At 72.0% G+C, this 42,019-nt stretch carries 20 protein-coding genes; 13 read left to right on the top strand and 7 right to left on the bottom strand.

Features of this window, described 5'->3' with window-relative positions:
* On the top strand, positions 1 to 399 hold a 399-nt coding region (locus tag ABZU75_RS25580), incomplete at its 5' end, for a DUF6545 domain-containing protein (protein WP_355558991.1).
* Here ABZU75_RS25580 and ABZU75_RS25575 read toward each other — a convergent pair.
* Positions 323 to 931, bottom strand: coding sequence for a flavin reductase family protein (locus ABZU75_RS25575; RefSeq protein WP_350916826.1), 609 nt, complete (start codon positions 929 to 931; stop codon positions 323 to 325). The two genes, ABZU75_RS25580 and ABZU75_RS25575, sit on opposite strands and share 77 nt — an antisense overlap.
* Positions 928 to 2,517, bottom strand: coding sequence for a tryptophan halogenase family protein (locus ABZU75_RS25570; protein WP_355558989.1), 1,590 nt, complete (start codon positions 2,515 to 2,517; stop codon positions 928 to 930). Before ABZU75_RS25570 ends, ABZU75_RS25575 begins: the two co-directional genes overlap by 4 nt.
* A 628-nt stretch (positions 2,518 to 3,145) precedes the next feature.
* On the opposite strand from ABZU75_RS25570, the gene ABZU75_RS25565 reads away from it, so the two are divergent.
* Genes ABZU75_RS25565 through ABZU75_RS25555 form a run of 3 tightly spaced genes read left to right on the top strand, consistent with a single transcriptional unit; the run spans position 3,146 to position 5,254 of the window.
* Positions 3,146 to 4,057: a winged helix-turn-helix domain-containing protein gene (locus tag ABZU75_RS25565; RefSeq protein ID WP_355558986.1), complete on the top strand. Its 912-nt coding sequence runs from the start codon at positions 3,146 to 3,148 to the stop codon at positions 4,055 to 4,057.
* 52 nt (positions 4,058 to 4,109) lie between these two features.
* On the top strand, positions 4,110 to 4,328 hold the full coding sequence (locus tag ABZU75_RS25560) for an MbtH family protein (protein WP_355558983.1): 219 nt from the start codon (positions 4,110 to 4,112) through the stop codon (positions 4,326 to 4,328).
* The gene (locus tag ABZU75_RS25555; RefSeq protein WP_355558980.1) at positions 4,325 to 5,254 is read left to right on the top strand and encodes a TauD/TfdA family dioxygenase; all 930 of its coding nucleotides are present in this window, start codon (positions 4,325 to 4,327) and stop codon (positions 5,252 to 5,254) included. The genes ABZU75_RS25560 and ABZU75_RS25555 overlap by 4 nt, the downstream gene beginning before the upstream one ends.
* A gap of 57 nt (positions 5,255 to 5,311) precedes the next feature.
* Here ABZU75_RS25555 and ABZU75_RS25550 read toward each other — a convergent pair whose 3' ends face one another.
* A complete protein-coding gene (locus ABZU75_RS25550) occupies positions 5,312 to 6,304 on the bottom strand; it encodes a hypothetical protein (RefSeq protein WP_355558978.1) in 993 nt (330 codons plus the stop codon).
* Positions 6,305 to 6,629: 325 nt separating this feature from the next.
* On the opposite strand from ABZU75_RS25550, the gene gntD reads away from it, so the two are divergent.
* From gntD to ABZU75_RS25520, 6 genes are all read left to right on the top strand, one after another.
* The gene (gene gntD / locus ABZU75_RS25545) at positions 6,630 to 7,658 is read left to right on the top strand and encodes a guanitoxin biosynthesis L-enduracididine beta-hydroxylase GntD (RefSeq protein ID WP_355558975.1); all 1,029 of its coding nucleotides are present in this window, start codon (positions 6,630 to 6,632) and stop codon (positions 7,656 to 7,658) included.
* 41 nt (positions 7,659 to 7,699) lie between these two features.
* Positions 7,700 to 17,332: an amino acid adenylation domain-containing protein gene (locus tag ABZU75_RS25540; RefSeq protein WP_355558972.1), complete on the top strand. Its 9,633-nt coding sequence runs from the start codon at positions 7,700 to 7,702 to the stop codon at positions 17,330 to 17,332.
* Positions 17,333 to 17,364: 32 nt separating this feature from the next.
* Positions 17,365 to 29,826: an amino acid adenylation domain-containing protein gene (locus ABZU75_RS25535; RefSeq protein ID WP_355558969.1), complete on the top strand. Its 12,462-nt coding sequence runs from the start codon at positions 17,365 to 17,367 to the stop codon at positions 29,824 to 29,826.
* 2 nt (positions 29,827 to 29,828) lie between these two features.
* On the top strand, positions 29,829 to 31,199 hold the full coding sequence (locus ABZU75_RS25530) for a serine hydrolase domain-containing protein (protein ID WP_355558966.1): 1,371 nt from the start codon (positions 29,829 to 29,831) through the stop codon (positions 31,197 to 31,199).
* Positions 31,200 to 31,206: 7 nt separating this feature from the next.
* Positions 31,207 to 32,481, top strand: coding sequence for an MFS transporter (locus tag ABZU75_RS25525; RefSeq protein WP_355558963.1), 1,275 nt, complete (start codon positions 31,207 to 31,209; stop codon positions 32,479 to 32,481).
* A gap of 152 nt (positions 32,482 to 32,633) precedes the next feature.
* Complete coding sequence (locus ABZU75_RS25520; protein ID WP_355558960.1) at positions 32,634 to 33,980, top strand: glycoside hydrolase family 6 protein; 1,347 nt, start codon at positions 32,634 to 32,636, stop codon at positions 33,978 to 33,980.
* Positions 33,981 to 34,113: 133 nt separating this feature from the next.
* On the opposite strand, the gene ABZU75_RS25515 is transcribed toward ABZU75_RS25520, so the two are convergent.
* Positions 34,114 to 34,617, bottom strand: coding sequence for a MarR family transcriptional regulator (locus tag ABZU75_RS25515; protein ID WP_355558957.1), 504 nt, complete (start codon positions 34,615 to 34,617; stop codon positions 34,114 to 34,116).
* Between the two features lie 79 nt (positions 34,618 to 34,696).
* On the opposite strand from ABZU75_RS25515, the gene ABZU75_RS25510 reads away from it, so the two are divergent.
* Positions 34,697 to 35,119 (top strand): DoxX family protein, encoded by a 423-nt coding sequence (locus tag ABZU75_RS25510; protein WP_355558954.1) that lies wholly within the window; start codon positions 34,697 to 34,699, stop codon positions 35,117 to 35,119.
* 96 nt (positions 35,120 to 35,215) lie between these two features.
* Complete coding sequence (locus ABZU75_RS25505; protein WP_355558951.1) at positions 35,216 to 36,031, top strand: hypothetical protein; 816 nt, start codon at positions 35,216 to 35,218, stop codon at positions 36,029 to 36,031.
* Here the strand turns inward: ABZU75_RS25505 and ABZU75_RS25500 are convergent.
* From ABZU75_RS25500 to fxsA, 3 genes are all read right to left on the bottom strand, one after another.
* Positions 35,967 to 37,952 carry a tetratricopeptide repeat protein gene (locus ABZU75_RS25500; protein WP_355558949.1) on the bottom strand — a complete coding sequence of 662 codons (1,986 nt, stop codon included), beginning with the start codon at positions 37,950 to 37,952 and terminating at the stop codon, positions 35,967 to 35,969. The two genes, ABZU75_RS25505 and ABZU75_RS25500, sit on opposite strands and share 65 nt — an antisense overlap.
* A complete protein-coding gene (locus ABZU75_RS25495) occupies positions 37,949 to 38,827 on the bottom strand; it encodes an SIR2 family protein (protein ID WP_355558946.1) in 879 nt (292 codons plus the stop codon). Before ABZU75_RS25495 ends, ABZU75_RS25500 begins: the two co-directional genes overlap by 4 nt.
* 78 nt (positions 38,828 to 38,905) lie before the next feature.
* Positions 38,906 to 39,082: an FxSxx-COOH cyclophane-containing RiPP peptide gene (gene fxsA / locus ABZU75_RS25490; protein WP_350961881.1), complete on the bottom strand. Its 177-nt coding sequence runs from the start codon at positions 39,080 to 39,082 to the stop codon at positions 38,906 to 38,908.
* A 279-nt stretch (positions 39,083 to 39,361) separates the two neighbouring features.
* Here fxsA and fxsT point away from each other — a divergent pair, with 279 nt between their 5' ends.
* Complete coding sequence (gene fxsT / locus ABZU75_RS25485) at positions 39,362 to 41,899, top strand: FxSxx-COOH system tetratricopeptide repeat protein (RefSeq protein WP_355558941.1); 2,538 nt, start codon at positions 39,362 to 39,364, stop codon at positions 41,897 to 41,899.
* Positions 41,900 to 42,019 lie beyond the last annotated feature (120 nt).

Raw genomic sequence — 42,019 nt, 5'->3', positions numbered from 1 at the left:
TCATTTTTATTTTTGTTATGGTTGTACCGCGGTGCGATCTTCCTTTCGCCCGGCGCGGCCGCGGCGGGGGCCCCCGCCCCGGCCGCGGGGATCACCGGCCGGAAGCTGGACGCCGTCGTGGAGGCGGCGACGCTGTCGGCCGCGTTGCGCACCGCCTCCGGAGACGAGGCGCCCGCCGGGGAGCCGCCCCGGGACACCGTGCCGGGCGGGGACGACCTGGCGGGCGACGTCGCCTTCCTCTGCGACGTCGCCCGCGCCTACCGCCGTTCGCGGTGGGCGTGGCGGCTGTCCCGGCTACCCGGCGCGCGCCGTCTGCGGCGTCTCAGGCAGGCAGGCCGCCGGTCGGCCGCGGGCCCTCCGGACGACGGGGGGCGGGCGACCAGGAGGAGTACTCCCTGAGCCCGTAGAGCAGCGGTACCGCCCGAGCCCGCTGCTCCACCCGGAACACCTGGCCGAACACCACGGTGTGGTCGCCCACCTCGACGGTCCGGGTGACCCGGCAGTCCGCGAACGCGTGGGCCTCGTCCACGAGGTGCGGCCCGCCGAAGGAGGGTTCCGTGCGCCACCTGACCCGCTCGAAGCGGTCCGGGGTCCCCGAGGCGAAGAGTTCCGCCGCGTACCGCGCGCGGTCGTGCAGGAGGTTCACGGTGAAGGTCGACAGCTTCAGCATCGCCTTCAGCGTCGGGCTGAGCCTGCGGACGCACACGAGCAGGGTCGGCGGGTCCAGCGCGACGCTGCACACCGAGGAGCAGGTCATCCCCCACGGCCTGCCGCCGGGCTCGGCGGTCGTCACGATGGCGACCCCGCTGGGGAAGGCGGACATCAGCGACCGGAACCGCGTCGGGTCGACCGCCGGCGGCGCCGAGGGGGGCTCGAAGGAGGGCTCGAAGGGGATGTCGAAGGGAGAGAGGCCGACCAGCGGGTCCTTCATCGTGGTGCTCCGTGCGCGGCCCGCCGCTCGGGGGGCAGGTCGTGCAGGCGCGCGAAGTACTCGTACTGGCTGGGCAGCCTGTCGACCAGTTCACGGGACTGGTCGCGGACGATCCGCAGTTCCCTGGAGGCCGCGGCGCCGTCGAACAGCCTCAGCGCCGGCGGGGCCTGCACGGGGAGGCCGCCCAGCCCCAGGAGCATGGCGGTGTAGGAGTAGGGCTCGAACCCGTGGTAGTGAGGGAAGACCGTCTCGGGGTCGGGCAGCTTGACCTGCCACTGCTCCAGGCGTTCGGCCAGCCCGTCGGGTACCTGACGGGTCGTGGCGTCCTTCCAGTAGTCGTTGTCGGCTCGCGCCGCGGCGTGGTAGTGCAGCACCAGGAACTCGCGCACGCCGTCCATCACATTGGCGACCTGGCGGTTGTAGGACCGGCGCAGCCGGTCGTCCCAGCGCTCGCTGGGGAAGTGCTTGACGAGCTGTTCGACGGCGTTCTGGATGAAGAAGATGCCGGTGGACTCCAGCGGCTCGACGAACCCGCTCGACAGTCCGATGGCGACGCAGTTGTTCACCCAGGAGTTCTCGCTCCGGCCGATCCGCATGCGGATGTGGTTGGCCTCGAGGTCGTCCGCGGCCGGGCCGACGAACTCGCGGAGGGTCCGCTCCGCCTCGTCGGGCGTGCAGTAGTCACTGGCGTAGACGTAGCCGGTGCCGACGCGGCCGAAGAGCGGGATCGTCCAGATCCATCCCGCCTCCTGAGCCGTGGCCGTGGTGCAGGGGCGGATGCCCCGCTCGGCCATGTTCACCGGCACCCGCAGCGCCACAGCCCGGTCGTTGGGCAGGGTGTCCTGGTACGACATGAAGGGCACCGAGAGGGCCTTGTTCAGCAGCATCCCGCGAAAGCCGGTGCAGTCGATGAACAGGTCGCCTTCCAGCACGCCGTGCTCCCTGGTGACGACGTCGCTGATCCAGCCGCGCTCGTCGAGGTTCACGTTCACCACGTCGTCGAGCACGTGCCGGACGCCGCGGTCGGTGCCGTACTTCGTGAGATACCTCGCCAGCAGCGCGGCGTCGAAGTGGTAGGCGTAGGGGAACTGTGTGTTCTGTTCGGTCAGCGTGGTGCGGTAACCGCGCTCCGCGCCGCCCTCGGTGAAGTCCTGCTCGAACAGTGCTCCGGAGAGATAGCGGGGAGACCGGTTCGCGTCGCAGAGCGAGGCGATGACGAAGCAGTCCTTGTCGAACCGGCCGCCGGGGCGCTCGTTCAGCCACCAGTCGGTGAGCGGGAATCCGTTCACGGTGCGCAGGCGCTCGAACGGGTGGTAGAAGTGGTGGCCTTGGGAGCGCCAGTTCTCGAACCGGATCGCCAGCTTGTAGGTGGCCTGGCACTCCGGCATCCACTCGCGCTCGTCCAGGCCCAGATAGTTGAAGAAGTGGCGGATCGTGCTGAAGGTCGCCTCTCCGACCCCGATGGTGGGCACGTTCTTCGACTCGACCAGTGTCACGTTGATTCGGTCGCCGAAAGCCGCCCGCAGGTACGAGGCGGTCATCCAGCCCGACGTGCCACCTCCGACGATAACTACGCTTTTGACCATTCTGAACCCTTATCCCTGCGCGTGAGAACGGAACACCGGGAGAACACCGGGAGAACGCCGGGTGATGTGAAAGGCGCGGCTCGGCGGTGTCATCCACCCCGGCATTGTTGAAAGCCTCTACCAAAAGCGTGGTCCGGCTCCACATCATTGACTCGATAGCTAAACAGGGCGGTCAGGCACGCTTTCAGTACGCTGAGTAATGGGCCGGTCGCCGATTCGGGGGAGGCGTGTTCCCGGCCGTCCGGCTGCCGGGAATCGGTGCCGCCGTGCTCTGGGTGGTCGAGAGATCAGGGGATCAGCACAGCTCAGGGGCTGTCCCGAAGGTAAGTGCATCAACTGGTGTGTATGAGATTTGACGCTTTCTGCAACGAGAGTTGACTTCCGATCGGCGTCGGAGTTAGGTTGATCTTATTGACAGAGCCAATGGGAGAGTGGTGAGAATATCACTCTCGGTTTACTGGGGGATCCTCGCGGACGGTCCTGGGCATTGCCCGGCGCCCGCCGAGATCGATTAGTCCGCGCGCCGGCCGGCAGAGCGGGCCATCATTTTCCGGAGCCTCTGCTGAGAGGCGTGACCTGCTTTCCAACAACACAGAGAACCAATCTTTCTACAACGCTGGGGGCCGCGGTGTTGAGGATTCATTTCACGGTTGAGGACCTGGCACGCCTGCGCATGGTCGCGAGCCTCGGGCCGGTGGCCGAGAGCGTGTTCGCGCTGGACATCTTCGGTCGCAACGGAGGCGCCTCCCTGAACGGGTGGCGAAAGCATGTGCGTGATCGGCTGGGCGAGGGCGTCGGCAGCGTGGAGCAGCTGGTCCGTGAACGCCGGGCGCCGACGGAGCTGCTGGAACTGGTCGAGCGCTCTCCCGGCCGAGCCGAGCCGCGCTCCGTGGCCGACGAGTGGGCCGGCCGGCGGGTGAGCGCCACCGTGCTGGGGTTCTGTCAGGTGGCGGTGCTGCCGTACTGGAGCAGGGTGCGAGGTTACCTGGAGTCCGAGCGCGAGGCGTACGGCCGGATAACGATCAGCAACGGCGTCGAGTGCCTGCTTGAGACGCTGCACCCCAGGCTGTGCTGGAACCCGCCGGTGCTGGAGATCCCCGACAGTGAGGACCGTGACGTCCACCTGCGCGGACGCGGTCTGCTGCTGAGCCCCTCGCTGTTCCTGCAGGGCAGGAACTACCTCTTCCTCGACGCCGAGCACGAGACGGGGCTGCCCGCCCTGGTGGTCTCGGCGCCGTGCACCCCGGCCTTCCTGTCCGACCTGGCCGGGGCGCCGGTGCCCGACGACGAGGCGCTCGGCGCCCTGGTCGGGCACACCAGGGCGGCCGCGCTCCAGGCGCTGGCCGAGAGCTGCACCACGGGCGGCCTGTCCGAGCGGCTCGGCATCTCTCTCGCGGGGGCCAGCAAGCACGCCACCGTACTGCGCAAGGCCGGACTGATCACCACTGCCCGCAACCGCAACACGGCGCTGCACACCCTCACCTCCCTGGGGGTGGCGCTGCTGCACGGGGAGCTCTTCCTGTCTCCCCAGCGCAACTGACCCCCGCTCCGGCACGCCTCGTGAACGGAGAACCTCCAAAAAGGAGAGCGCCATGAACTCGAACCCCTTCGAAGACCCGGAAGGCACCTACCTCGTGCTGGTCAACGACGAGGGGCAGCACTCCCTGTGGCCCGCGTTCGTCGATGTGCCCGCGGGGTGGACGGTGGTCCTGCCCGAGACGGACCGGCAGGCCGCCCTGGACTACATCACGGACAACTGGACCGACATGCGTCCGAGGAGCCTGGCCGAGGCGATGGGGGACCGGCCATGACCGGCCACGAACTGCCCCTCGTCATCGAGGGCGGGGGTGCCCGGATCTCCGACCTGGTGAGATCCGACCGGCAGGAGATCCGCAAGAGCCTCACCGCGCACGGCGCCGTGTTGTTCCGCGATTTCGAGGTCGGCGGCGTCGACGGTTTCGACGAGGTCGTGCGCGAGCTGTCGGGGGCGCCGCTGACCTATGCGGAGCGCTCGTCCCCGCGCAGCGTGATCAAGGGCAATGTCTACACCTCGACCGACTACCCCTCGCAGGAGGAGATCTTCCTGCACAACGAGAACTCCTACCAGACGGTCTGGCCGATGGTGCTCTACTTCCACTGCCTGCGACCGCCGTCGTCCCAGGGCGCCACGCCACTGGCCTCCACCCGTGCAGTCCACGACAGGATGGACCCGTCGATCCGCGAGGAGTTCGCGCGGCGAGGGTGGATGGTGGTCCGTAACTACAGCGACGAGCTCGGCATGTCGTGGCACGAGGCGTTCAACACCGACAGCGAGGACGAGGTCACGGACTACTGCCGGAGCAACGGCGTGCAGACGGAGTGGCTCGGCGGCGACCGGTTGCGGACCAGGGCGGTCCGCCAGGCCGTGCACCGTCACCCGGTCACCGGCGACCCGGTGTGGTTCAACCACGCGACCTTCTTCCACATCACCACCCTTCCCGAAGGGGTGCGGCTGGGGCTGCTGGAGATGTGCGGGGAGGAGAACCTCCCGAGCAACACCTACTACGGCGACGGCGGGACGATCCCCGACGACGTCGTCGGCCACCTGCGAGACTGCTACCGGTCGGCGTCCGTGCGGTTCGACTACCGTCAGGACGACCTTCTGGTCATCGACAACATGCTGACCTCGCACGGCCGCGAGCCGTTCACCGGGCCGCGGAAGATCGCCGTGGCGATGGCCGAGCCGTCGTCGGCCTGACCGCCGATCGACGGTCGATTCGACGATCAGGCCGACGGTGGCCGGCCGTCGCGCCCCTCAGTCCGGCTCGCGCAGCCGCCGGACCTCGGCGGAGATGATCGCCAGGAGCAGCAGGTCGGCCGCCAGGCCGGGCACCGCGGAGAACTGGTTCATGACGAACGCGAAGACCTGGCCGAAGAGGATGTCGACCAGCAGCGCGGCGTTGAGCAGCCGGAAGGCGGCCATGCGGTTCCCGCGCAGCCGCACCGCGCCGCACAGGCCCAGCGCCACCGTGATCGCCGCCGAGACAGCCATGCCGATCACCGCCCCCCACTCCTGCTCGCCGTCGAGCGTGCCGTAGGCGTTCTCCAGCCCGAGGCCCACCAGGGGCAGGAGCGCCTGAACGATGAGATACACCACCGCGAGGGCGACGAGCAGGGGGCGGCGCGTCAGGCCGTCGAGGGCGACGCGGGCGCGGGCCAGGCCGGTGCGCAACGGCCCGGGAGCCTTCTCCCGGGCCGGGACCATGCCCAGCAACCGGACCGCCGCCGCGTCGAGCGCGTCGTCGGAGCCCTGGACCAGTCGCACGGCGGCGTGCCGCTGCTCCACGGTCAGCCCCGAGGTCACCCCGACGAGTGCCGCGTAGACGGCGTTGGCCGTGCGCTCGCGCTGGGAGAAGTCGGTCCGGCCCTTCAACCACTGGGAGAGCACGACCAGGAGGGCGAAGACCAGGTAGATGATCCCCGCGGCCGGCCGGTAGAAGTAGTCGGTCGTCTGGGTGACGAACTTGCCGACCTCATCGACGAACAGCCCGAATCCGACCCCGCCGAGGACGGCACCCCAGGTCCGTGCGGCCTGGCCGAGGAACGCGAGCGTGATGCCCATGCCCACCGTCATCAGCAGGCCGCCCCACAGGACGTGGGCGATGTGCAGGCTCCCTCCGCCGAGCTGGGGATAACCGGCCCGTTGGAGATAGGCCCTGGTCAACAGCACCGCACTGATCCCGGATATCGCGAACACCTGCAGATGCGCGGCGGCGCTGGTCACCCGGGTGAGGCCCGATAGGCGCAATGTAGTTCTCCCTAATGCTGCCGATGGCGTTCTGGGAAACGGCCGGCCGAGAAGGCGACGGCCTCGGCTCCGGAGGTGCCTGACCTACGGTGTCCCGCGTCGGCGGATCGACAGGGCGGCGACATGGAAAAGGTCGGTCCGGAGGATTAGAACCACATACGACGTTAGCACGAAGCCCGCTCTGACTGCGCTGTTTAGCCCCTAAGTCAAAGATGTTGAACCCGCCCCCCGTCATGCCGGAGGCTCGATTAGGGCCGGGGACGAATGGCCGCCCCGGCCACGGTGATTCCCAGGAACCGATTGCCGTTGGCAGAGGGAGTTAATTGTGCTGGCATTACATCTGCTGGACGACGACGTCATGGTGATCGAGGAAATCGTCCGGGACCTCTCCCAGCGTTACCAGACCGTCGAGTCCGCTGATTTCCAGCGCGAGAGCCGGACGTATGCCGAGGAACTTCCGCGACGTCTCCGCAGGGCGCTCAACGAGTTCCGCCTCGCGGAGCCGTCCGGAATCCTGCTGATCTCCGGGCTTCCGGTGGACGACGCGAGGATCGGCCCGACCCCCGCGGACTGGAAGAACAAGCCGGTGCCCTCGCCCACCATCGGGCACGACATCGCGTTCTTCCTCATCGCGTCCCTGCTGGGAGACCCCATCGGATGGGCCACGCAGCAGGGCGGCTACATCATGCACGACGTCTTCCCGATCAAGGGCTACGAACACGAGCAGATCGGCTGGAGCAGCGAGGAAACGCTTGTCTGGCACACCGAGGACGCCTTCCACCCGTTGCGCACCGACTATCTCGGCCTGCTGTGCCTGCGCAATCCCGACGAGGTCGAGACGACCTATGCCGACGTTTCCGACGTGCGTATCGACGATGATGTCAAAGCCATTCTGTCACAGGAACGCTTCTACATTCTTCCGGATGACTCGCACCGCCCGGCGAATCGGGCCGCGGTGACCGACGAGGATACGAAGGTCGCGGATCTACGGAAACGCAGTTACCGGCAGGTCGACCTGGCACTGGACACTCCTGAGCCTGTTGCGGTCCTTTTCGGCGACCCTGACGACCCATATATCCGCATCGATCCGCACTACATGGGCGGGATCCAGGAAGAGAACGCTGGTAAAGCGCTTGCCGCATTCGGGACGGCGCTGGATTCCGCGATGACCGGGGTCGTCCTCAAGCCGGGTGACATCTGCCTCATCGACAACTACAAGGCCGTCCACGGGCGCAGCCCCTTCAGCGCGCGCTTCGACGGGACGGACCGCTGGCTGCGCCGTCTGAACGTGGCGAGGGACCTGCGCAAGTCCCGGGAGTTCAGGCTGAGCGCCTCCTCCCGTGTCATCTACTAGCCGAACCGTCATCGGACACGTCCTCGAAGGCAGGAGTCAGCGTGACCCACGACGCACCGTCCGTACCCGCGCCCGAGGGCGCCGCCACACCGCCGTTCGGTGAAGGCGCCGAGTCACCGGGGGACCGGTGCCTGCTCGAACTGTTCGCCGAGCGGGTGCGCCGCGCCCCCGAGGCGACGGCCGTCGCCTCGGACGGGGAGTCGCTCGACTACGGGCGGCTCGACGCGCGGGCCAACCAGCTCGCGCACCACCTTCGCGCCTGCGGCGTCGGCCCGGACACGCTCGTCGGCGTCTTCGCGGAGCGCGGCGTGGAACTCGTCGTGGCGCTACTGGGAGTGCTCAAGGCCGGCGGCGCCTATCTGCCGCTGGACCCGGACAACCCGGCCGGCCGCCTGGCCTTCGCCATCGGCGACGCGGGCGCGGCCGCCGTCGTGACCCAGGCGCACCTGCGGGCTCGGCTGCCCGCGACGGCCGCGCGGGTGGTCTGCCTGGACGACGAGGGGCCGACGATCGCGGACCGGCCGGTCACCGAGCCCGACCGCCGGGCGGGCCCGATGAACCTGGCGTACGCGATCTACACCTCCGGCTCCACGGGGCGCCCCAAGGGCGTGCTGGTCGAGCGGCGGCAGCTCGCGAGCTACCTGGCCTGCTGCGAGCGCGACTACCCGGGGCTGGCGGGGGTCGCGCTGCTGCACTCGTCGACGTCTTTCGACCTGACGGTGACCGCGCTGTGGGGCACCCTCGCCGCGGGTGGCCGGATCGAGGTCGGCGAGCTGGACGGCGGCCGTCCCGGCGGCTCCGGAGACCGGCCGTCGTTCCTGAAGGTCACCCCCAGTCACCTGCCGATCCTGGAGAACCTGCCGGAGGATCGCTCGCCGACGGCGGAACTGGTGATCGGCGGGGAGGCACTCCAGGGCGAGGTGCTCGACCGGTGGCGGGCACGGCATCCCGGGGTGGCGGTGGTCAACGAGTACGGCCCGACCGAGGCGACGGTCGGCTGCGTCTCCTTCCGGGTCGAGCCGGAGGCGGGGCCGCTCCGGGGACCCGTCGCGATCGGCCGCCCGATGCGCGGCACCCGCGCCTACGCACTGGACCGATCCCTGCGACCCGTCCCGGAGGGCGTACCCGGAGAGCTGTACGTGGCGGGCGCCGGGCTGGCCCGCGGCTACCACGGCAGGCCGGGAGCGACCGCCGAGCGCTTCGTCGCCGACCCGTACGGCGGGCCGGGTGAGCGGATGTACCGCACCGGGGACCTGGTGCGGTGCCTGCCGGGAGGGGATCTGGAATACCTGGGGCGCACCGACGACCAGGTCAAGATCCGGGGCTATCGCGTCGAGCCGGGCGAGGTCGAGTCGGCGCTGGCCGGACATCCCGCGATCGCCCAGGTCGCCGTGGTGCCCTCCGGTGAGGGCTCGGGAGACACGCGCCTGCTGGCCTATCTCGTCCCGGCGGGCGAGGCGGCCCCGGCGGCGGCGGAGCTCCGCGAGTTCCTGGCCCGGACACTTCCCGAACACATGATCCCCTCGGTGTTCCGCACCCTGGACCGGCTGCCGCTGGCGGCCAGCGGCAAGCTCGACCGCGGGGCGCTGCCCGCGCCGGCCCGGCAGGACGGCACGGACGCCGGTTACGGAACCCCGCGCAACGACGCGGAGCGGGCGATCGCCGGCATCTGGGCCGAGGTACTGGGCGTCGACCGGGTCGGTGTCGAGGACGACTTCTTCGAGCTCGGCGGGAACTCCCTGCTCGCCTTCCGGGTGCTCCCGCGGATCAGGGCGGCACTCGGCGCCGAGCTTCCCGCCCGTGCCATCTTCAAGCTGCGCACGATCGCCGCGCTGGCGGCGTCGGTCACCCCGGCCGCCACCGGGACCGGCAGTGGGGCCGGCAGTGGGGCCGGCAGTGGGGCCGACGGTGCCGTCGTGCCCGTGCCCCGCACCGGGGACCTGCCGCTCTCCTTCGCGCAGCGGCGGTTCTGGTTCTTCCACGAGTTCGACCCCGAGGCCGCCGACTACAACGTCCGGTTCGGCTACCGGCTGCTCGGCGAGCTCGATCCCGCCGCGCTGGAGTCGGCCCTGCGCGAGTTCGTCGCCCGGCACGAGTCGCTGCGGACGACCATCTCCTCGACCGGCGGCGAGCCGGTCCAGGTCGTCCACCCCGCAAAGGGCCTTCAGGTCCCGCTGACCGTCGTGGACGCCTCCGGGCTCGGCGAGGAGGAACTGGAGCGCCTGCTGCGCCGGGAGGTGAGCCTCCCGTTCGACCTGGGACGCGGCCCCGTGCTGCGGATGACGCTGCTGCGCCGTGCCGAACGCGAGCATCTGCTGGTGCTGGCCGTGCACCACTCGGTGATCGACGCCTGGTCCATGAACGTGCTCGCCGACGAGCTGAGCAGGCTGTACGGCGCCGCCAGGGAGGGCGGCCGGGCCGAGCTGGCACCGCTGGCCGTGCAGTACGCCGACTACGCCGTCTGGCAGCGCGAACGCTGGACGGAAGAGGCCATGCGGGACCAGCTCGGCTACTGGCGGGAACAACTGGCCGGTCTGTCACCCCTCGAACTGCCCACCGATCGGCCGCGCCCGGCGGTGCGCTCCTCCGCCGGAGCGGCACACCGTTTCACCCTGCCCCCTGAGCTCACCGCGGCGCTCAACGGGCTCGCCGCGCGCAACGACGCCACGCTGTTCATGACGCTGGTCGCCGCCTGCCAGGTACTGCTCGCCCGCTACTCCTCCCAGCGGGACATCGCGGTCGGCACCCCCATCTCCGGGCGCGACCGCCCCGAGCTGGAACCGCTCATCGGCTGCTTCATCAACACCCTGGTGCTCCGGTCGGCGGTCGACGGGAACCTGTCCTTCACCGACTTCCTCGGCCGGGTGCACGAGACCGTGCTCGGCGCCTTCGGCAATCAGGACGTCCCGTTCGAACGCCTGGTGGACGAGCTGAGCGACGGCCGCGACCCGAGCCGGACCCCGCTGGTCCAGGCGATGGTGGCGCTGCAGAACGTACCGGAGAGGCCGCTGGAGTTCACCGGCGCGCGCACCGAGGGCTTCCGGCTCCCGCACGTGTCGGCGATCTTCGACCTCACCCTGGAGTTCGTCGAGCGCGACGGGGCGCTGGACGTGATGATCGAGTACAGCACCGACCTGTTCGACCGGGAGACGGCCGAGCGGATGGCCGGTCATCTGGAGGTCCTGCTGGCCGCGGTGGCCAAGGACCCCGACCGGCCGCTCGCCCGGCTGCCCCTGCTGACCGAGGCCGAGCGGCGGTCCCTGGCCGGATGGAACGGCCAGGTCAGGGACCGCCGCGCGGACCTCCCCGTGCACCGTCTGTTCGCCGAGCGGGTCCGGCGGGCACCGGACGCCGTCGCGCTGGAGTGCGGGGAGCGAAGGTGGACCTACGCCGAGCTGGACGAGCGCGCCAACCGGGTGGCCCACCGCCTGCGCGCCCTCGGCGTGGGTCCTGACGTGCCCGTCGTGGCGTGCGCGGAGCGCGGCCCCGAGCTGGTGGCGGGGCTCCTCGGCGTGCTGAAGGCCGGGGGCGCGTACGTGCCGCTCGACCCGGACACCCCACACGCGCGGCTGGCCTACGTGGTGGCCGACACCGGCGCGCCGGTCGTGCTGGTCGATCGCGCGACGGAGGGCCGGGCCCGCGACCTGGACGCCATGGTCGTGCCGCTGGACGCGGGCGACCCCGGCGAAACCCGCCAGGCGGTCACCGAGCCGGACATCGCCGTGGCCGGCGGGGACCTGGCCTACATCGTCTACACCTCCGGTTCCTCGGGCCGTCCCAAGGGCGTGATGGTCGAGCACCGGAACCTGTCCGACCTGTGCGCCTGGCATGTGGCGGAGTTCGAGGTGGTCAGCGAGGACCGGGCCTCGCAGGTCGCGTCGCTGGGATTCGACGCCGCCGTGTGGGAGGTGTGGCCCTACCTCTGCGCCGGAGCCCGGGTGGCCCTGCCCGACCGGGAGACGCTGGACGATCCCGCCGCGCTGGTGGACTGGTTCGCCAGGATGGGCACCACGATCTGCTTCCTGCCCACGCCCCGGCTGGACTCCGTCCTGGACGAGCCCGGATTCGCCGCCACCGGACTGCGCGCGATCCTGACCGGCGGGGACGTGCTCCGCCGCCGCCCGCGCCGGGGGACGCCGTACCGGCTGGTCAACAACTACGGTCCCACCGAGGCCACGGTCGTCGCCACCGCGGGCGACGTCACCTGGCAGGACGCCGGCCGGGCCGGGGGGCTGCCCCCCATCGGCTCGCCCGTCGCCAACACCGCCGCGTACGTCCTGGACGGCTACGCCAACCCGGTGCCCGTGGGGGTCGCCGGTGAGCTGTACCTCGCGGGCGCCGGTCTCGCCAGGGGCTACCTGAACCGGCCGGACCTGACCGCCGAGCGGTTCGTCGCCGACCCGTTCGGAGCCCCGGGCGGCCGGATGTACCGCACCGGGGACCTCGTCCGCCGGCTGCCCGGAGGGGAGCTGGAGTATCTCGGCCGCACCGACCAGCAGGTGAAGATCCGCGGCTTCCGGGTGGAGCCGGGGGAGATCGAGAGCGCGCTGCAGAGCCACCCGGGCGTGGCCGGGGCCGTCGTCGTGGCCACCGAGGCCAGGCCTGGCCACGAGCGCCTGGCGCTGACCGGATACGTGGTCCCCGCCGGTGACGCGGAGCCGGATCCCGCCGAGCTGCGAGCCTTCGCGGGCACGGTGCTGCCGGACCACATGGTGCCCGCCGCGATCGTCGTCCTGGAGGAGTTCCCACTGACCGTGCGGGGCAAGGTGGACCGTGCCGCCCTGCCGGCTCCCGGCGCCCCGCGGGACTCAGACGGCGGGTACGTCCCGCCGGGCGACCCGGTGCAGCGGGAACTGGCCGGGATCTGGGCCGAGGTGCTGGGCGTCGACCGGGTCGGTGTCGAGGACGGTTTCTTCGCCCTCGGCGGCGATTCCATCCTCGCCATCCAGCTCACCTCCAGGGCGCGGGGGGCGGGTCTGCGGCTCACCTCCAGGGACCTGTTCCGCTGGCAGACGATCGCGGCGCTGAGCCCTCACGTGACCGAGGTGCGAAGCCCCGGGAGCACGGAGGGCACAGAGGGCACGGAGAGCGCAGGGCCGGGCGGCCGGGCGCCGCTGACCCCCATCCAGCACTTCCTCTTCGAGAGGTTCACGGTTCCCGAGGTCTTCAACCATTTCGTCACCGTGGAACTGGCGGACGACGTCGACGAGACGGCCCTGCGGGCGGCGGTCGCGGCACTGGTCGAGCGGCACGACGCGCTGCGGTCGCGCTTCGAGGTCACTCGGGGAGAGTGGTCGCAGCGCGTCGTGCCGGCGGGGGAGGAGGTGATCCTGCGCGGGGCCGACCTGTCCGGCGTCGCCGACGCCGAACTCGACGCCGCCGTCGAGCGGGAGACGGCGGCCGCGCAGGCCCGTGTCGACTTCGGCGACGGGCCGCTGATCGCGGCGGTACTGCTCAGCACCGGCCGTGGGCCGCGGCTGCTGCTGACCGCGCACCACCTCGTGGTGGACGGCGTGTCGTGGCGCATCCTGCTGGAGGACCTGCGCACCGCGTACCGGCAGATCCTTCAGGGGGAGAGCGTCGACCTCGGGCCCAGGACGACCTCGTTCCAGAACTGGAGCCTCCGCCTGGCCGGGCACGTCCAGGCCGGGGGCTTCGACGACGAGCTCGGCCACTGGGCGAAGGTGAGCCGTGCCGGGGCCGCGGCGGCCCTGCCCCTCGACGGACCCGGCAACGGGCCCCTCGGCGGGCCTTTCGGCGGGCGGGGCCCGAACACCGTGGAGAGCGTCCGCGAGGTGTCCGTCGAACTCGACGAGACCACCACCCGGGCCCTGCTCCGCGAGGTTCCCGGCGTCTACCGCACCGAGATCACCGACGTGCTGCTGGCCGCCCTGGCCCGGGTCGTGTCCGGATGGGCCGGGCGCGACCGCGTCCTGCTCGGTCTGGAGGGCCACGGACGGGAGGAGATCTTCCCCGACGTGGACCTCACGCGCACGGTCGGGTGGTTCACCAGCTACTTCCCCCTGGCACTGGACGTCCCCCGCGGACAGGATCTGGGCGGCCTCCTCAAGTCGGTCAAGGAGCAGGTGCGGGCGGTTCCCCGGCGCGGCCTGGGGTACGGCGCGCTGCGTTACCGGGACGGGTCCGCGCTCGCCGGCGATCCCGTCCCCCAGATCTGCCTCAACTACCTCGGCCGGTTCGACACCGAGGCCGGGGACGGGGACCTCTACCGGGAGATCTCCGGCATCGAGCTGTTCCAGGATCCACGCGACAACCGGCCGCACGTGCTCGACGTCGTCGGCTCCATCAGGTCCGGACGGCTCCAGGTCACCTGGTACTACTCGCCGAACCTGCACGAGCCCGCCACCGTCGAGCGCCTGGCCCACGAGTTCGCCGCGACCGTGGAGCGGATCGTCGGGCACTGCGCGGAGCCGGGCGCGGGCGGCCGCACCCCCTCGGACTTCCCGCTGGCCCGTCTGGACCAGGCGAGCCTCGACGCGCTGGTCGGCACCGGCCGCACGGTGGCGGACGTCTACCCCCTCACCCCCACCCAGAGCGGCATGCTCTTCGACTGCCTGATGGCACCCGGCTCCGACGTCTACACGGCCCGGTTCGAGATGGTGGTCGAAGGGGTGGCCGTCCCCGAGGCGCTCGGCGAGGCGTGGCGGCTCGTCGCGGAGCGGACCCCGGTGCTGCGCACCTCCGTCGCCTGGGAGGGGCTCGACCACCCGCTCCAGGTGGTCCACCGGAAGGCCCGGCTGCCGATCGCCCATCACGACTGGCGTGGCCTGCCGGAGGAGGAGCAGGGAGCGGAGCTGGAGCGGCTGCTCGCGCGGGACCGGCAGGCCGGGCTGGACCTCGCCGCGTCCCCGCCCACCCGGCTGGCGATCATCCGGCTCGACGACACCCGGGTGCGGGTCGTCTGGACCCTGCACCACATCCTGCTGGACGGGTGGAGCGTCCACCGGCTGCTCGCGGACGTGCTCTCCTGTTACGCCGCGCGCCGCGAGGGGCGGGACTGGCGGCCGGCGGCCCGCCGCCCCTTCCGCGACCACGTCGAGTGGCTGCTCGGCCTGGACGACACCGACGCCGAGGCGTACTGGCGCGAGGCGCTCGCCGGGTTCACGGAGCCGACGCCCCTGCCGTACGACCGGCCGCCCGCACCGGACCACCGGCCCAGGGCGGCAGGCCGGGTGAACGTGAAGCTGCCGGCCTCGGTCTCGCGGCGGCTCGCCGAACACGCCAGGAACGGCCGGCTCACGCTCAACACCCTCCTGCAGGGAGCCTGGGGGATCCTGCTCTCCCGCTACGGCGGCGAGCCGGACGTCTGCTTCGGCGCGACGGTCTCCGGCCGTCCCGCGGACCTGACCGGCGCGGAGTCCATGATCGGCATATTCATCGAGACGCTGCCGGTCCGGGTCGCCGTGGACGAGAGCCGCGCCCTGCTGCCGTGGCTGCGCGAGCTGCAGGAGGAGCAGGCGCGGGCGCGCGAGCACGACTCCGTGTCGCTGCCCCGGGTGCGCTCCTGGAGCGAGCTGCGACCCGGCGCCCAGCTCTTCGAGAGCGTCGTGGTCTTCGAGAACTACCCGATCGACCACGCCCCGGCCGGCGCCGCCGGCGTGCGGCTGCGGGACGTCGACGCCGCCGAGGTGAACGGCCACCCCCTCAACCTGGTCGTCTATCCGGGCGAGGAACTGTCCTTCGTGCTGCTCCACGACGGGGCGCTGTTCGAGGCCGCGACCGTACGGCGGCTCGGCGAGAACCTGGCCGTGCTGCTGGAGGAGATCGCGGCCGACCCGGAACGGACCATCGGGTCGCTGCCCTCGCAGACCCGGCGCGAACGGCGCCGGATGCTGGTGGAGTGGAACGACACGGCCCACGACACCCCCGCGCGGTGCGTGCACGAGCTGTTCGCCGAGCGGGCGCGCGCCGTTCCCGGCGAGCCGGCCGTGGTGTCGGAGGGGGAGAGCCTCGGCTACGCCGAGCTGGACGAGCGCGCCGACCGGCTGGCGCGCCACCTGGCGTCCCTGGGGGTGACCGCGGAGTCGCGGGTGGCCGTCCTCCAGGCGCGCACGGCCGACGCGCTGGTCTCGATGCTCGCGGTGCTCAAGGCCGGCGGCACCTACGTCCCCCTGCACCCGAGCTACCCGCCCGACCGGCTGCGCTGGATCCTGCGGGACACCGCGGCGGTGGCCGTGCTGACGGACCGGGCGACGGTCTCGAAGATCGGCGGGCTCGGGGCGCGGGTACTGGTGGTGGACGGCGACGCGGCCCTGGACGGTCCCCCGCTCGCGGGCCCGGCCGCCGTGGCCGACCCCGACCGGCTGGCGTACGTGATGTACACCTCCGGCTCGACCGGGGTCCCCAAGGGCGTGGCGGTCACCCACCGCAACATCGTGAGCCTGGCCACGGACCGGCGGTGGCGCTCGGGAGGGCACGAGCGTGTTCTCTTCCACTCCCCGCACGCCTTCGACGCGGCCACCTACGAGATGTGGGTCCCGCTGCTGGCCGGCGGCCGGGTGGTGGTCGCCCAGGGCGAGCTGGACGCCCGGAGCCTGCGGCGCCTGGTCGCCGGGCACGGCGTCACCGGGATGTTCCTCACCACGGCGCTGTTCAACCTCTTCGCCGAGGAACTGCCCGAGTGCTTCGCCGGGCTGCGCGAGGTGTGGACGGGAGGCGAGGCCGCCTCGCCGGCGGCGATGCTGCGGGTGATGGAGCGCTGCCCGGCGACGGAGGTGCACCACTGCTACGGCCCCACCGAGGCCACGACCTTCGCCACCTGCCGTGAGATGACGCCGGAGCTCGCCGGGTCCGGTGCCGCACCGATCGGCCGCCCGATGGACAACACGCGTGCCTACGTGCTGGGCCGCGATCTCGCTCCGGTACCGCCCGGCGCCCCCGGCGAGCTGTACCTCGCGGGAAGCGGTCTGGCCAGGGGCTACCTCGGCAGGCCCGCGCTCACCGCCGAGCGGTTCGTCGCCGATCCGTTCGACGCCGGGGGCCGCCTGTACCGCACCGGGGACAGGGTCCGCTGGAGCGCGGACGGCGACATCGAGTTCCTCGGCCGGACCGACGACCAGGTGAAGATCCGCGGGTTCCGCATCGAGACCGGCGAGGTCGAGGCCGCGCTGCGGGCCCGGCCGGACGTGGCCGAGGCGGTGGTCGTCGCGCGCGAGGAGGCGCCGGGGCGCAGGCATCTCGTGGGCTACGTGGTGCCGGTCGCGGGATGCGCGCGGCCCTCGCCCACGGACCTGGCCCGGTCGCTGGCCGAGCGGCTGCCCGCCTACACGGTCCCCTCCGCGTTCGTGTCCCTGGACCGGCTGCCGCTGAACGCCAACGGCAAGGTGGACCGGCGGGCGCTGCCGGAACCGGAGAGCAGGGGAGCCGTGCGCGCCGCCTACGCCGCCCCGCGCACCCCGACCGAGGAGGCCCTCGGCCGGATCTGGGCGGAGGTGCTCGCGGTCGAGCGGGTCGGGGTGGACGACAACTTCTTCGACCTGGGCGGCGACTCCATCACCAGCCTGCGGGTGACCTCCAGGGTGCGGCGCGCGTTCGACGTCGAGATCTCCCCGAGGGAGCTCTTCACCGCCCCGACCGTCGGCGCCCTGGCCGAGGTGGTGCAGGACATGATCCTGGCGTCCTTCGAACGGGTCGCCCAGAGCCAGGGCTCGTGAACAGGCCAGCGGAACCCGGACGGGAGAACACATTGAACGCCCCCTCTTCGCGTGACGGCCGGGTGGCCGCACTGCCCGACCACCTGCGCGAGGCGATGCTCCGGCGGCTGGCCGGCGAGGCCCCCGCCTCCCCGGAGAGGGAGGGGATCCCGCGGACCCCCTCGCGGGAGGCGTCGCCGCAGTCACCGGCCCAGCAGCGGCTCTGGTTCAGGTACGAGCTGGACCCCCAAAGCGCCGAGTACATCGTCCCGCTGGTGCTCCGGCTGACCGGTGACCTGGACCTGGACGTGCTCAGGCTCGCCGTCAACCGCCTGGTGGAGCGGCACGAGTCGCTGCGCACCACCTTCGACTCGGTGAACGGCAGGGGCGTGCAGACCGTACAGCCGGCCGCGGAGGTGCCGATCCAGGTCACGCGGGCGCGCGTGCCCGCGGACGGCGACCGTGAGGCGCCGGTGCGCGACTGGCTGCTACGGGAGGCGGAGCGCCCCTTCGACCTGCGCCGGGGCCCGGTGTTCCGGGCCGGACTGCTGAGGCTCGGGCCGGACGAGCACGTGCTGGCCCTCAGCACGCACCACATCGTCACCGACGGCTGGTCCATGGGCGTGTTCGCCGAGGAGTTGAACGCGCTGTACGCCGCGGGGATCGCGGGCGAGCCGTCTCCGCTTCCGCCGCTGCCCCTGCGTTACGCCGACTTCGCCTCCTGGCAGCAGGACCGGGTGTCCGGTACGGCACTGGACGGCATGCTCGCCCACTGGCGCGAGCGGCTCGACGGGCTCGCCCCGCTGGATCTGCCCACCGACCGGCTGCGGCCGCCGGTCAGGACCTCGGCGGGCGCGGCCCATGTCTTCGAGGTGCCCCCGGCCGTGCTGTCGCGGCTGAGGGAGACGAGCCGCGAGCACGGCGCCACCCTGTTCATGACCCTGGTCGCCGCCGTGCAGATCCTGCTCGCGCGCTACTCCGGGCAGCGGGACGTCGCGGTCGCCACCGCGACCAGCGGCCGTGGCCGGGTCGAGCTGGAGGGGCTGATCGGCTTCTTCGTCAACACCCTGGTACTGCGCTGCCAGGTCGACGAGTCCCTGCCGTTCACCGCCTTCCTGGGCGAGGCGCGCTCCACGGTCCTGGACGCCTTCGACAACGACGAGGTGCCCTTCCAGCGGCTCGTGGAGGTCCTGCGGCCCGAGCGCGACCCCAGCCGGCTCCCGCTCGCCGAGGTCGCGGTCAACCTGCAGAACGCGCCGCGCGGGGTCGTCGAGCTGCCCGGCGTCCGGGTGGAGGAGATCCGTCCGCCGGTGCTGGTCGCGCCCATGGGCGTCTCGTTCGACTTCTACGAGCGTGACGGCGCGCTCGTCACCCACCTCGGATACAGCACGGACCTGTTCGACCCGGCCACCGCCGGGCGCATGGCCGGTCACCTGCTGACACTCCTGACCGCGATCGCGGACGACCCGGACCGGCCGATCGCCGACCTTCCCCTCCTGGACGCCGCGGAACACCGGCTGCTGACCGACACCTGGTGCGGCGAGGGCGGCGGCCCCGCGCCGCGCACGGTTCCCGAACTGTTCGCCGAGCAGGTCGCGGCCGACCCCTCGGCGGTCGCCGTCGTCCACGCCGGGCGGAGCCTCACCTACGGCGAGCTGGACGGGCGGGCGGACCGGCTGGCCCGGCTGCTGGCCGGGCGGGGCGCGGGTCCCGAACGGATCGTGGCCGTGGCCGTCCCCCGGTCGGCCGAGACCGTCGTCGCGATCCTCGCCGTCCTGAAGAGCGGTGCCGCGTACCTGCCGCTGGATCTCGACCACCCGGCCGAGCGCGTCCGGACGATGGTGGAGGACGCCGCTCCCATCCTCATCCTGACCACCACCGAGGTGGCGGAGCGGCTGCCGGGGGGCGTCCCCCTCGTCACGCTGGACGCGCCGGACACCGTGGCCCCGCTCGCCGAGCAACCCCGGACGCTCCGCTCAGACCCCGCGCATCCCGCCTACGTGATCTACACCTCCGGCTCCACCGGGCGCCCCAAGGCGGTCGTGGTGCCCCACACCGGCCTGTACGACATGGTGCTCACCCAGCGCGAGCGGCTGGGCGCGGGGCCGGGGACGCGGGTGCTGCAGTTCGCGTCCTTCAGCTTCGACGGGGCCTTCTGGGAGCTCATGCTCGCCCTGCTGTCCGGTGGCACGCTGGTGGTCGCCACCGCGGAGGAGCGGGCGCCGGGAGCTCCGCTGGCCGAGCTCATCGGCTCCGAGCGTCTCACCCACCTCACCCTGCCCCCGACCGCGCTGACCGTGCTGCCCGCCGACGCCGTCCCCGAGGGGACGACCCTGGTCGTCGCGGGTGAGGCGTGCCCCCCGGGCCTGGTGCGGGACTGGTCGGCCGGACGGCGGATGTTCAACGGCTACGGGCCGACCGAGTCCACGATCGGCGCCACCATGACGCGGGCGCTGACTCCCGACGACGCCCGCACCGGGACGGTGCCCATCGGCCGCCCGTTCCGCAGCGTCCGCGCCTACGTGCTGGACGACCGGCTGCGTCCGGCGCCCGTCGGCGTCCCCGGTGAGATCTATCTCGCCGGGCCCCGCCTGGCCCGCGGCTACCTGCGCCGTCCCGGACTGACCGGCGAGCGGTTCGTCGCCGACCCGTACGGCCCGCCGGGCACCCGCATGTACCGCACCGGCGACCGCGCGCGCTGGCTGCCGGGAGGCGAGCTGGAGTACGCGGGCCGCGCCGACGACCAGGTCAAGATCAGAGGTTTCCGGGTCGAGCTCGGCGAGGTCGAGGCCGTCATGTCCGGGCACCCCGCGGTGGACACGGCGGCGGCGGCCGTCAGCTACGGCACCCGGGGCGACCTGCGCCTCGTCGGCTATCTCGTCCCCGCCGCCTCCGGCGGACCCGACCCGGCCCAGCTGCGCGCCTTCCTGCGGGCGAGACTGCCCGAGCACATGGTGCCCTCGGCGTTCGTCACGCTGGAACGCCTGCCGCTGACGGTCAACGGCAAGGTGGACCGGCGCGCGCTGCCCGAGCCCACCGGCGACCGCGAGGCCGGGACACGCTACGTCGAGCCCCGCACACCCGCGGAGAGGATCCTCGCCGAGGTCTGGTCGGAACTGCTCGGCGTGGACCGGGTGGGCGTGGACGACAACTTCTTCGACCTCGGGGGCGACTCCATCCTGGGCCTGCGGGTCGTGGCCCGCGCCCGCGAGGCCGGGTTGCGCGTGACGGCCAGACAGACCTTCCTGCGCCAGACCGTCGCGGAACTGGCCGCGGAGGCGGTCGCCGAGGAACAGCCACGCGCCGAGCAGCGGGCGGTGTCGGGAGAGGTCCCGCTCACGCCCGTGCAGCACTGGTTCTTCGAGAACCTCGCCGACAGCGTCGACCGGTTCAACCAGGCGATGTTCGTCGAACTCGACGAGGAGCCCGACGAGGAGGCGTTGCGCGCCGCCCTGGCCGCGCTGCCCGCCCACCACGACGCCCTGCGCCTGCGCGCCGAGCACGACGGCGGGCGGTGGCGGCAGCACAACGCCGCCGCCGAGGACGGCGAGCCGCTGCGGCGGATCGACCTGTCCAAGATCGGTGCCGCCGACCGGGAGACGCGGATGCGCGAGGAGATCCTGGCCGCGCAGCAGGGGTTCCGGCTGGACACCGGCCCGCTTTTCCAGGCGCTGCTCTTCGTGCTCGGCGACGCGCACCGCCCCCGGCTGTTCCTGACCGCCCACCATCTCGTGGTCGACGCCGTCTCCTGGCAGATCCTGCTGCCGGACCTGGAGACCGCCTACCGGCAGGCCGAGGCGGGCCAGGACATCCGGCTCCCCGCCAAGACGACCTCCTTCCTGGAGTGGGCCCACCGTCTCGCGGACCACGTGGCGGCGGGCGGCCTCGACCACGAGCTGGACCACTGGACCCGCCTGGACGAGGTCGCGGCCGGGGCCGCCGCGCTGCCGGTGGACATCGCCGGAGAGCACGGGACCGGCGGGCACGGCGGGCACGGCGGGCACGGCGGGCACATCGAGAACACTGTCGCGTCCACGCGTACCGTGACCGCGCGGCTGAGCGCGGAGAGCACCCGGGCGCTGCTGCGCGACGTGCCCGAGGTCTACCGAACCCAGATCAACGACGTGCTGCTCGCCGCGCTGGGCAGGGTGCTGTGCGAGTGGACCGGCGGCGACACCGCCCTCGTCGAGATGGAGGGCCACGGCCGCGCCGACCTGTTCCCCGGCGTCGACCTGTCGCGGACCGTCGGCTGGTTCACCACGGTCTTCCCCGTCGCGCTGCGCCTCCCGGCCGCGCCCGGCTGGGGGGAGACGCTCAAGTCGGTCAAGGAGCAGCTTCGCGCGGTGCCGAGCCAGGGGCTGGGATACGGCGCGCTGCGCTATCTCGGCGCGCCCGGCGGCCGGCCGCCGGGCCGCGTTCCCCAGGTGGGGTTCAACTACCTCGGGCGCGTCGAGGCCGGATCCGGCGGCCGAGGCGGGCTGCTGCGCGGGCGGCTGCCCCACCCCGGCGCCGAGCGGAGCCCGGGGCAGATCAGGCGGCACCTGCTTGAGATCACCGGGCTCGTCGACGGCGACGAGCTGGAGTTCCGCTGGACGTACTCGGCGGCCGTGCACCGCGGGGAGAGCGTCGAGGCGCTGGCGGAGCGGGTGATGTCGGCGCTGGCGGAGATCGTCGAGCACTGCGCGGAGCCGGGCGCGGGCGGCTGCACCCCCTCGGACTTCCCGCTCGCCGGGCTGGACCAGGCCACGGTGGACCGGCTGGCCGGCGACGGCAGGGGAATCGAGGACGTCTACCCGCTGACGCCCATGCAGCACGGCATGCTCTTCCACTCGCTGGCCGAGCCCGAGTCGGACATCTACGCCGGTCACTACTCGATGGTCCTGGAGGGGGTCACCGATCCGGTGGCGCTGGCCGAGGCATGGCAGCGGGTCGTCGACCGCACGCCCGCCCTGCGTACGGCGGTGATCTGGGAGGGCGTCCCCGAGCCCGTGCAGGTGGTCCACCGCGGGGTGCGGCTCCCCGTCACCCACCACGACCTCCGGGACCTGCCGGAGGCCGAGCGGCGGCAGGCGGTGCGGAGGCTGTGGGAACGCCGGGCCGAGCGGCGGCTGGACCTGGCCGTCGCGCCGCTGGCCAGGCTGGACCTCGTGCGGCTGTCCGAGACCGAGGTGCGACTGCTGTGGGCGGCCCACCACATGACGCTGGACGGCTGGAGCTCCTCGCACGTGCTGTCGGAGGTGTTCGAACAGTACGCCGCCCTCACCACGGGGCGGACCGGCACGGTGACGCACCGCCCGCCCTACCGGGAGTACGTCGGGTGGCTGGCACGCCAGGACCAGGCCGAGGCGGAGCGGCACTGGCGGGGGGTGCTCGCGGGCATGACCGCGCCGACCCGGCTGCCGTTCGACAGGCCGGTGGCGCGGGCCCACGGGGCGCGTTCCTCCAGGGAGGTGCGGCTACGGCTGCCGGAGGAGCTGTCCGGGGCGCTGTACGAGTGCGCCAGGGACGCCCGGCTGACCGTCAACACCCTGTTGCAGGGCGCGTGGGCGCTGCTGCTCTCCCGCTACGCGGGGGAGCGGGACGTCTGCTTCGGCGCGACGGTCTCCGGCCGGCCGGCCGGGCTCGCCGGTTCGGAGTCGATCATCGGGCTCTTCGTCGACGTGGTGCCGGTCAGGACGGAGGCGGCCGGCACCGAGCGGGTGATGTCCTGGCTGCGGGGCCTGCAGGACGCGCAGGCCGCGTCCCGCGAGTACGAGTACCTGTCGATGGCGCGGATCCACGCGTGCGCCGAGGTGCCCAGGGGCACCAACCTGTTCGACAGCGTCGTGGTGTTCGAGAACTACCCGTACGACCCCGACGCGGCGGCCAGGCACGGGCTGCGCGTGCGCGACCACCGGGGCGAGGAGCAGACCAACTACCCGCTCACGCTCACCGCCCACGCGGCACAGGAGCTGACCCTGGCGCTGGGGTACGACCCCGCCTCGTTCGACGAGCCGACGGTGGAACGCATGGCGGGGTACCTGGAGACGGTCCTCGCCGCGATCGTGTCCGCCCCCGAGAGCCCGGTGGCGGACCTGCCGGTGCTCACCGCGCCCGAGCGGGAGCGGTTCCTGGGGGAGTGGAACGGCCCCGCCGTGGAGTTCACGCCCGCCAGGTGCGTCCACGAGATCTTCACAGAGCAGGCCGGGCGCACCCCGGACGCCGTCGCCGTCAGCCACGGTGACGGCGAGCTCACCTTCGCCGGGCTGGAGGAGCGGGCCAACCGGCTGGCCCACCGCCTGGTGGAGCTGGGGGCGGCCCCCGGCGTGCCGGTGGGGGTGTGCGTCGAGCGCGGCGTGGACGCCGTGGTCGCGCTGCTGGGGGTGCTGAAGGCGGGAGGCGCCTTCGTGCCGCTCGATCCCGGCTACCCGCCCCGGATGCTGGCGACCATGCTGGAGGACGCGTCGGCCCCGGTCGTGGTGACCCAGCGGCGGCTGCTGGACCGGGTGGCCGGGTCCCCGGCGTCCTTCGTCTGCCTGGACCGGGACCGGGCCGTCCTCGACGGCCTGCCCGCGTCGCCGCCGGACGTCGCCGTGACCCCGGCGGACCTGGCCTACATCGTCTACACCTCGGGATCCACCGGCCGCCCGAAGGGGGTGATGGTCGAGCACCGCAACGTCCACCACATGGTGCGCGCCTGGGACGCCCGCTACGGACTGTCCGGGACGCGGCCTCGGTCCCTGTCGGTGTCGAGCCTCTCGGTGGACCTGTTCTTCGGCGACTTCCTGCTGTCGGCCCTGTTCGGCGGGACGATGGCGGTGTGCCCGGCCGAGGCGGTGGCGGACCCGCCCACCCTGCTGGAGACGCTGGCCCGCACCCGGGCGGAGATCCTGGTGACGGTCCCGTCACTGGCCAGGGCCCTGGTCCAGGAGGCCGGGCGGCGCGGCGTGCGGCTGGATTCGCTGCGCGTCCTGATGGTCGGCTCGGAGGGCTGGCCGACCGGCGACTCCGAGGAGGTGCTGCGCGGGGTGGGACCGGACACCGTGGTCGTCAACGCCTACGGCGCGACCGAGACGACCGTGGACTCCACGGTCTTCCAGCTGGGCGGCGATCCGGTGGGCGAGGCGGCGTTCGTCCCGATCGGACGGCCACTGGTCAACACTCGCGTCTACGTGCTGGACGGGGAGATGCGCCCGGTGCCGCTCGGCGTCGCCGGAGAGCTCTACATCGGCGGCGACGGGGTGGCGCGGGGCTACTGGAACCGTGCCGAGCTGTCCGCGGAGCGGTTCCTGACCGACCCGTTCGCGCCCGGTGCCGAGGGCCGGATGTACCGGACGGGAGACCTGGTGCGCCGCCGCGCCGACGGGAACCTGGAGTTCATGGGACGGGCGGACGACCAGGTCAAGATCAGGGGATTCCGGGTGGAGCTGGGCGAGATCGAGTCGGCGCTGGCCCGCCACCCCCGCGTCGCCGCCGCCGCGGTCGCCGCCTGGGAGGACGCCCCCGGCCGCGTCCGGCTGACGGGCTACGTGGTGTCCGCGGGCGAGCCGGCGGACGCCCGGGAGCTGAAGGAGTTCCTCAGCGGGGTCCTGCCGGGACACGCCGTACCGTCGGGGTTCGTGACCCTGGAGGCGCTGCCGCTGAGCCCGAGCGGCACGCTGAACCGCCGCGCGCTGCCCGACCCCGGCAGGGGCGCCGACACCGGCACGGCGTACGTCGCCCCCCGCGACGCGACCGAACGCCTGCTGGCCGCGATCTGGGCCGAGGTGCTCGGAGTGGACGCCGCCCGGGTCGGGGTGCACGACAACTTCTTCGACCTCGGCGGCGACTCGATCCTCAGCATCCAGATCATCTCGCGGGTCCGGGCCGCGCTCGGCTCGGCGCCGCCGCCCAGGCAGCTCTTCGACACGCCGACCATCGCGACGCTCGCCCCCCTGCTCGGCGGGGCCGACCCGGGCGGCGGCCGGCGCGAGATCGAGGTGGTGGACCGCGACGACGACCTGCCGCTCTCCTTCGCCCAGCAGCGGCTGTGGTTCCTCGACGCGTTCGAACCCGGCGGCACCGGATACAACACGGCCCTCGCCCTGCGACTCCGCGGCGAGCTGGACGCCGGTGCGGCCCGGATCGCCCTGCGGCGGCTGGTAGGGCGGCACGAGTCGCTGCGCACCACGTTCGGCGACGTCGGGGGACGGGGCACGCAGACGATCCATCCCCCCTCCGAGGCGGCCTTCGAGGCGGCCTTCGAGACGGTGGACCTGGAGGGGACACCCGCGGGCGAGCGCGAGGCCGCGCTGTGGCGGCAGCTCGAACAGGAGGCGTCGCGCCCTTTCGACCTGCGGCGTGGCCCGCTGTTCCGGGCCGTGCTGATCCGCCTGGACGCCGCCGACCACGTGCTGGCGCTGCTCATGCACCACATCGTGACCGACGGGTGGTCGATGGGGGTGCTCACCGAGGACTTCGCCGCCTTCTACTCCGCCGAGACGCGCGGCGAGCGGCGCGAACCCGCGCCGCTCCCCATACGGTACGCGGACCACGCCGCCTGGCAGCGGGAGCACCTGGAGGGGCCGGCGCTCGACGGGCACATCGGCTACTGGAAGCGGCGGCTCGACGGGATCGCCCCGCTGGCACTGCCCGTGGACCGGCCGAGACCCGCCGTGCGCGCCTCCGCCGGCGCGACGCACACGGTGGAGATGCCGCCCGAGGTGGTGGACCGGCTGCGAACCGTGGCACGCGGGCACGACGCCACCCTGTTCATGGTGCTGGCCGCCGCCACGCAGCTGCTGCTCGCGCGCTACTGCGGCCAGCAGGACGTCGCGGTGGGCACGGCGACCTCGGGCCGCAACCGGGCCGAACTGGAGGGGCTGGTCGGTTTCTTCGTCAACACCGTGGTGCTGCGCTCCCTGGTGGACGAGTCCTCGTCCTTTGGGAAGCTGCTCTCCCAGGTCCGTGCGACGGTGCTTGACGCGTTCACCCACGACGACGTGCCGTTCGAGCGGCTGGTGGAGATCATGCGGCCCGAGCGGGACCCCAGCCGCACCTCTCTGGTCGAGGTCATGGTGGTGCTGGAGAACACCCCGGCGCGGGAGGAGGGCCTGCCGGGGCTGCGCGCCGAGACGCTGCTCGTCACGAGCGGCGAGGTCAGCCACGACCTGATCGTGAACTTCTACGAGCACCGGGGCGCGCTGACCGTGGCCGTCGCCTACAGCACCGGCCTGTTCGACGAGACCACGATCGAGCGCATGACCAGGCACCTGGTGATGCTGCTCGACGCCGTGGCGCAGGATCCGGAGCGCCGGTTGTCGGAGGTTCGCCTGCTGACCACTGCCGAGCGCGAGCGGTCGCTGGTGAAGTGGAACGACACCGGCAGGGAGATCCCGCGGGCCGACCTCTCCAGGCTCTTCGAGGACCAGGTCGCCGCCACCCCGGACGCGACCGCGCTGGTCCGCGGGAACCTCACGCTCACGTACGCGGAGCTGAACGCGCGCGCCAACCGGCTCGCCCATCACCTGGGCTCGAGGGGTGTCGGCCCGGAGACGCTGGTGGGGCTGGCCTTCCCCCGGACGGCGGACCTGGTGGTGGCGGCGCTCGCGGTGCTCAAGGCGGGCGCCGCCTACCTGCCGCTGGACCTCGAACACCCGCCGGAGCGCGTCGCGCTCCTCCTCCGGGACGCCGGCCCCGCGCTGGTGCTGACCGCCGGAGCCGAGGCCGAGATCCTGGCCGGTGCCTTCGAGGAGGTGCCCCGGATCCTTCTCGACGACCCCGAGGTGCTCGCCGCGCTGGACGGCTGCCCCGTCACCGACCCCGTCACCGGCGGATTCCATCCGGACGGCGCGGCCTACACCATCTACACCTCGGGCTCCACCGGCAGACCCAAGGGGGTGGTGGTCTCCCGGGGCAACCTGCGCAACTTCCTGGTGGACATGCGGGACCGGTTCGGCCTCGGCCCGCGCGACCGCCTGCTGGCGATGACGACGGTCGGGTTCGACATCGCGGGCCTGGAGCTGTTCGTGCCGCTGATCAGCGGTGCGACGGTGGTGCTGGCCGGCCGCGAGCTGGTCCACGACCCCTGGCGGCTGCGACAGGTCATCGCCGAGGAATCCGTGACGGTGATACAGGCGACGCCCAGCCTCTGGCGGGCGGTGGCCGAGGAGACCGGCCAGGCCCTCGCGGGCGTGCGGGTCCTCGTCGGCGGCGAGGCGCTGCCGGCGGACCTGGCCGGGACGCTGGCGGCCTCGGCGCGGTCGGTGACCAACCTGTACGGGCCGACGGAGACCACGATCTGGTCCACCACGGCGGCGGTCGAGGCGGGGAACACGGTGGCGCCCCCCATCGGAGTGCCGATCGCCAACACCCGGGTGTACGTGCTGGACCGGCTCTGCCAGCCGGTGCCCCCGGGCGTGCCGGGGGAGCTGTACATCGCCGGGGACGGCGTGGCCCGCGGCTACCTGGGCCGGCCCGCGCTGACCGCCGAACGCTTCGTCGCCGATCCGTTCGGTCCCGCCGGGGCGCGGATGTACCGTACCGGGGACATGGTCCGGTGGCGGGCCGACGGCGTGCTGACCTTCCTGGGCAGGGTCGACGACCAGGTGAAGATCCGGGGGTTCCGGATCGAGCCCGGTGAGATCGAGAGCGTCCTGCTCGGCCACCCGGGCGTCGCGTCCGCGGCGGTGGTGGTCAGGGAGGACCGGCCGGGCGACCGGCGGCTGGCCGCGTACCTGGTGCCCGCGGGGGACACGCCGCCGTCGGTCGCGGAGCTGCGCGACCACGCCAGGCGTTCCCTGCCCGGTTACCTGGTCCCCGCCTTCTTCGTCCTGCTGGAGGAGCTTCCGCTGACGTCGAGCGGGAAGGCCGACCGGCGCGCGCTGCCCGCTCCCGAGGGCGGTGCGGGGGCCGGGCGAGTCGCCCCGCGCGACGCGGCCGAGCGGCTGCTCGCCGGGATCTGGGCCGAGGTCCTCGGCATCGAGGCGGCCAGGATCGGTGTGCAGGACAACTTCTTCGACCTCGGCGGCGACTCGCTGCTGACCATGCAGGTCATCCACCGGGCCAGACACGCGGGGCTGCGCCTCTCGCCCAAGGATCTCTTCCTGCACCAGACCGTGGCACGGCTCGCGACGGCGGCCGGGCCGGGAGAGGCACCCGGCCCGCGGGTGGACGGCCCGGCACCCCTGACACCCGGCCAGCGCGAGTTCGTCGAGACCAGGGGGGCGTCCCCGCACCTCCTCGCCAGGCCGGTCCTCGTCGAGCTGGCCGAGGGGACCGCCGAGAAGGGACTGCGCACGGCCCTGGCCGCGCTGGTGGCCCGGCACGACGCGCTGCGCTCGCGCTTCGAGCACGCGGACGGCTCCTGGTGGCAGCGGGCCGCGCCGTCGGCCGCCGCCGGTGACCCGCTACGCCGGTTCGACCTCCGGGCCGCGGCCGGATCCGGCGCGGGAGAGGCCGCGGAGTCCGGCCCGCCGGAGATCACGGCCGTGCGGGAGGCGGTGGACAGGTTCGCGGCCGACGAGGCGGCCCGCGGCCTCGATCCGGCCGGGGAGCCGTTCCGGGCCTCGCTGCTGGACTTCGGGCCGGGCCGGCGGCCGTGGCTCTGCCTCACCGTGCACCCGCTGGCGGCCGACACCCGGTCCTGGCGAATCCTGCTCGACGACCTGGAGCGGGCCTACCGGCAGTCGGTGGCGGGAACGCCGGTGGACCTGGGACCGGAGCCCTCCTCCTTCCAGCACTGGGCGGGGATGCTGGCCGGGCACGCCGCGGAGGGCGGGTTCGACGAGGAACTGGCCTACTGGACCGCGCTGCCCGAGACCGCGCCGCCGCCCGGGGGGCCGGGTGAGGCGCCGCCGGTCGCGGGCGAGGTGTCCGTCTTTCTCGGGGAGGGCGAGAGCGGCGCGCTGCTGCGCGCGGCGCCCGCGGCGTTCCGCGCCGGGACCGGGGACGTACTGCTCGGCGCGCTGGGGCGGGTGCTGTGCCGCTGGACGGGCGCTGACCGCGTGCTGGTCGAGCTGGAGGGGCACGGCAGGGAGGAGATCTTCGACGGGGTCGACCTCTCCCGCACCGTCGGCCGGTTCGCCGGCACGTTCCCCGTCGTGCTCGGGGACACGCCCGGCGGGGCCCCGCCCGACTGGCCCGCGATCGTCAGGGCCGTACGCGGGCGACTGCGCGCCGTTCCGAGCGCCGGCCTGGGCTACGGGGTGCTGCGCCACCTCGCCCCGCGGGGCTCGGCTGCCCCGCGACCGCCTGGAGGGGACCGGCCACGGGTGGCCTTCGCCTTCCACGAGCCGGTCGACCCGGGCGAGAGCGTTCTCTACCGCTCGTTCCACTCCCCGCCGCCCGCCCGCCGGGCGGAGCCGGTCGCGCCGGGCACCCGGACCCTGGAGATCACCGCTTACCCGGCGGACGGCAGGCTGCGTTTCGACTGGCGCCACGTGGTCGGCGTGCACGACCGGGCCACGGTCGAGCGCCTGGCGGAGGACCTCCTGGAGGCGCTGCGCGCCGTCGCCGCACACATCGATCCGGCCGCCGGCCGGGCGGAGAGGGAGTGAGCGTGGACGTCGACCTTCCCGCCCGGCTGGCCCGGCTGGCCCGCGAGCACCGCGTGCCGGGGGCGCAGCTGGCCGTGCACCACGCGGGTGAGACCGTCACCGCCGAGACCGGCGAGGAGACGTACGGGGCCGGCGAGCCGGTGACCCGGCGGTCCGCCTTTCCGCTCGGCTCGCTCACCAAACCCTTCACCGCGACGCTGGTGATGACGTTGGCGGCCTGCGGCGACATCGATCTCGACGCCCCGCTGGCCGAGTACGTGCCCGAGGTGGGGGCCGGACGCGGCGGGCCGGGCCCGAGGATGACGGCGCGGCGGCTGCTCAGCCACACCAGCGGGCTGGCCTCGAACATCGACGAGGGCGGCGACCACTCCGGGGCCCGGTGGCGGTGGGTGGCGCGCCACTGCCGCGAGTCCGGCACCGCGCACCCGCCGGGGACCGTCTTCTCCTACTCCAACATCGGCTACATCCTGGCGGGCCACCTCGTCGAGGTGATCACCGGGATGAGCTGGTGGGAGGCGATGGAGGCGGTCCTGCTGAAGCCGCTGGACATCGCGCCGGCGTTCGTCGTCGGGCCGCCGTCGGGGTTCCGGCCGGTGGTGGACGGCCACACGGTGCGGCAGCCGCGGGACCGGATGCTGCCGGTCACCTGGCAGACCCTGCCGAAGGTGGCGGCGCCGAGTGCCGGGCTCGCCCTCGGGGCCGCCGATCTGGTCACGTTCGCGCTGATGCACCTGGCCCACCCGGCGCTCCATCCGGTGCTCGACCGCGACTCCGCCCGCGAGATGCGCCGCGACCAGCTCGCGGGGGTGACGGCCGGACCGTTCGGCATGGCCGACTCCTGGGGGCTTGGCTGGGCGATGTACCACGACGCCGGGCCCGACTGGTTCGGGCACGACGGCACCGGTGAGGGAACCTCCTGCCACCTGCGGTTCGAACCGGCGGGCGGGACCGTCGTCGCGCTGACCGCGAACGCCGCCACCGGACCGGCGCTCTGGGAGGACCTGCTGGCGGAGCTCCGCTCGGCGGGACCGGCCGTGGGAGGTCGCGGCCTGTCGGCGCCGCCCGACCCGGCCCTGCGGACGTCAGGACCACCGGAATGCGCCGGCCGGTACGTCAACGGGGAGATGGAGCTCACGGTCGTCGCGGACGGTGCGGGCGGGCTCCGCCTGACGACGGGCGAGGCTGAGCGGTTCGAGCTGAGCTGCTTCGAGGGACTGCGCTTCACGATGCGGGAAACGGCCGGTGGCCGTACCACCTACACCGGCCGTTTCCTGCGTGATCCGGAGACGGGAGGGATCGATCTCATCCAGGTCACCGGACGGCTGGCCCGGCGGGCGCGCGACGAGAACGACGCCCCCGGCGGGGGAGGCTGACGCCGCGATGAGCACCGCGCAGGCAGGTGCCGGTGACATGGCCGGTGACGTGGCCGGCGGGCCGATCCGCCTGTCCCGCAACCGCGACTACAACATCCTGTGGACCAGCCAGCTCTTCTCCGAGCTGGGCAGTGAGATCACCTTCGTCTCCTTCCCGCTGCTGATCCTGGCCATGTCGGGCTCGCCGCTGGAGATGGGCCTCGCGTCGTCGGTGCTCGCGGTGGCGCACATGGTGGCGAACGTGCCCGCCGGGGTGGTCGCCGACCGGTGGGACCGCAAGAAGGTCATGCTGCTGTGCCACGGTGCCCGTGCCCTGGCGATGGGCAGCGTGGTCGTGGCGCTGCTCCTGGGCACCTACGCCTTCCCGCACATCCTGCTGGCCGCCGCGGTCGAGGGCTTCTTCAGCTCGGTCTTCCAGCCGGCCGAGCACGCCGCGCTTCCCCAGGTGGTGCCCGAGTCGCAGCTGTCGCAGGCGGTCGCCCGCAATACCGCGCGCCCCTTCATCGCCACCCTGCTCGGTCCCGCGCTGGCGGGTTTCCTGTTCACCCTGCACCACACGGCACCCTTCGGCGCCGACGCGATCATGCTCGGCCTCTCCTTCGTCACGCTGCTCTTCCTGCGCCTGCCGCGGCGGGTGGCCCCCGCCGCGCTCCCGAGGGGAGGTTCGGCCGTGGGCGGCGTCGCCGAGGGGATCCGCTGGGTGGCGGGACACCGGGTCATCAGGACGACGCTGGTGTGGATGGTCTCCTCCAACCTCGTCTTCAGCGCGCTCGTCATGATCGTCCTGGCGATGTCGGGGGAGGGGGTGAGCGCCGGCGAGGTGGGCCTGACGATGGCGTGCATCGGTGCGGGGGGCCTGCTGGGCGCACTGGCCGCGGCCCGCCTGCACGCCGCCCTCCCGCCGGCCCTGACCATTGTCGGCTTTCCGCTCGTCGCCGCGGTGATGACCGCGGCGATGGCGCTCGTCCCGAGCGGCATCCTCCTCGGGGTGCTTCTCGGCGGTGCCGCGTTCCTCGCGCCGGTCGCGAACACCACGGTCCTGACCTACCAGCTCACGGTCACCCCCGACCACCTGCGCGGCCGCCTGTCCGGCATCGCGGGGCTCTTCTCCGGCGGGGCCGCCGCCCTGGGGCCGATGGCCGGCGGCTTCCTCATGACGGCCGGTGAGGGCCCGGCCGCCGTGCTGGTCTGCGCGGCCGGCCTGGCCCTTGTCGCGCTGGGTACGCTGCTCAGCCCGACACTGCGCCGGTTCCCCGTGCTGTCACCCACCGATCGGAGGTGAGCCGCGACATTGAAACTTTCATCCACTGTGACGGGCGTTCGCACAGGTCAGCGCGTCCTGGTGTGAGGGGGCAGGGGCGCCTGCTGTATCCGGGGGTGGCTGGCCGCCTATGGTGGGAGCGCTCCCATACATCCCCCCGAAGGAGTCGATCCATGCCAAGAAGGTCAGTTCTGGCCACGCTCTGCGCGGCTCTGGTGATCGGGTCAGGTGCCGCGGTCACCGTCGCCTCCGGCGCCTCCGCGGCCGACTCCCCGTTCTACGTCGATCCGGAGACCAGCGCCGCCAAATGGGTCGCGGCCAACGCCGGAGACTACCGGGCGCCGGTCATCCGCGACCGGATCGCCGCCGTGCCGCAGGCCCGCTGGTACACCACCACCAACACCTCCACCATCCGCGGCCAGGTGTCGTCGTTCGTCGGGGCGGCGGCCGGCGCGGGCAAGGTCCCGATCCTCGTCGTCTACAACATCCCCAACCGCGACTGCAGCGGCGCCAGCACCGGCGGGGCGCCCAACCACACGGCCTACCGGCAGTGGATCGACGAGCTGGCAGCCGGCCTCCAGGGACGCCCGGCGTCGATCATCCTGGAGCCCGACGTGCTCCCGATCATGACCAACTGCATGAGCTCCTCCCAGCAGCAGGAGACCAACGCCTCCATGGCGTACGCCGGCAAGAAGCTGAAGGCCGCCTCCTCCTCGGCCAAGGTCTACTACGACATCGGGCACTCGGGATGGCTGTCGGCCTCCGACGCCGCGGCCCGGCTGAACGCCGCGGACGTCGGAGGCAGCGCGGACGGCATCTCCGTCAACGTCTCCAACTACCGGTGGAACTCCACCGAGGTCGCCTATGCCAAGAACGTCATCTCCGCCACCGGCGTCTCCCGGCTCCGCGCGGTGATCGACACCAGCCGCAACGGCAACGGCCCGCAGGGCAGCGAGTGGTGTGACCCGGGTGGCCGGGCGATCGGCACGCCGAGTACCAACGCCACCGGCGACTCGGCGATCGACGCGTTCCTCTGGATCAAGCTGCCGGGCGAGGCGGACGGCTGCATCGCCGGGGCCGGGCAGTTCGTGCCGCAGCGGGCCTACGACCTGGCCATGGCGGCCCCGCAGCCCACCGCGACCCCCACCCCGACCGTCACTCCCACTCCCACTCCCACTCCCACCCCGACTCCGACCGTCACGCCGACCGGCGGCAAGGCCTGCACGGCCTCCTACAAGCTGGTCAGCTCCTGGCAGGGCGGTTTCCAGGCCGAGGTGACCGTGAAGAGCAGCGGAGCCCAGGCGATCACGGGCTGGACGGCGAGCTGGTCGTTCCCCGGTAACCAGAGCATCACCCAGCTCTGGAACGGACAGCACACCCAGAGCGGCGCCGGTGTCTCGGTGCGGAACGTGTCCCACAACGGCAACCTCTCCTCGGGCGCCTCGACGTCCTTCGGGTTCACCGGCAGCTGGTCCGGGACCAACGGCGTGCCCTCCTCGGTCAGCTGCACCGCCGCCTGACCCGGTGGTGCGGCCCTGAATCCGGTGCGGCTCGCACGGTATGCCCCCCGTGCGAGCCGTACCGGATTCTCGCGTCTTCCCCGCGGTTCCGTGGCCGAAAGCGAGAACCGGGGTCCCGGGCCCGGCCCGCGCGCTAACCTGGGCTTTTGCCCGGCGGAGGGTTGCGGAGCGGACCGGCCGGCGCCGCCTCCATGGCCGCGGCGGCCTTCGTCATGATCCGCCTCATGGTCTCGATCTCCTCGGGGCTGAGCCGGTCGATCAAAAAGGCGCGCACCACGGCCACATGCCCGGGGGCGGTCCGCTCCAGGCAGCGCCTGCCCTCCTCGGTGAGCACCGCGAGCACGCCCCGCTCATCGGAGGGGCAGGTCGCCCGCGTGACGAGGCCTCGTCTCTCCAGCTGCCCGATCTGGTAGGTGAGACCACTTTTGGAAGTGATCAGCCGGCGGGCGAGCTCGGTCATCCGCATCTGCTCGTCGGGGCGTTCGGAGAGTGTCACCAGGATCTCGTACTGGGTGTGGGTCAGACCCGAGTCGGCTTTCAGCTGATCCTCGACGCGGCGCTCCAGCAGATGCGTCGCGGACAGGTAGGCCACCCACATGGCCATCTCGCTCTCGCTGAGCCATCTCGTCTCGCTCACCAGAACATCCTACGGCTTGTTCAAATTTGAACTAACCACTATGGTTTGGTTCAAATTCGAATGACAGCGAGGAGTCATCATGCTTGACCAAGTGCGCCCCTACGCCCTGCTGCTGGCGCGGATCGGCATCGGCGCGGTCTTCCTGGTCCACGGGCTGCAGAAGTTCATGACGATGGGGCTGGCCCAGACCACGGCCTTCTTCGACTCGCTGGGCATCCCGCTGGCGGGCGTCGCGGCTCCGGCGGTCGCCGTCCTCGAAGTCGTCGGCGGCATCGCGCTCATCCTGGGCGCGGCCCTGCCGGTCTTCGGCACTCTCCTCGTGCTCAACATGCTCGGCGCGATCGTCTTCGCCCACGCCCCGGCCGGCTTCTCGGTGAGCGAGGGGGGCTACGAGTTCGTCCTCACCCTTGCCGCCGGCACCCTGGCCATCGCCTTCAGCGGTGGCGGTGCCCTCGCCGTCGACGGTCTCCGTCAGGGGCGCCGCCGGCCGGTCACGGTCTAGGCCCCGTCCGCCGGGCGGAACATCGCGCGCCACGAGGTCCGGACCGCCGACAATGGGCATAGCTGTTTCGACGGTGCCGAATGGCTGGGGGTCGATGTGCGGTGGCTGCGAAGAATCGGCAGTGATTTCAAGGCTCGGCAGCACATCGACGCGTACGCTCTCACGATCGTCGTCTTCGGTTTCGCGTTCCTGTCAATCGTCAGCGACGCGCTGGACGACGACCTCAGATGGGCGGTCCTGCTCTCGGGAGTGGGATTGCTGCTCTACCGGATCACCCTTCCCGCGGAACCCGCCGAATCTCCCGACGGGCTGCTGAACGACCGGTCGGTGTACGACAGCGCGCCGCTGTCGTCGCTGCTCGCCCACGCGCGTGACGTCCGGGTGTTCGCCCCCTCCGCGGTCAACCTGCTCTCCGCGCAGACCTGCGAGATCATGCGCAACACGGTGCTCGCGCGGGAGAGGGGACGCGTCAGGGTCGTCATTCTCGACCCCCTGGAGAAGGGGGCGGTCCAGCAGGCCGCGAAGCAACTGGACGACTCGATCGAGTTTCCCGTCCAGAGGCTTCCCGCCGCGCTGGAGAACACCATGGAGCGCCTCCGCCTGATGAGCGGCTGGAAGACCGTGGGCGAGTTCGAGTACCGACTCCTTTCCTACAGTCCGGGATTCAGCCTTGTGCTTCTCGACCCGGAGACCCCGCGGGGCCGGGTCATCGTGGAGATTCACGGCTTTCACAATCCCTCGACCTCGCCGCGCATGCATCTGGAGCTGACCCGCGGCCGCGACGAGCGCTGGTACACCTACTGGGTGGAGCAGTTCAACCACATATGGGAGGCGGCGAGAACCGATGTCACGCCGTTTTCCGGAGGAAATCCTCAGCCTGCTTCCGAAGATGCGGTGGAAGCCCGGGAGTGACCGCGCCGAGCGCCCGCGAGGCGAAATCCTCGGCGGTCGCGTGCTGCCCCAGCAGGGCATGGACGCGTGCGGCCCGCAGCAGGACCGGCCCGCTTTCCGACCCGTCGGCGGTCGCGTCGAGGATCTCCTGCCCGGCGGCGTCGAACCGTCCGGCCAGGGCGAGGGCCAGCGCCCTGGCGGCGATCGTGGTGGGCCGCTGGTGCCGTCTCACGCGATCCAGGTCGCGCAGGGCCTCGCCGGGCCTTCCAAGATCGGCGAGGATCTCTCCACGCAGCGCCAGCGTCTCGACGGGGGGTTCGCTGGCGAGTGCCACGGCGCCGTTGAGAAGGGCGAGCGCGGCACGTGGCTGTCCCAGGTGCCACAGGGCCTCCCCGAGCGCCAGTTGTGCGGGCAGGTCGTTGGGAACCCAGGAGAGCGCGGCGCGCAACTGCTCCACCGCCCTGGCGTACTCGCCCTGGGCCAGCCAGAGCCGTCCCTCCGCGGTCAGCGCCGAGGCCACCCCGTTGAACCGCTGGAGCGTCGCGAACACGTCGGCCGCCTCCTCGAACCGGCGGCGCGCCCCCTGTACCTCGCCTCCCGCCGCCGCGACCTCCCCCAGCACGACCAGGGCCTCGGCCCGCACCCAGGTCTCGCCGGGCCCCGAGGCGCGGACCGCCTCCTCCGCGAGGTCGCGGGCCGTCTCCCAGTTCCGCCTGGCCAGTGCCGCCCGCGCGTCACCGAGGTAGGTCGCCGGGTGCTGCGACTGGCGCACCGAGCCGATCAGGCGGTCGTGCTGTAGCTCGTACCAGCGGATCCCCAGCCGGTGCTCGCCCCGCAGCAGGTGACGGTCCTCCAGCGCCTCGGCGATGGCGTTCGGCATGCCCGCCGTCTCACGGAGGCCCTCGTAGACGGTGTTGCGCGTCCCGTGCTCGGTGACGAAGGTCCTGCGCAGCCAGGAACGGATCTCGCTCGAGGTGACCCCCGACTCGGCCGCGACCTGCGCCAGCATCCGCTCGCAGAAACCGGTCAGGAAGTGGTCGACGTTCACATGCAGGTTCACGTGCTCGGCGGTGATCTCGTGCAGGCCCGGCGGCAGCGAGTCCCACAGCGCGGAGCAGACGACCTGCAACTGGACGGGCTCGACGGTGTTGAGCGTCACCGTGGTCGTCTGCCCCTCGTCGTTGAGGAAGGGGACGGTGCGCAGGTCGTCGACGAGTCGTTCGGCGGCCCCCGGGGCGAAGGACCGGCCGGTGTGCTCGAGGGGTCTCGTCGTGGCGTCGAGCGCCGCCGCGCGCGAGAGCGGCAGCAACTGGAACCGCGCCCGCGAGCCCCGGCCCAGCGGGCGCTCGTACGGCAGTACGGAGGCCAGATACTCCTCGCGCAGCGAGAGCAGCAGGTGGAGCCCGTCGTGCTCCTCGACGGCCCGCGCGAGCTGGCGCAGCAGCGCGTGGCGCTCCTCCTCCCGGTCGGGCGGACCGCCGAACAGTTCCTCCGCCTGGTCGACGGCGACCAGGGTGGGCACCGGGTCACCGTACCGGTCGACGCGTTCCGGGCGTCCGGCCAGGAAGTCCGAGACCGTCAGCCCGGCCAGCACCGACAGCGGCTCCTCCGGTGCCCAGGCCGACAGCAGCGCCAGTACGTACGGGTTGCCGGTGACCCTCGGGCGCAGCGAGGTGATCCCGCGGGGCGACACGCGGGCCACGGGCAGGACGTCGGCGCGTTCGGGCTCGATGCGCGGCAGGACACCCGCGTGCAGCAGGGACGTCTTGCCGACCCCCGAGGCGCCGAACAGCACGGTGAGACCGGTGGCCTGCCAGATGGTGGAGATGTCGCGGCCCTCGCGCTCCCGCCCGAAGAACAGCGCGTGCTCGTCGCGGTCATAGGGGCGTAGCCCCACGTACGGGTGGATGGTCCCGTCGTTCCGGTGAGTCGCGTCTGTCATGGTGTCCGTCCCATTCTCCGCCGGAGCTCCGCGCAGAACTCCGAGGCGGTCCCCAGGAAGATCGAGATGTTCCAGCCGTCGAGATAGTGGGCGATGTAGCGCCTGGCCTTGCTCTCCGCGTCGCTCGCCGATCCGTTGATCTCGGGCATCAGCTGCACGCTCACGTGCCGCCGCTTGTTGCTGCGCGGCGTGCCGCGCATCAGGCCGTGGAACAGCACCCGAAACGTCCAGTCCTGCAGGCTGTAGCCGATGAAGAGCAGTGGCCGGGCGGTCATCGCCCGCAGGATCGGGGTCGGCAGCGGGTGCCTCCCGCCGGTCGCGACGACGTCCACCATGTTGACGAGGTAGGTCAGGTAGTCGGCCTCGGTCAGTACCAGTGACGCCGGTTCGGACCAGCTTCCGTGCAGATGGTAGACGAGGGGACAGTCCACCGTCGGCTCCGGCAGGACGGGCGCGGCGGCGGGATCGGCCTCCCACCAGGGGGAGACGGCGACGTGGGGTTCCTTGCCCTCGGCCCGCAGCGCCTCGGCCAGGAAGTCGTCGTAGTTCGTGGTGAGGAACGTCGTCACGGGGAAGCCGGCCAGCAGCCGGTGCGGCTCTTCCGGATCGCCGGGAGCGGGCCCGCCGTGGGAGCGGAGCAGCCTGCAGACCCCCTCCTTGAGATCCACCGGATCCCGCACCACCGCCGCGCCGTACTGCATCACGCGGGCGAGATTGCCTGGGTCGGAGAACGGGTAGCCGTAGTGGAGGGCGTACCGGTTACTCAGGGCGGCACCGGTGGGGAGCGTCCCGGCGCAGGCGCCCGCTCCGAGGAAAGGGGTGCAGTCACCCCTGTGGAGCTGGTCGATCAACCGTTGCCAGTCGACATCGTCCACGGTCCCACCATTGTTGTCGACAGAAAGTGCCAGTCTCGCACTCCAATGTCGCACATTGGTGGGTTATCACCAAGGTTTCTATATGGAGGAGTCGAATCCGGCCACCGGCCCCGCGTCCCCGTCGGCGGCTATTCGCCGGCGGACCAGGTCCAGGATGGAATCGCCGATTTTGTCAAGATCGGCCAAGTTCAGACCCGTCAGGTCGATCAGACCTTTGCCGGAATCGATGTTAGCGGTGGCGGCTTCCTCGCTCATGCGGACTCCCTTGCGCCCACGGCGAGACGCACGCGTCCCCGGATCTCCGAGCGTCCTCGCCTACGCCTTGATGATTACATCCTTTCGGGGTTCAGGCGAGTACTCGGGAAGATAATTTGGTGGGCGGGACTATATAGTTGACCGGAAAATAGGCATTTTAGGGTGTGACAGAGATCCGCTGTTGAGGTGCGGCAATGAGACTCTGACCCCTTCGCTTATGCGCTCGCGGAGGCCCGGAGCCATAAGCTGAATCCCAATCGGGCGAGTGGAGGCCGTCGCGTGCCCATTTCACAGTCTTCGGGGACTTCCCGCCTGCCGGGACGCCAGCCCCAGATCTGGGGCAGGGTCCCCCAGCAGAACAAGAACTTCACAGGTCGTGAAGGCCTCCTCGACAAGCTGCACACCGGCGTCACGTCCGAGGTCACCGCCGTGGTGCCGCACGCCCTTCACGGGTTCGGCGGTGTCGGCAAGACCCACGTCGCGATCGAGTACGCCTACCGCTTCCGGCACGAGTACGACCTGGTCTGGTGGATACCCGCGGACCAGCCGATGCTGGTGCGCTCCTCGCTGGCCGCGCTCGCCCCGCACCTGGGCGTGCCCTCCTCCGCCGCGATGGGGGTGGAGGACGCGTCCGCCGCCGTGCTGGACGCCCTGCGCCGCGGTGACCCGTACTCCCGGTGGCTGCTCATCTTCGACAACGCCGAGCAGCCGGAGGACATCAACGACATCATCCCGCGGGGCCCGGGGCACGTCCTGATCACCTCACGCAACTACGCCTGGCAGAGCGTGGTCGACACCGTGCCCGTCGACGTCTTCAGCCGGGCGGAGAGCATCGAGTTCCTCACCAGGCGGGTCCCCGGCTCGACCAGCCACGAGGACATGAACCGGCTGGCAGAGCAGCTCGGCGACCTCCCGCTCGCGCTGGAGCAGGCCGGAGCCCTGCAGACGGAGACCGGGATGTCCGTCGAGCAGTATCTCCGGCTGCTCGACGAGCAGACGGCCCAGCTGCTCGACGCCAACAAGGCGTCGGACTATCCGCTGTCCATGACGGCGGCGTGGTCGCTGTCGGTGTCACAGCTCAAGGCGAAGCTGCCCGAGGCCGTGGAGCTCCTGCGCTGCTGCGCCTTCTTCGGACCCGACCCCATCCCCCGTGACGTGTTCGGGGCACTTCCCGACGACCTCGCGGCCGGGTCGCGTCTTGGCCCGCTTCTCGACAATCCGATCCTGCTGAGCCGGGCCATCAGGGAGCTGGGCCGGTACGCCCTGGCGCGGATCGACTCGGAGAACCGGACCATCCAGGTCCACCGGCTGGTTCAGGCACTGCTCCGTGCCGAGCTGGGCTGGGAGGAGCACGTGTCCTTCCGCCACGAGGTGCACCTCATGCTCGCCGCGGCGGCGCCGGGCCTTCCGGACGACACCGTCCTGTGGCCGCGCTACGCCGAGCTGCTCAGCCACATGACACCCGCGATGGTGGAGGCCGGTGAGGATCCCCGCATCCGTCGCTTCGCCCTCGACGTCGTGCGCTACCTCTACTCGTCCGGGGGCTACCAGTCAGCCAGCGACCTGGTCAAGGGCTTCATCGCCAGATGGCGGGCCGACAGCGGGGACGAGGACCAGCACGTGCTCTCCGCGCAGCGGCATCTCGGCATCGTCCTTCGCGAGCTCGGCGACTACCGGGCCTCCTTCGAACTCAACCGCGAGACCCTGACGCGGATGAGGAGGGTTCTGGGACCCGACCACGAGGAGACCCTCCTGCTCACCAACAGTCATGGCGGAGACCTGCGGATGCGAGGTGACTTCACGGCGGCCCTGGCGCACGACAGGGAGTCGCTGCGGCGGCACCAGAGCGTGTTCGGCCCCCAGCATCACCGGACGCTGCGCGCCATGAACAACCTCGCCATCGACTATCTGCTGCTCGGCGACTACGAGAAGGCCTTCGAGCTGCAGGAGACCACCTACAGGCTGCACCGCCGTCCCGACTCGGGATCCAGCAAACAGAACATCCTCACCTCGGGCAACGGTCTCTCACGTATCGTGCGGCTCAGAGGTGACTATGCCGAAGCCTGCGACCTCGGCGAGGACGCGTACGATTTCGGGGTGCAGGAACTCGGCCCGGACCACCCCTGGACCCTGCGCACGGCGAAGGATCTGTCCATCGCCAAACGGCGGGTGGGGCAGATCGACGAGGCGTTCGACCTCGCGCAGGCGACGTACGAGCGGGAGGAGCGCATCTTCGGGCGCGACCACCACGACACGCTCGCGGCGGCACTGTGCCTGGCCAACGCGCAACGCACCAGAGGTGAGATCACCGAGGCGCTGGAGCTGCTGCGGGATGTGACGGCTCGTTATCCCCGCATGTACGGCGACGAGCACCCCTTCACCTTCGGCTGTGACATGAACCTGGCGCTGCTGCTGCGGGTCAACGGGCAGATCGAGGAGGCGAGCCGGCTCGATCTGAGCTCTCTGGAGGGTTTCGACCGCACGCTCGGCCGTGAGCACCACTACTCCCTCACCTGCGCGATCAACCTCGCCAGCGACTTCGCGGCACAGGGGGATGCCCCCAGTGCCAGGCGGCTGGGGCAGGAGACGCTGGCCCAGCTGCGCGAGTTGCTGGGGGTGGACCACCCGCTCACTCTCGCCTGCGCGAACAACCTCGTCATCGACCTGCGGGCGGAGGGTGCCTTCGAGGAGGCCCAGGCGCTGGAGGCCGACACCTTCGAGCGCTACCAGCGGGTGCTGGGCAACGACCATCCGGACACCAGGGTCGCCATGCGCGGTGAACGGCTCGACTTCGACTTCGACCCGCCCGCCCTCTAGGTCCTGTCCTGCGGATCTTGCCGTAGCGAGGATCGGTCAGGTGGTGTCTCGCAAGGCGGAGGAGGGAGCCGCAGCGTGCTGCGGTGACCGACGACAACGCGGCGAGGCGCCGCCTGACCG

Source organism: Streptosporangium sp. NPDC005286, from assembly GCF_040607515.1.
Classification (GTDB): Bacteria; Actinomycetota; Actinomycetes; order Streptosporangiales; family Streptosporangiaceae; genus Streptosporangium.
Note: the sequence above shows the minus strand (reverse complement) of the source record. Positions and strands in the feature narration are given on the sequence as shown.

What these genes read in the sequence shown, in the direction of transcription:
- ABZU75_RS25575 (WP_350916826.1), bottom strand. Translation starts at nt 931, where the DNA reads ATGAAGGACCCGCTGGTCGGCCTCTCTCCCTTCGACATCCCCTTCGAG.
- ABZU75_RS25570 (WP_355558989.1), bottom strand. Translation starts at nt 2,517, where the DNA reads ATGGTCAAAAGCGTAGTTATCGTCGGAGGTGGCACGTCGGGCTGGATG.
- ABZU75_RS25560 (WP_355558983.1), top strand. Translation starts at nt 4,110, where the DNA reads ATGAACTCGAACCCCTTCGAAGACCCGGAAGGCACCTACCTCGTGCTG.
- ABZU75_RS25555 (WP_355558980.1), top strand. Translation starts at nt 4,325, where the DNA reads ATGACCGGCCACGAACTGCCCCTCGTCATCGAGGGCGGGGGTGCCCGG.
- ABZU75_RS25525 (WP_355558963.1), top strand. Translation starts at nt 31,207, where the DNA reads ATGAGCACCGCGCAGGCAGGTGCCGGTGACATGGCCGGTGACGTGGCC.
- ABZU75_RS25520 (WP_355558960.1), top strand. Translation starts at nt 32,634, where the DNA reads ATGCCAAGAAGGTCAGTTCTGGCCACGCTCTGCGCGGCTCTGGTGATC.
- ABZU75_RS25510 (WP_355558954.1), top strand. Translation starts at nt 34,697, where the DNA reads ATGCTTGACCAAGTGCGCCCCTACGCCCTGCTGCTGGCGCGGATCGGC.
- ABZU75_RS25500 (WP_355558949.1), bottom strand. Translation starts at nt 37,952, where the DNA reads ATGACAGACGCGACTCACCGGAACGACGGGACCATCCACCCGTACGTG.
- fxsA (WP_350961881.1), bottom strand. Translation starts at nt 39,082, where the DNA reads ATGAGCGAGGAAGCCGCCACCGCTAACATCGATTCCGGCAAAGGTCTG.